Here is a 43,839-nt window from a genome sequence, read left to right on the forward strand (position 1 = left end):
ACGAGCAAGCTCCTACGATCACAGCAAATCAGAGCTTTAGTTACGCTGAAAATCAAAGTGTTGGCTATGTCATTGGTACCGTGCAAGCCAGCGACAATACAGCCGTCACAAGCTTTAGCATTACCTCAGGCAATCCTGACGGTTATTTCGCCATTGACAACAACGGTCAAATCACACTGACAGCCACAGGTGCCGCAGCCTTGGCGGCCTCGAACGATTACGAAACAGGAGATAACCAGTTTACCCTGACGGTTGAAGCGCAGGATGCTTCGGGCAATCAAGACTCGCAAACAGTTACTCTCAACGTAACCGATGTAGACGATGCGATCCCAGCTATCAATGCTAACCAAACATTCAGCTACAGCGAAAACCAAACCACTAATAAAGTCATTGGCACAGTAAGTACCGTTAACTCCGCAAACGTGACGGGCTTTAGTATTACCTCTGGCAATGATGCGGGGTATTTTGACATTGATAGTGACGGCAAAATTACCTTGACCAATATAGGCCTTGGGGCGGTCGCGGCCAATGACTTTGAGCTTACGCCGAATAGCTTCATCTTAAATGTTCAAGCCAATTATGCCGGTGGCAACACCAGTGAAAGCGTGACCATTAACGTAACTGATTTAGACGATCAAGCTCCTACGATCACAGCGAACCAGAGCTTTAGTTACGCTGAAAATCAAAGCACTGGCTATGTCATCGGTACGGTGCAAGCCAGCGACAATACAGCCGTCACAAGCTTTAGCATTACCTCAGGCAATCCTGACGGTTATTTCGCCATTGATAACAACGGTCAAATCACACTGACAGCCACAGGTGCTGCAGCCTTGACGGCTTCGAACGATTACGAAACGGGGGCTAACCAATTCACTCTGACGGTTGAAGCGCAAGACGCTGCGGGCAATCAATCGCCGCAATCAATTACGATTCAGGTTTCTGATTTACCTGAAGATCCTGTTTTACCAGAAGAGCCTGTTGTCCCTGAAGAGCCCGTTGTCCCTGAAGAGCCCGTTGTCCCTGAAGAGCCTGTTGTACCTGAAGAACCGGTTGTACCAGAAGAGCCTGTTGTACCTGAAGAGCCTGTTGAACCAGAAGAACCTATCGCTCCAGAAATCATTACAAATCAAGTATTTGAATTCTCTGATCCGGTAGAGGAAGGCACTGTTATTGCGACTGTAGAGGTTGTGACCACAACGAGCATTAGTTCTTTTGAAATAGACAGCGACAACAATTACTTCGTAATAAATGACGACGGTGAAATTAGTATTACTGAAGAAGGTGTTACTGCATTAGTTCAAGGCGATATCAACATCACATTGATCATTCGAGCGATAGATGAAACGGGAAACTGGTCAGAACCCGCAGTAATTTTCATTAAAATTTATAGTTTTAGACCAACCGCTACGCCTATAAATGTGCCTTTAACTTCTCCACTATCTGAAGCAGTTGAACCTAATCAGTTTGTACTCGACACCATAGCAGACTTCGCAGCACTAAGATCCAACCTAAATGACTTGGGTAATGTTCCAGTTGGAAACCAATTTATCGGAGCGGATATAAACGCCTTCGTGTTAAAAGCTGTCAACAGCTTTGCTCCTGAATTAAAAGAGCTAAGGCTTGAAAGCAATAGCAAAGATGCTGCGCTGGATCGATCCGATGTAATTCTGGGCACATCAATTGGCGAACCATCCACAGATTGGCAGCCAATTGAATTCAAGGTGCTACCCGATCAAAGCAATTCAGAGGAGCTAAATTGGCAAGATGAATACGATCCAAACTCCGTTAACGAGAATGCTGAGTCAAGCAGCGACACAACTGAAGATGATGGGCCAAAAGATACAGAAGCACTCACTATGCGCAGCTTCCAAAATCAGTTAGATGAGGCCTATACCGTTATGGCCTCGGGCTTAGAAATCTCGGCTATGATAGATGATGTTTCTCTTGATGATGCTTTTTTTCAACAACTGACTAGCACTTCAGAAGCTGAAACAGCGTCCTAGTAATTAGTACTAATCACTTTAATAAAGGCTAAATATGTCTCGACTTCACATGTTAACCAAGACCTTGATACTAGTGCCTCTGACGCTGATGGTCGTGGCCTGTTCTGTTTCACCAAAACAAATGACAGACAACGACATAAAAGAACGCGTCAGTCATGACCAAATGAAACTCTATGTAGAGCAAGAACTCATTTTTAAACCCATTTCTTTCAATGAGGCCGTCGCGCGAGCGCTTAAATACAATCTTGATTATCGTCTTAAGATGATGGAGAGCGCACTCAGTGCCGGTATCTTAGACATGGCGACTTACGATACTCTGCCACGGTTAATGGCATCAGCAGGTTACTCATCACGTAGTAATTACTCAGCCACCAACAGTATGAACATCGAAAATGGCATCATTTCACCCGCCTTTTCCACATCAGATGATAAAAGCCATACGACCGGATCTCTACAGTTTACCTGGAACGCTCTAGACTTTGGCATGAGCTATTATCGTGCTCACCAACGTGCGGATGAATTTTTGGTCTCCGAAGAACGCCGTAAACGAGTGGCACAAAATATTCTAATGGATGTTCGATCAGCCTATTGGCGAGCCGTGGGGGCACAACGTTTGCTGCGTAAAGCGAATGATCTTAACACTCGCGTACATCGTGCGCTTCTGCTGTCTCGTGAAGCGGAAACACAAGGACTGATGCCGCCACGAGAAGCACTAACCTATCAGCGACTGTTATTGGACTCGGTGGCTTTGATTGCTGCGCGCCGACAAGAGCTGTCCTTCGCCAAGCGTGAATTGGCCGCACTCCTAAACATTACACCAGGTACTGATTTTAGTGTCGTAGAACAACAAGAAACCAGTCTTATGCCCGTTCCTTACAATGTGTCAGAACTTGAAGAGTTCGCCATTAGCAACCGACCTGAATTAAAAGAAGAAGACTATCGACGACGTATTACCGCCTTTGAAGCGAAGCGTAATTTCGCCTCACTGTTGCCAGGAATCAGTTTTAATACAGGCATTAACTATGACTCCAACTCTTTCAATTACAATGAGTCTTGGGTCGATACGGGCGTTCAACTAAGCTATAACCTACTTTCGCCACTTTCTATCCCAGCTATTAGAGGCGCAGGGAAAGCCCGTGCAATGAATGATGAGGCACGCCGTTTATCATTGACTATGGCGGTGATCACGCAGGTACGTCTGTCTATTGAGCAGTATCGCCTGTCTCTTAATAAGCTTGAAATAGCTCGCCAATCAAACTTAGTGGATCAACGTCTCGGCGCCTACGCCCAAGCCGCAGCCAACAATCAATCGGACACTGAGCTTGAATTAATTCGTGTGCAGACACGTGCTCTAAACTCTGAATTTGAGCGATATGCAGCGTATGCTGAAGCTCAAGCCGCCTTTGGCCGAGTGTATAACTCGCTCGGTTTAGAGGTCGTGCCTGAAGGCTTCGAAAGCTTATCCATCAGCGAACTAGCAAGCCAAGTTGAAAGTCACACTCGTGCAGTGCAAGAAGATGTATTTGCGGTTAAAACCATGACAGCTTTACAATCGAGACCCATCGAGTTGCGCGTCCAACTGCCACAAGCTCAGCAATCACTAAGCAACTTACATGCTGTCCAAGCTCGTGTTATTGAAGCACTAATGCGCAATGGCATCTCTGTTAGCAAAGCCAATCAACCATTACAGCTAGATCAAGAACGCCCTCTACTTGTTGTCTCACTTGAGACGGATAACGCTAGCAATTCTAAGTGGTCTCTGGAAATGATTGATACTATGGGCAAGCAAATTGGCTACCAGCAATATCTGCAACAGATCACGGGGACCTACTCAATTGCACAGATGTTAGGCGAATCCGAAGCTGCTGTATTGGCCAACATACCTTCTATACAACAATGGCTAGAAGCTCAATCTTGGTCGTTAAATGCCAGCCATATAACTCAAGCAGGCAGTAACCTATGATTTCACTAAAGCAACTTACTATTATTTCTCTTATGGGTGCAAGTTGGTGCAGCGAAGCACAGGAAGCATTGTTGACTGACGTAAACGTGCGCGTTTTGCTTGAACCTAAGATTGAGACGCAATTAATGAGTCCGATAGTAGGCCAAGTTGTGAAGCTGAATGCTCAACTCGGACAAGCCGTACGTCACAATGAAGAACTGATTCGCTTTAACTGCGATGAGCCACAAGCCAAACTCGCCATCGCTAAAGCAGAATTGGCTTCGGCTCAAATCAACCTAGATGCCAAGCAGCGCCTTCAAAAACTTCAGCAAGCAGGAGATATCGAGGTCAAATTGGCCGCCAACGCGGTACAAGGAGCTAATGCCCAATTGACGCTGGCACAAGCCCATGTTGAACAATGCTCTATCAAAGCTCCCTTTAATGGATTTATTGTCAGTATTCAGACTGCACCTTATCAAGGCGTTGTGCAATCAGATCCGTTGCTAGTACTGGTTTCTGACGAAAGTCCGAAAATACGCTTTAATGCACCAGCAAACTGGGTAGGCTGGCTAGCTAAAAAACAAGATTTCCAAGTTCAAGTGGATGAGCTTGGTGAAGTGTTCGATGCTCAAATTTCTGCGATCAATGCTCGCTTAGATCCTGTTAGCCAAACCCTTGAAGTTGAAGGCAGCTTTAAAAAACCGAGCCAAATGCTGCTTCCTGGCATGAGTGGCACAGCTAGCTTTTCTGGTCGCACACAATGAGTTCGCAAAAAACTCAATCAGGGCCTAACTTACATAGCCTGTTGAATTTGCAACAGGAGGTCCTTTCGGTAACTCAGCGAGAAGAGCTGTATTTTAAAATCGTTAATGACAGTCTAAAGCTGGTTCAATACGACCAAGCCGTTTTATTTACTCATAACCGCCTTGGCAAGCCAATCATTCGGGCTATTTCAGGTCTAGTAACGCCTGTTGAAAATACGCCCTTTAGTCAGTGGTTAACTCGCATTAATCAGCAATTCTCTGAACATGCCCCCACCAGTAGCATGATCAATGCCGATCAAGTGACAGCAAACGAACAAGCTTCTTGGGCAGAATGGTGGTTGGCTTATAGTGCGGTAGTTCCGTTAAAATTTAATCAGCAAACTGTTGGTACCTTGTACCTCAACCGTGAAGAACCCTTTAGTTCCCATGAGTTAAAATCCTTAGACTTAATCGCAAGTCATTACGCTTATGCTGTACACACGTTACAGTCACGTATTCGACAAACAAAGCCCTTGAGCGCATATCGTAAGCAATGGTTGATTGCTGCAGTCTTCTCAATTGGTCTGCTATGCCTACCGATTCAGCTGAGGGTTTCCGTGCCCGCTCAGGTTATGTCGCAACAGGAACAAGTCGTAGCGTCGCCGCTAGACGGGGTCATCGCAGAGATTGTCATAGAGCCTAACAGCTACGTGCAACAAGGCGATTTATTGTTCCGCTTGGACGACAGCGTGTTACGCAACGAATACAACGTAGCGCTACAGAACCTAGCGGTGACTCAAGTAGAGGCACGAACAGTAGAGCAACGAGCGTTTCGTGATAGCCAAAGTAAGGCTGATCTGGCTCAAATGAAAGCCAAGATCGAAGAAAAACAGGCAGAAATTCAACTCTTATCTGAACAGCTTGCTCGCACTGATGTACATGCTAACTTTGATGGCTTTGCTATTTTTAATGATAAGAATGATTGGTTAGGTATCCCAGTGAAAACAGGGGAACGGGTGATGACACTCGCCGCCAGTGAGCCACTGGGTATACGCGGCTGGATTCCAGTGCAAGATGCGGTTGCTCTAGAAAACGGTAGCCAAGTGACACTGTATTTGACTAGTCGACCTGAGAGCAGCTTCGCCGGAGAGCTGACCTCACAAAGTTTTCAAACCAGCTTGTCGCCAAATGGTTTGGCCTCTTATCAGTTTGAAGCAAACCTAGTAGAGCAATCGCCATTGACGATTGGCGCCAGCGGTACCGCCATCCTTTATGGTGAGCAAGTATCCCTAGCCTATTTTATTTTCCGCCGTCCTCTCGGCTTTATCCGTCAGTGGTTGGGTATTTAATATGATCGCTGATTTCGCGCCGAACGGTTTACCCGACACCACTAACACATCGCCATTGCCAGAGCAGTTGCCAAGTTTACGTCATGAACTGCAATTATATGAGAGCTACCCAGATCAGCAAGGCAGTCCATGCTGGATGATTGTGGATCCGGTGACGAATATCAGCCACCGAATTGGCTTAGCTGAATTCTTAGTATTGAAATACTGGTCATTAAAGACCCCTGAGAAAATCCTTGCTCAGATAGCGGCAAACAGCACCATCAAGTTAACATTGCAAGATCTGACGGACATTTACCGTTTTTTAAGTCAACAACAGTTACTAAAAGACGATGAAAAGATCCTGAAACAACGTCAAAAACGTTATCTTGAAAGTCAGCACAACCCACTGAAACGCTTACTACACTCTTATTTATACTTTCGCGTCCCCTTACTTAAGCCAAGCCGTCAACTTTCTAAACTGAATAAGGCGACAGCTTGGATGGGGTGGCAAACGGTACTATTTACTCTAGCCGGACTATTATTTCTCGCTATCACTCTGTTGATCCAAAGCTGGGAGCAATTCTGGACTTCCTTAAGCGCTAGCTTTAGTTCATCCGGATTATTGGGGTATTTGTTAGCGCTAACCGTCACCAAAGGTTTACATGAACTGGGTCATGGTCTGATGGCAACGCGTTTTGGTTTGCGTGTCTCCCATATGGGAGTGATCTTTATCCTTGGTTGGCCCCTGCTTTACACAGATACTAATGAAGCTTGGAAGCTAAAAAGCCGTCGCCAACGTGTACTCATTGATAGTGCAGGCATCATCACCGAATTAACGATTGCTTGTAGCGCGACCATTATTTGGCATTTAGTACAGTCCCCAGATTTAAAGCAAATCTTTTTCTACCTTGCGACCACTTCGTGGCTGCTGACGTTGGCATTGAATATCAGCCCATTTATGCGTTTTGATGGTTATTACATCGCCTGCGATGCAATGAACTTCCCAAATTTACACGAGCGCTCTTTTGCTCAAGCAAAAGCTGCTTTAAGAAAACTTTTGTTTCAGCAGCAGGATCCGCAAACAGAACATTTTTCACCTTCGAAGACTTATGCCTTAATCGCGTTCGCATGGTGTGTTTGGCTGTATCGCTTAGTGCTCTTTTTTAGCATTGCTTTGGCGGTCTATCATTTCTTTTTCAAAGCACTCGGTATTTTACTGTTCATCATCGAGATCTATTGGTTTATCGTCAAACCCATTGCGAAAGAGCTCATCACATGGCATTCCTATTGGAAAAATAACATTCGCTCTAGGCGAAAATGGCAACTGATTGGCTCCATGGCACTTATTATTTCGGTGATGTTTATTCCCATTTCATTTACTGAGCAAGTCGTGGCGAAAATCCAACCGAGGCTATTCACGCCATTAGTAGCGCCGGAGAATGGCCAATTAACCTTCCTGCAAACGAATCAGCAACAGATAGCTGCAGGAGAAAGAGTATTCCGTATTGATCAAGCTGAGCTTAATACTGCGATACAAACTAACCAAATTCGTCTAGATGCTTTGACTCAGCAAAAAGACACGCTGTTGGGCTTGTCTGGTGCGCTAGAACAACGTTTAGTATTGGATCAGTTAGAGCTGGTTCTTTTAGCACAGCAAACGGCCTTAGCGACTCGCCGAGACAATTTATCCATGCTAGCCGGATTTGATGGTTATCTAACGGATGTACCTTCGGACATTAAAATCGGCTCTTGGATAAGCAAAGGGCAATCGCTGGGCTATCTTGTCGACCCACGTATTTGGCAAGCTATCTTTTATGTTCCAGAATCAGCAATTCAGGATGTGTATATGGGCCAGTCCGTCACTCTGGTAAGCCACGGAATTGAGGCGCAGACTCTACAAGGAAGTGTCATTGGCATCAGCCACTCCCCTATCACACAGTTGCCCAATCAGTTTCTCTCCACTCAATTTGGTGGTGATATTTCCGTAACGGAAAGCCGATCTGGCTTAACCCCAAGAGATCAACTGTATCCTATTGAGGTAAGTCTTTCGGCACCTACTAATATCAGTGCAGTGCAAATGGGCTATGGTTATTTTACAAGGGCTCCGAAGAGTCTATTCCAACGCTTTATCGAACCAGCCTATTTCCTATTGCTAAAACAAATTAATTTCTAAGGTCGCAACCATGAAAAAGATGCTTTTACTCAGTACACTCGGTTTTATGATCAGCCCCTTAATCAACGCTCAAGAAGCTCCTTCCAGCCGTCTTGAGCGTATTGAAACAACAGGCATAATGGTTGCTGGTTACCGTGAAACCTCCGTTCCCTTTAGTTATCTGGACCCTTACGCCCCAGCCGGTATGGGCGTAGATCTGACCTTCAAAGTTTTGGATGCGGTGCGTGAAAAGTTGAACCGTCCCGATATCCAGTTACGCTGGAACCCAGTTACATTAAGCACACGCCTACCCATGATGACCAGCAATACCATTGATATTAACTGCGCCACTGACACACATACCAAAGAGCGTGAAGCATTAGTGGACTTCTCAGTGAGTTACTATCTTTCCGAACTTTCTGGCGCGGTACGCAGCGATAGGTTGATTAATTCCTTGCAAGATTTGGCAGGGCTAAAAATCAGCGTCGCGCGAAATACCACCACCACAGAGTTACTACAAGAAACACTTGGCAAAGATTTACCCTTTACGGTCACGTATTACCCGACAAATAGACAGGCCCTTAAAGCCGTTCACGATGAGGAAGCTGATGTGTATATTAATTCAGATGCCATTATCGGCGGCGAACTGCTGCGCATGAACAGTAATAGCAATTTGAAAATTGTTGGCTTCGGTGGAGAGCCTGAGCCCTTTGCTTGCATGTTGCCCAAAGGCGATCAGGAGTTTAAAGCGCTAGTCGATGAGACGTTTGTGAAGATGATGCAATCGGGAGAAATGACAGCGATTTATAACCGTTGGTTAGTGAACCCTGTTCATAACTATGGTGCTTCATTGCATATTCCAATGAGCCATCAGTTAGAGTTGCTGTACCAAAGCCCTAGTGATCAGGCCTTTGTTAAGTAAACAAGATTACCAGCATCTAGCGATGTCATCTTGACCGGGATGCTGAAGTGGTCGATGGACTCAGTAGTCATGTTTAGTCCGCTTAGATCAGGGCTATGGCTGAATGTATAGAAAGCCTTAAAAAAGTTATAACAAATAGCACGGGAGATCAGATACCTCAGAAACCACCCATGCAAGTTTGCCGAGATCCATTGCTACAGCACTCATAATAACGATTCCAAATAACTTCATAACGCATTCCAAGATATTATTTTAATAACTGACATAATACGGAATCGCGTTATCTATGCATGCCAATTTGCACTCTTTTACAGTCAATACACTTTCTTTACGACAAAAAAATCCCTGCACTAGGCAGGGATTTTTATAATCAATTGCTTTTAAGCGATTGCTTACCAGCCAGTGATTTCTTTTAGGGCTGTACCGATGTCCGCTAGAGAGCGAACAGTCTTAACGCCTGCGTCTTGTAGCGCTGCGAATTTCTCGTCAGCTGTACCTTTACCACCAGAGATGATCGCACCAGCGTGGCCCATACGCTTACCAGCAGGAGCCGTTACACCAGCGATGTAAGATACAACAGGTTTAGTTACGTTTGCTTTAATGTAAGCAGCCGCTTCTTCTTCTGCAGTACCACCGATCTCACCGATCATAACGATCGCTTCAGTTTGAGGATCGTTTTGGAACATTTCTAGTACGTCGATGAAGTTAGTACCTGGGATTGGGTCACCACCGATACCAACACAAGTAGATTGACCGTAGCCAGCGTCAGTCGTTTGCTTAACAGCTTCATACGTCAGCGTACCAGAACGAGAAACGATACCAACTTTACCTGGCATGTGGATGTGACCAGGCATGATACCGATTTTACACTCTCCAGGAGTGATAACACCTGGACAGTTAGGGCCGATTAGGCGAACACCTAGCTCGTCACACTTAACTTTACAGTCAAGCATATCAAGCGTAGGAACACCTTCAGTGATACAAACGATTAGTTTGATACCAGCGTTAGCCGCTTCAAGGATAGAATCCTTAACGAAAGGAGCTGGTACGTAGATAACAGATGCTTCAGCACCAGTTGTCTCAACTGCATCTTTTACCGTGTTGAAAACAGGCAGACCAAGGTGAGTTTGACCACCTTTACCTGGTGTTACACCGCCAACCATTTTCGTACCGTAAGCAATCGCTTGCTCAGAGTGGAATGTACCTTGGCCGCCAGTGAAACCTTGACAGATTACTTTAGTATCTTTGTTAATTAGAACAGACATTATTATTTGCCCTCCGCAGCTTTAACAACTTGTTCAGCTGCGTCTTTTAGACTTTTCGCAGCAATGATGTCTAGACCAGAGTTCGCTAGAACTTCACGGCCTTTCTCTGCGTTAGTACCTTCTAGACGTACCACAACAGGAACGTTTACACCAACCTGTTCAACTGCACCGATAATACCTTCTGCGATCATGTCACAACGTACGATACCACCGAAGATGTTTACCAATACCGCTTTAACATTACTGTCAGAAAGAATGATCTTGAATGCTTCTGCTACACGCTCTTTCGTCGCGCCGCCACCAACGTCAAGGAAGTTAGCTGGTTTACCGCCGTGTAGGTTTACGATGTCCATTGTACCCATCGCTAGACCTGCACCGTTAACCATACAACCAACGTTACCATCTAGAGCAACGTAGTTAAGTTCCCACTGTGCTGCATGCGCTTCACGCTCATCTTCTTGAGATGGATCGTGGAACTCTTGCATTTTTTTCTGACGGTAAACAGCGTTGCTGTCGATGTTGATCTTACCGTCTAGACAGTGAAGGTTACCTTCTTCAGTAATTACTAGAGGGTTGATCTCTAGTAGTGCGAAGTCGTAGTCGTGGAACATTTGCGACAAACCAAGGAAGATCTGAGTGAACTGCTTGATTTGAGCTGGGTTAAGACCCATTTTGAATGCCATTTCACGTGCTTGGTATGGCTGTGCACCAACAAGAGGATCAATGATCGCTTTATGAATTAGCTCAGGAGTTTCCTCAGCTACTTTCTCGATCTCAACACCACCTTCAGTTGATGCCATGAACACTACGCGACGAGTAGAACGGTCTACTACAGCGCCTAGGTACAATTCGTTCGCGATGTCTGTGCAAGACTCAACTAGGATCTTAGCAACTGGCTGACCTTTTTCGTCAGTTTGGTAAGTTACTAGGTTTTTACCTAACCAGTTCGCTGCGAATTCTTTTACTTCATCCAAAGAATCAACAAGCTTTACACCGCCCGCTTTACCGCGACCACCAGCGTGCACTTGAGCTTTTACAACCCACTTGTCACCACCAATTTTTTTCGCCGCTTCTACTGCCTCTTCTGGCGTGTCTACTGCGTACCCTGTAGATACTGGCAGGCCGTATTCAGCAAATAGCTGTTTAGCCTGATATTCATGTAGGTTCATTTGATTCTTCCGCTCATCTTAATGATTGACATAAGTCTGTCTGTTGGACAGAAATTGCCGACTTCGCAGCCGGCAAATCGAATTTTTGTTATTTGCGCTTACGGTTAGCAATGTGGATCGCGTGGCCGTCTACAGCAAGTGCTGCTTCGTGTACTGCTTCACTTACTGTTGGGTGAGCGAACACCGTTAGAGCAATGTCTTCTGCAGTGGAACCAAATTCCATTGCGATAACCGCTTGTGCGATCAAATCAGCCGCGTGACCACCGATGATGTGGCAGCCTAGAATGCGATCTGTTTCTTCACAAGCAATGATCTTAACGAAACCATCTGTATCGTTAGCAGCCATAGCACGACCTGACGCAGCAAATGGGAATTTACCCACTTTGAAGTTTACGCCTTCGGCTTTTAGTTGCTGTTCGTTCTTACCAACCCAAGCTAGTTCTGGGTGAGTGTAGATAACAGATGGAATGCAATCGTAGTTCATTTGCGCTTTGTGGCCTGCGATGATGTCAGCAACCATCACACCCTCTTCAGAGGCTTTGTGCGCTAGCATTGGGCCACGAACGATATCACCGATCGCGAAAACACCAGGAACGTTTGTACGGCACTGCTCGTCAACGAATACAAAACCACGCTCGTCTAGGTTAACGCCAGAGTCAGCTGCTAGACAGCCGTCAGTGAATGGCTTACGACCTACAGCAACGATTAGCTTGTCAAACGTTTGCTTCTGCTCTTCGCCTTTGGCATCAAGGTAAGTCACTTCAACTTCTTCACCCTTGATTTCGCTGCCCGTTACACGAGCACCAACACGAATGTCTAGGCCTTGTTTTTTGAAGATCTTAGCCGCTTCTTTCGCTAGATCTTGGTCACATAGGCTTAGGAATTGATCTTGTGCTTCTAGAACCACAACCTCAGAACCTAGACGTTTCCATACAGAGCCTAGCTCAAGACCGATAACGCCAGCACCGATTACACCAAGACGCTTAGGTACAGCACGGAAATCTAGTGCACCTTCGTTGTCAACGATGATATCGCCAGTACGCGGAGCTGGTGGAATGTTCACTGGAACAGAGCCCGTTGCAAGGATTACACTGTCCGCTTCAAACGTTTGTACAGAACCGTCGTGCGCAGTAAATTCAACTTTTTTGTTAGCAAGCAGTTTACCGAAACCTTCGAAGCTGGTTACGCCGTTTGCTTTGAAAAGACCAGTGATGCCACCCGTCAATTGATCAACAATTTTGTCTTTGCGATCAACCATCGCATTCACGTCCATTGACACGCCATCAATGCCAATACCGTGAACTTTAAACTCCTCTTTCGCGTCGTGGTACTTATGAGACGAGTCCAATAGAGCTTTAGAAGGGATACAACCTACGTTCAAACAAGTTCCGCCAAGACGAGGCTTGTTGTCTTTATCTAGCCACTTTTCGATACATGCAGTTTTAAGACCCAATTGCGCAGCACGAATGGCCGCAACGTAACCACCTGGGCCACCACCAATTACGATAACATCAAATTTATTAGACATAGGGTTTATCCATTGTTGTTTGCTAGGGCGTTTTGCGCCCTAGCAAGTTATTTCTCTAATCCACAGAAGTGGGTGCGATTAGTTAGATTTCAAGCAGTAGTCGTGCTGGATCTTCTAGTAGGTCCTTGATGGTTACAAGGAACTGCACCGCTTCTTTACCGTCAATCATACGGTGATCGTATGATAACGCTAGGTACATCATTGGCTGGATCACAACCTGACCGTTAACCGCCATTGGACGCTCTTGGATTTTGTGCATACCCAAGATTGCAGTTTGAGGTGGGTTAAGGATAGGTGTAGACATTAGGGAACCGAAGATACCGCCGTTAGTGATAGTAAATGTACCACCTTGCATATCTTCCATACCTAGTTTGCCTTCACGACCACGTACAGCGAAGCCCATGATACCAGATTCGATATCCGCAAGACCCATTGCTTCCGTATTTCGTAGTACCGGAACCATCAAACCACGGTCTGTTGACACTGCAACACCGATGTCTTGGTAGCCGTGGTAAACCATATCGTTACCGTCGATTGAAGCATTGACCGCTGGGAAGCGTTTTAGCGCTTCAGTTGCCGCTTTTACGAAGAATGACATGAAACCAAGTTTAGTGCCGTTGTGAGTTTTCTGGAACAAGTCTTTGTACTTGTTACGCAGTTCCATCACAGGACCCATGTTTACTTCGTTGTAAGTGGTCAACATTGCCGCTGTTTGCTGAGCTTCAACAAGACGTTTTGCAATCGTTGCACGTAGACGTGTCATCGGAACACGTTTTTCTACGCGGCCGTCTGCGCTTAGCGGCGCTGGCGCAGCAGGAGCAGCTTTCGCTGGCGCTGCCGCAGGAGTTGCCGCAGCTTTGCTCTTAACTGCCGCTTCTACGTCTTCTTTAGTGATGCGACCGCCTTTGCCAGTACCTTTTACTTGAGCTGCTGTTAGGCCTGCTTCAGCCAGTGCTTTACGCGCAGCTGGGCCAGCTACGGCATCATCGTCACCTGCTTCTTCAGACGCTGCTGCAGTAGCTTGAGGTGCTGCAGCTGGCGCCGCACCACCTTCTGCGCCGATTGAGAAGTTTGCTAGGACTTCTGCACTCAATACCGTCTCGCCTTCTTCTTTAAGAATTTCAGCAATCACGCCATCCGCAGGAGCAACCACTTCAAGAACCACTTTATCGGTTTCGATATCAACAATGTGTTCGTCGCGTTTACACGCTTCACCTGGCTGTTTGTGCCACGCAGCAACCGTACCGTCAGCAACGGACTCTGGGAACACTGGAGCTTTAATTTGTACAGTTTCTTTCGCTTCAGAAGCAGAAGCCGCTGGTGTTTCCGCTTTTGCAGCAGGAGCCTCAGACGCCGCGGCACCTGAATCAAAGATCGCTAGTACTTCAGCGCTTAGGACAATGTCGCCCTCGCCTTTAAGAACTTCTTTAAGAACACCATCCGCTGGAGCAACCACTTCAAGCACTACCTTGTCGGTTTCGATATCAACAATGTGATCATCGCGCTTACAAGCTTCGCCTGGTTGTTTGTACCAAGTAGCGACTGTGCCATCCGCTACAGATTCTGGAAAAGTAGGTGCTTTAATTTCAATACTCATTTTTTACCCTTATCTCTGACAGGCAGTGGTGCTAGCCGACAATCGCGTCGTTAACCAGCGCTTCTTGTTCTTCAACGTGTACAGACATGTAGCCTGCTGCAGGTGCTGCAGAAGACATACGACCTGCAAAGCGAATTTTCACTTCTGGGTACAATCTGTCTAACACACGGCTCATACGGTGGCGGTTTGCATGCCAAGCGCCTTGGTTCTTAGGCTCTTCTTGACACCAAATCAGCTCTTCAACATTTTTGTACGGTTCCAAAATCGCTTCAAAATCAGCGTATGGGAACGGGTACAATTGCTCAAGACGAATAATTGCCACGTCTTCTTTAGCCAGCTCTTCACGACGGTTGAATAAGTCGTAGTAAACCTTACCGCTACAAAGCACCAGACGCTTAACGTTCTCTGGTTTAATATTCTCTGCTGCTTCTGGCAATACTGTTTTAAAGCTGCCCTCAGATAGATCTTCTAACGTAGAGATTGCTTGCTTGTGACGCAGCAAACTCTTCGGTGACATAATGATCAACGGACGACGCATTGGGCGAATCGCCTGACGACGCAAGATGTGGAAGATCTGTGCTGGTGTCGTTGGAACACACACTTGAATGTTGAATTCCGCACACAACTGCATGAAACGCTCTAGACGTGCAGAAGAGTGCTCTGGACCCTGACCTTCATAACCGTGTGGCAACAACATAGTTAGACCACATAGACGGCCCCACTTGTGCTCACCGCTGGTGATGAATTGGTCAATTACCACTTGTGCACCGTTGGCAAAGTCACCGAATTGAGCTTCCCAAACCACTAGACCTTTTGGTGAAGTTGTTGAGTAACCGTATTCGAATGCAAGAACCGCTTCCTCAGATAGGTACGAGTCATATAGATCCAGTGTTGGCTGATCATCCGACAAGTGTTTTAGAGGAATGTAAGTACTGCCGTCTTTTTGGCTGTGGATCACAGCATGGCGGTGCGAGAACGTACCACGACCAGAATCCTGACCAGTAATACGAATTGGGTAGCCCTGCTCAAGCAACGTAGCAAAAGCAAGCGTTTCAGCGTAACCCCAGTTGATTGGCATGGCACCAGCAGTCATCTTATCGCGATCTTCATAGATCTTCATAACTTGACGCTGAACCACGACACCATCAGGAATAGACGTTGTTTTCTTCGCTACTTCTTGTAGTTGCGCCAATGGGTAACTCGTGTCACCAGCATCTGTCCACTCAACGCCAAGATATGGTTTCCAATCAACAAATAACTCAGAGTTAGATTCTAGTACTAAGCTCTTCGCTACATGACGACCATTGTCTAGGTCTTCACGGTTTTCATTCACTAACTCATCAGCTTCAGCTTCCGTGACCACACCAGCAGCAATCAAAGCTTCTGCGTATTTTGTACGCGTAGTTTTCATGCCATTGATAACTTTGTACATTAATGGCTGAGTACCTGATGGTTCATCCGTTTCGTTGTGACCACGACGGCGGTAACACACCATGTCGATAACGACATCACGACCAAACTCGTAACGGTAATCAAGAGCCAACTGAGTGACAAATAGCACCGCTTCTGGATCATCACCGTTTACGTGGAAAATAGGCGCCTGAATCATTTTGGCAACATCTGTTGCGTATTCAGTTGAGCGCGAATCTTCTTGGCGGTTTGTGGTAAAGCCTACTTGGTTGTTCACCACGATATGCACTGTACCGCCAGTCTTGTAGGCACGAGTCTGTGACATCTGGAACGTTTCCATTACAACACCCTGACCAGCAAAGGCTGCATCACCGTGAATGGAAATTGGCACAACTGTCTTACCCGTCTTATCTTGACGACGATCTTGACGCGCACGAACAGAACCTTCTACTACAGGAGAAACGATCTCAAGGTGAGAAGGGTTGAACGCTAGCACGGTGTGAACTTCGCCACCTGCTGTCATCACGTTAGAAGAAAAACCTTGGTGGTATTTAACGTCACCAGAAGTGTTAACAAGCTTTTTACCTTCGAACTCGTCAAACAAGTCTTTCGGGTTTTTACCTAGCGTGTTGACCAAAACGTTTAGACGACCACGGTGTGCCATGCCGATCACAACTTCTTTCGCCCCTAAGGCACCAGAACGTTGGATCAACTCGTTTACCATTGGAATTAAGCTTTCACCACCTTCCAAACCGAAACGCTTCGCACCTGGGTAGCGACTGCCTAGGTATTTTTCAAGACCTTCTGCTGCCGTTAGACGCTCAAGCAACGCTTTGCGAGTTTCTTCTGAATATTCTGGGCGGGAACGAACCGATTCAACACGTTGTTGCAACCAAGCTTTTTCTTGGGTGTCGACAATATGCATGAATTCGTAGCCAATAGAGCCACAGTAAGTTTTTTCTAGCTCAGAGATCATGTCTTTTAAAGGCATGCTTTCTTGATTAAAGAATAATGAGCCAGTATTAAAGGAAGTGTCTAGATCAGCACCCGTTAATTGGTGAAAACCTAAATCAAGGTCAGCAACTTTTTCTCGCTTCTGAAGACCCAGCGGATCCAAGTTGGAGTGTTGATGGCCTCGAACGCGATAAGCGTTAATAAGTTGAAGTACATTGATCTGCTTTTGCTCATGCTCTGAGCTAGCTGCGACACCTGTAGAAACAGGAATGTTGCGGAACTTGTTTTTACCAAGTTCTAAGAATTGTTGTTGAATAACGGAGTGAGGAAGATCGGTTGACTGCGCTTCACTTACTCTCGGCAACTGATCAAAACATTTCCGCCATTCTTCGGATACTGAGTTGGGGTCAACTAAGTAGCTCTCAAACAGCCCCTCAACGTATTCAAGGTTACCCCCTGAAAAGTGAGAAGTGCTCCATAGCAACTCCATCAAACTTTCATGCATTCTCGATCACCCTTTTATGTTCGAGCCAGCTATCACCGTGATGCGATAACTCAAATTTTCATTCTGGTTAAACTAATCAATGACTAGTCGCCAGGTTATTATTTACTTTTTTACTAAATGACACTTAAACAGTCCAATTCTAAAGCACAAGTGCCTTACTTATTAGTAATAAATGGGGCTATTTAGTGTTTTTTCATGCACAGATATCTCCGCCATGAAAAACTAAATTCTTCGTAACTTTTTCTTTACATGGATTTAACGTTACGCATAAACCCAGCATCAAAGTAGCCTCTATCTAATAGAGGCTACTTTTTTTGTACCATTAAAAAACGATACAAGCATGTCGTTCATCAGGTCGCACGTTGAATCAACATAGTACGAATGTTACCAATCGCCTTAGTTGGGTTTAGACCTTTTGGACAAACGTTTACACAGTTCATAATGCCGTGGCAACGGAATACGCTGAACGGGTCATCAAGATCGCTAAGACGATCTTGTGTAGCCGTATCGCGGCTGTCGGCCAAGAAGCGGTAAGCTTGTAGCAAACCAGATGGACCAATGAACTTATCAGGGTTCCACCAGAACGACGGACATGCCGTAGAACAACACGCACACAAGATACACTCGTACAAACCATCAAGCTTTTCACGCTCTTCAGGACTCTGTAGACGCTCGATTGCTGGTGCTGGCGTGTCATTAATCAAGAATGGCTTGATCTTTTCGTATTGTTTGTAGAACTGTCCCATGTCCACAACCAAGTCACGAACAACTGGCAAACCTGGCAGAGGACGCAAGACAAGCTTATTGTTTTTTGCCGCAGCGGACACAGGCGTGATACACGCTAGGCCGTTTTTACCAGACATATTCATACCGTCAGAACCACACACGCCTTCACGGCATGAGCGACGGTAAGAAATACTTGGATCCTGTGCTTTTAGTAGGTTAAGCACATCAAGCACCATCAGATCTTTACCCGCTGGCAGCTCGATTTCGAAATCCTGCATGTAAGGCGCATCGTCCTTCTCAGGATTGTAACGATAGATACTAACTAACATCGAATAACTCCTTAGTATGAACGAACTTTAGGTGGGAAAGCTTCCATTGTTTTTGGCGCAAAGTTCACATCGCGCTTGGTCACTTTCTTAGTTGCTGGGTGGAACAAAGAGTGTTTCAACCAGTTCTCATCGTCACGTTCAGTAAAGTCATTACGTGCATGTGCGCCACGGCTTTCTTTACGGAATTCCGCAGGGATTGCCGTTGCCTCAGCCACTTCTAGCAAGTTTTCAAGCTCAAGTGCTTCGATACGAGCAGTATTGAATGCCTGGCTCTTATCTTCAAGATGCAAATTCTCAACGCGCTTACGGATTTCTTTAAGCTGCTCAAGGCCTTTCTGCATAGATGGGCCTTCACGGAATACACCGAAGTATAACTGCATAGTTTTTTGAAGCTCTGCACGAACCTCTGCAACCGACTCACCACCAGTTGAGCTGTTTAGACGGTTCAGACGCGCCATTGCTTTTTCAACATCAGTGTCGCTAGCGTCCATTGAGTCGAAACCTTCATCTAGAGATTTCTTAACTTGAAGACCCACTGCACGACCGAATACCACTAAGTCTAGCAGAGAGTTACCACCTAGGCGGTTCGCACCGTGAACTGATACACAAGCGATCTCACCACAAGCGTAAAGACCAGGAATAATCACGTCTTCACCAGCTTCGTTTTGCAATAGCGCTTGGCCACCGATGTTCGTTGGCACACCACCCATCATGTAGTGACAAGTAGGTACAACAGGAATCGGTTCTTTCACTGGGTCAACGTGAGCAAAAGTACGAGACAACTCAAGGATACCTGGTAGACGCTTATTCAGAGTCTCTTCACCTAGGTGATCCAATTTTAGAAGTACGTGGTCACCGTGTTCACCACAACCACGACCTTCAAGAATCTCAAGAATCATCGAACGAGCTACTACGTCACGACCAGCAAGGTCTTTCGCGTTTGGCGCGTAACGCTCCATGAAACGTTCGCCGTCTTTGTTGATCAGGTAACCACCTTCACCACGACAACCTTCAGTAACAAGTGTACCCGCACCGTAAATACCGGTTGGGTGGAACTGCCACATTTCCATGTCTTGCATTGGCACACCAGCGCGAAGCGCCATACCTACGCCGTCACCCGTGTTGATGTGTGCGTTAGTCGTAGATTGGAAGATACGACCGGCACCGCCCGTTGCAAGGACTGTCGCTTTCGCTTTTAGGTAAACCACTTCACCTGTTTCAACACAGATAGAAACAGCACCAACGATTGCGCCTTCAGAGTTTTTCACCAAATCAACCGCGTACCATTCATTGAAGAATGTAGTGCCGCCTTTTAGGTTCGCTTGGTAAAGCGTGTGTAGTAGCGCGTGACCGGTACGGTCCGCTGCAGCACATGTACGCGCTGCTTGACCACCTTTACCGAAGTCTTTCGATTGACCACCGAAAGGACGCTGGTAAATACGGCCATTTTCTTTACGAGAGAATGGTAAGCCCATGTGCTCAAGCTCAAATACTGCTTGAGGGCCGACAGAACACATGTACTCGATAGCGTCTTGGTCACCGATGTAGTCAGAGCCTTTAACGGTATCGTACATGTGCCAGCGCCAATCATCATTTGGGTCTTCACTTGCAATGGCACAAGTGATACCACCTTGCGCAGATACAGTATGTGAACGAGTTGGGAATACTTTTGTGACACACGCCGTGTTTAAGCCAGATTCAGTCAACTGAAGTGCCGCACGCATACCTGCGCCACCACCACCAATTACAATGGCATCAAAAGAGATAGTACGAATATTAGCCATTACTTACAGCCCCCAAAGAACCTGAACACCCCATACGACATAGATAAACATTACTAAGCCACATAGAGATTGAAAGAAGAAACGAACACCTGTTGCTTTAATGTAGTCAGTTGACACTGACCACAAACCGATCCATGAGTGAATACCAACAGATAGCAGCGCTAGTAGAGAGAAAATGCGCATTGAAGTTGTTTCAAACAAACCACTCCACTGTTCGTATGTTAGATCTGGATTAAGAAGCAAGTAACCAATAATAAAGATACTGTATACCGCCAATACCAATGCAGACACGCGCTGCATCATCCAGTCGTACAGACCCGAACGGCCAAAGCTAGTAATTTGAGTTACCATATCCATACCCCTGCTAATAGAATCAGAACAACAGCGATCACTAGGTTCGCTTTTGCCGCGATGCGGCCACTTTCAAGTTCTTCGAAATGTCCCAAATCCATAAACAAGTGCTTAACACCCGCTACGAAGTGGTACATCAGCGCTGAAACGACACCCCAAACGACAAATTTCGCTAGAAAATTGTTTTGTAGCACCTCTACCACTTGATCAAAACCTTCCTGTGAAGACAATGACTGATCAAACGCGTAGAACAGGAATACCAAACCAATAAATAGGATGATACCGGTTACACGGTGAAGGATAGAGACAATTGCGGTTACGGGCATTGATATTGTGGAAATATCAAGGTTGACTGGTCTTTTTTTGTTCACGACTCTTTACACCATTTTATTTGATTGAATGGTCAATCTCGACCCAAATTCTATCGTCACCAAGGGAAAGCAAAGCTTCACTGGATCCATAGGCCTCCTTGAAAATCCCATCGATTTGCAAGCGACATTGGCACATGCGACTCAAACTTGCCAAATAACACCGACAAATCAATGAAATCATCGGGTCGCAATTATAGACTAGGCCAAAAACCTAAGACAAATAGACAGAACGTAGGGGTTTTAATGGTCACCATTCACAAAATGAATGCACCCATAAACAAAAGCAATAATGGTGTAAAATTACAGATTTTCGCTCCTGCGGAATTTTTACTTTTCTATTAATAATCAAAAACTTAAAAACAAACAGATCAATATTCACTCATCCAACACTATCAATCCCGTTACAAATTTACAAAGAAATTACTAAGATCGAAGAAGTAGTAAAAACTTTGTCTAATTGACTTTGTAACCCGTAAGAAAGTATTTTTTCCGCACCTTCTGGGCCAGGAGAGCTAATTCAAGGCTCTTTGCCCCGGACCAGAGTACGAAGGAGACCAAAAATGGCTGACAAAAAAGCTCGCATAACGGTAGACGGTATCGATCAAACGATTGAACTTCCTGTATTAACAGGCACAGCAGGACAAGACGTGATAGATGTAAGAACTTTAGGTTCTCATGGCGTCTTCACTTATGATCCTGGCTTCATGTCTACTGGCTCATGTGAATCTGCAATCACCTATATCGATGGTGAGGCAGGCGTGCTTCTGCATCGCGGTTACAAAATTGCCGATCTTGCAGAAAACTCAGATTACCTTGAAACTTGTTATCTACTGTTATATGGAGAGCTGCCAAGCTCTGAGCAAAAAGCAGAGTTCGTAGAAACCGTTAAAAACCATACCATGGTGTCAGAATCTATGCAGAAGTTCCTTGATGGCTTCCGCAACGATGCTCACCCAATGGCGATAATGGTAGGTTTAGTAGGTGCTTTGTCTGCGTTCTATCAAGACCACATGGATATCAACGATCCTAAGCACCGTGAAATCGCAGCTTTCCGCTTGATTTCAAAAATGCCAACTCTTGCAGCAATGTGTTACAAGTACTCTAAGGGTCAACCGACCATGTACCCTCGTAACGATCTAAGCTATGCAGAGAACTTCCTCCACATGATGTTTGCTACACCTTGCGAAGACTACAAGGTGAATCCAGTATTTGCGAAAGCAATGGATCGAATCTTTATCTTACATGCAGACCATGAGCAAAACGCTTCGACTTCTACTGTCCGTTTAGCTGGTTCGTCTGGCGCAAACCCATTCGCATGTATTGCTGCGGGTTTTGTGACGCTTTGGGGCCCTGCTCACGGTGGTGCCAACGAAGCGGTATTGACGATGCTGGAAGAAATTGGTGATGAATCGAAAATTGACGAATTCATTGCTAAAGCGAAAGACAAAAATGACCCATTCCGACTAATGGGCTTTGGCCACCGCGTTTACAAAAACTTCGACCCTCGCGCGAAAGTAATGCGCGAAACTTGTGATCAAGTTTTAGCTGAGTTAGGCCAGTCTGACGACCCTATGTTAAAAATCGCGAAGCGCTTAGAAAAAATTGCCCTTGAAGACCCTTACTTCGTGGAGCGTAAGCTTTACCCGAATGTTGACTTCTATTCTGGCATCATCATGAAAGCGATCGGCATCCCAACTTCCATGTTTACCGTAATCTTTGCCATGGCACGTACTGTTGGCTGGATTTCACACTGGAATGAAATGATCAGTGGTTCATACAAAATCGGCCGCCCACGCCAGCTGTATGTAGGCCATACTGAACGCGACTACCCTACAAAAAAATAAGGGTTTAGCCATAAAAAAAGCGGCTTGAAGCCGCTTTTTTGTTATCTTGCCAAACTAGCAAAAGTTATACTTCGTCGTCTTCATAGACAAGCTCAGTAATAATTTTTGTGCCACATTTAACACATTCACCTTCGATCCAAGCACGATCCCCAGCTTCAAACTCTTGCGGGTTTTTCATGCCTAAATCCATCTCCATACATTCATTACACCAAGTTTGCTGAAGAAAATCCTGCTGTTCTTCAATCGATCGATCAAAAAAATTCTTCAGAACAGGCGTTGCCTCAGTTTCATTACTCATTTGAATTACCTTTACCTTTGTATTCATAGCTAACGGTGTAATTTTCATAAGGTGCCGAAGCCATCATCGGTTTTAGCGCCAGCACTGAATTCAGTGCTACACTGTTTTTAAACTTTTCTTCTGTTCCATCTAACGACAGATCAAATACAACTTGTCCATCCACAATACGATCAAGCTGCACGTTACGCACGACCGCTATCGAAGCCAAATACTCACGCAGAGTCGACATAGATGTATAATTACGAACCCCATCTACAGAGACATTCATATTTTTGGGCGTAGCTAAACGAACCGATGCATAGCGATCAGACAGTATTGCAGACAAACGCACTAGCATTTCCTCTACTGCTTCTCGCTTTGATGGGCGAGTTATGGACTCAACACGCGATGCTTGATTAGGAGACAACAACATTGCCTCAACCACTGCCTGATCACCATATTCACTCATTCGCACAGCCAATACTACGTCTGTTTGGTAACGGGCACTTGCTGACATAATATCGTCTTCAAAGAATCCCCAAAGACCACTTGCGCTCAATGTTTGGCGATCCACATTATCAACTAAAGGCGCATACACAGGCAGACCATAGCGTTTTGCACCATCAAAAAACTGCGATAACGACGTAGAAGGTTGATTGGCACCAAACATTTGACGCGTACCATTTTGCTCTTCAATCAGCCACACTAAAATGCTCGGACGATTTTCTCCCCAGACAGGTAAGCTGTTATCAAATAAGAAACGATCTACCGATTCCTTATAAAAGGTAACGCTTACCTCTTTTGCCGCCTCAGGACCACTGGAACCATTAACCGTTTCCACCGCATCCTTAATCGAATGCTGTGCAACCCAGCTAGTAGCCGAGCGATGCGCTTGACTCAACACACTGCTAGACAAATCATTCTTTGCCCCAGAGACACGTAACAAAACATCGTCAATCGCTTCGCTAAACGCACGATCAAGCAACTGGCGATCATCCAAGCTTGCCGGTACCTGAACGACAGACGAATACAAATTAGAAACTTGGACAGCGTGACTCATTGTTGAAGCCAACAACAAACACATAAAGAAAATACGTTTCAAAATAATCCCCTTACTTATCGTATTTGCTCTATTCTACTGTCTTCTATGCAAAGAACCATAGCCCTTATTCTCCACTGTGTTAAAATGCCGTTTTTTCCCACACCATGATAAGGCTTAGGCAATGACCGAATCGAAAAAAACCTCGATTAGTTACAAAGACGCAGGCGTAGACATTAACGCAGGCAACGAACTTGTTGAGCGCATTAAAGGCGTAAGTAAAAAAACACGCCGCCCTGAAGTACTAGGTGGATTGGGTGGCTTTGGCGCCCTTACTCGTCTTCCACAAAAGTACAAAAATCCAGTTCTTGTATCAGGAACAGATGGCGTGGGCACTAAATTGCGTTTAGCGATGGATCTAAACAAGCATGACACAATCGGTATCGACTTGGTGGCAATGTGTGTAAACGATCTCGTTGTTGCTGGTGCGGAGCCTCTACTATTCCTTGACTACTACGCAACAGGCAAACTGGACGTCGATGTGGCGGCTGACGTGGTAACCGGTATCGGTGAAGGCTGTCTACAATCTGGTTGCGCATTGGTTGGAGGCGAAACAGCAGAAATGCCTGGTATGTACCACGATGGTGACTACGACCTAGCTGGCTTCTGTGTTGGCGTGGTGGAAGAAGATCAAATCATCGATGGTAGCAAAGTTGAAGCGGGCAACACCTTGATCGCACTAGGTTCATCTGGCCCACACTCAAACGGCTACTCTTTGATCCGTAAGATCCTAGAGGTAAGCGGCGCCAAGCTTGAAGAAGAAGTTGGTGGCGTGGCTTTAAAAGATGCCCTACTAGCTCCAACTAAAATTTACGTTAAATCTATCCTTAAATTGATGGAAACAGTCAACGTAAATGCTTTGGCGCACATCACTGGTGGTGGTCTACTAGAAAACATTCCTCGTGTATTGCCAGAGGGCGCTGCAGCTTACATTGATGCAGCAAGCTGGACTCGTCCTGCGATCTTCGATTGGCTGCAAGAGCAAGGCAACGTTGAACAAGAAGAAATGTACCGCGTGCTAAACTGTGGCGTAGGTATGGTTCTAGCGGTAAACGCTGCTGACGTTGATAACGCATTGGCTATTCTTACAGCTGAAGGCGAAAATGCTTGGGTGATCGGTGAAATCCGTGAGAAATCAGGCAAAGAGGTTGTGATCTCTGACCTTGAGGCGTCTGCATGAGTTTTCCCGTCGTTGTTTTAATTTCAGGCAGCGGCAGTAATTTGCAGGCTTTGATTGATCAAAGCCTGCAAGGCAATCTCGATATCGACATCAAAGCCGTAGTCAGCAATAAGGCATCCGCTTACGGGCTGGAACGAGCTAATAATGCTGGCATCGCAACCCATGCATTGGATCATAAGCAGTTTGAAAGTCGCGAAGCGTTCGACCAAGCTCTTATGGCTCTAATCGACCAGTATCAGCCTAAGCTGGTGGTGCTTGCGGGCTTTATGCGTATTCTAACGGAAGAATTTACGCGTCATTATGAAGGTCGTATGTTAAACATACATCCTTCATTGTTGCCAAAGTACAAAGGATTAAATACTCACCAGCGAGCAATTGACGCTGGTGAAGCGGAACATGGTGTGTCCGTTCATTTTGTTACTTCGGAACTGGATGCTGGCTCAGTGGTCTTACAAGCTAGCACCGAAATATCGTCAGATGAAACTGCTGACTCGCTGGCTCAGAAAGTTCATGCGCTTGAGCACATCATTTATCCCCTAAGCGTTAAATGGTTTAGCTCTGGTCGCTTAACTCTAGAAAACGGTCAAGCCGTACTAGACGGAGAACCTTTACCTGAGTCAGGTGTGCGTTACACAACGGATTTGAACGAACACTAGGAAAAATTAAGATGGGTATTATCCGAAACATTACCGCAATCGCACTATTATTTCAGATAATACCCTCTTACTCGGCCTCATCAACTGCACCCGTTACCCATACTAGCTCTCCGTCTAATGGCAATGTCTCTTCACCTGTAGCCCAACAAAAAAACTCGAATGACCCAGTGTTTTTTACCCCTTACAGTGCCGTTTACAGCACGGTTTATAAAAAGGGCATTACTTTACGAGTGGAAGGTAAACAAACGCTGACTGAAGCGGCTGATCATCAATATAAGTTTGATTTTGTCGTGGATACGTTACTTGCCAGCCTCAAAGAATCAAGCCAGTTTTACCTAGAAGGTGATAGCTTACGGCCGACGGAATACCACTACTCTTCAAGTGTGTTGGGGAAACGTAAGGATGTCATCGTCACGTTTGACTGGGATGACATGAGCGCGATTAATACTTCCAAAGGCAACTCTTGGTCAATGCCGATCAATAACACCACACTTGATCGACTCACATTACAACTTCAGCTTCGATACGATTTAAAAAGTCATCGAGATCAACTCGATTACCAGATTGCCGATGGTGGTCAAGCAAAGCTTTATACCTTTGAAAAACGTGATCAGGAGATGATTAAAACTAAGCTTGGAGAGCTTGAAACCATTAAAGTCGTTCGGACCGACAACCTATCGGATAAGCGCCATCAATATTTCTGGTTTGCTCCCAAATATGACTACTTGTTAGTAAAGATGGAACACTTTGAAAAAGGTGAGTCGTACACTCTTAACCTAGATAAAATCACTCAGCTCCCCACACCTGCGGCCAAACAGTAACTAGGGTTCTAATTGATCTAGATAGTTGATATTGACCAACTCTTCGTCCCTGTGCCAATGCACCGCACGTCTACCAATTTGTTTATAAAAGCTCATCACTCCGTAATACTCAGCTTGCGCTAAGAATTCTGGCAAATTCTGCTTGAGCGCAGCCACTGGCAATACCGCATGTAAAGGCTGAGGACCCGACACCGTTTCCATAAAATGCACCATCTCTGGCGCTTGCTGAGCGTTTTCTAATAAATGCTGGAGTGCTGCGTCAGAGAAACGTGGGGTGTCGCATGGGACCACTAAAAGATGAGAGGTGTTAAGCTTGTCTAACACAGCATACAACCCACCTAGAGGTCCGATACCCTGCCAAGGGGCGACATCAGTGATGACGTCATCGACTAACGTTTGGTAGCGCTCAAGATTACGGTTAGCACTGATAAATTGCTGAACGGAAAAGGGTTTTACCAAAGCCATCATCCGCTCAATTAAAGGTTGCCCAGCATATAACTGCCAGCCCTTATCCACACCGCCCATACGCTGCGCTGCCCCACCAGCTAAAACCAACGCCGTAATCTCAAATTTGTTGCTCATGACTCTTATATAGCCTTCCCATATCTAAGGTAGTCTCGCTGACGCTCATTCCATAATTTCTGCGCTAAGTTTAGGCAATAAATCTGATCGTCTTGGTCGTGAATCAATCCTAACACGGAGGCCAGAGTCTGTAGCACCGCTTTTTCACCAAACGGGTCACTCGACTCCCCCGTCCAATGCTCAATCATACGACGTAATGACAAATTACTTTTATTACGGGTATGTTCCTGCTCAATGCGATGCCATTGTTGCCAATGCAAGCGACTATTTTTTACTTTTGCAAGGGTTACTTCCCGCTCAGGGTTGACCTCAGCTTCACCATTACCACCACGAAAAATAAGCACCGATGGATCATTCAATTGCAGGCAAGAATGAGCATGCAGATCATCGTAGCCCTTATGAAAAACCCCATGGACACTGTGCGCAGCCTGAAAAGGGTTCATCATTCGTACTACTGTATTCACTGGAGAACGCAACCCGAGAGACAATTTCAAATCCATCATTTGCGCCAAGCACTGATTCACAACCTCTAATGGAACATAGAGAAAATTATGATGCTGCAAATAACTATTAACTCTGCCAGCCTCTGTTTTGGGCACATAGGGCAACCCCAAAGATTTCACGATTTCCTCAACATAAATGCGATCTTCCCCCTTAAATGAATGACCATGCATGACAACTTTGTAGCCCGCATCCGCGAGTGTCAGTGCCGCGAGCAGAAACCAAGGTAATTCATTACGTTTGCCCGCATAAGCCGGCCAATCAATATCTACTTTTGAAGGGGCGAGGTTTTGCACCTTTAGAAAGGCTCGTACCGCGCGGGTAAAGCCAATCGTCTCTTCAACCGTTTCTTCACGGATTCGAATCAACATCCAGAATGCACCGATTTGTTCAGGGGCAGCCTCCCCTTGCAACATCATGGTCATCGCCATTTGGGCTTCTTCTGCGGTCAGTGGACGTGAGCCCTTTTTACCGCGCCCCAGAATTTGTACAAAACGCGAGAAGAATTCACTCATAATGTCACCTCCATAACCGGGATAAATTGTTTGATTTCTGGAATGCAGGAACCGCAATTAGTCCCGCACTTTAAAGACTTGCCTAATGCTTCAATTGAAGAGATTCCAGACCGAACTGCCTGTTCAATTTGTTTCGACCCTATTTGAAAACAAGAGCAGACAACAGCCCCCTTGTCCTCCACATTCACCGCTCGACCTGCAAGCAAGGCTATGCCCTGCATTTCGGTCATAGCGTCAACGCTAAACAACTGGTCTTCTAACCATGAGGTAGATGGTAATGTTGGGGAGGCCTGTAACAACACAAATGCAACAACCTGTTCATCAACTATGTACACTCGACGTTGCTGCGGGCGAATAGGATTCCGATATTCTAACCAATTGCCTTTAGACCATTGCTGCTCTATCTGAGCGCATAGCACCTCGATAATATCGGGCCGATTACTGGCAAGATCTAGGCGCTCACCTTTCTCAAGAGGGACGCGGCACCAATAATCTAATTCAGGTAGATTGGGCAGTTTCTTTGACAGCACATAGCCATAACGTAATCCCTGAACAGCTTTCACATTCACAATGGCATGTTTGGATTCTGGCTGCCCTGATAACACATCACAGGCTTGCGGAATCAATGACGAGACGATGGACTGGCTGGCAAACTGACGAGTCCAATGAATCGGCGCAAATAGATTTTGCGGCCTTACCTGATCTGAAACTTTGGCTCTAAGCTTGAGACTCTGCAGAGCTGATGACACCTCTACCACACTGTTGTCTTGGACATTTAGCTTAGCCGCATCTTCGGGATGAATTTCTAGGTAAGGCTCGCTGATATGCTTCACAAGAATAGCGGCATCGCCAGTTCGAGTCATGGTATGCCATTGATCTCGCACACGTCCCGTGTTGAGAATAAAAGGGAATTCATGGGTAGTTTGAGCTACAGGTTTCTCAGGATAGATGGGAATAAAACTTGCCTTACCATCCTTTGTAAAAAACTTGCCATCCTCAAACATCCTTGCCGTACCCTTTGGCCGAGTTGGCGTCACAGGCCATTGAATAGGTGCTAACGTCTCATATTCATCAGCGCTTATCTGATTAAAATAGCTGATATCAAAGTCCCTTTTGCCGTTATTTTCAAATCCCGACAAGGCAGCATGCTCACGAAAAATTTGATCCACCGAGCGGTAGGAAAAGCCAGCTCGATAGCCCATTTTTTGTGCGACTTGACAGATCGCCCACCAATCTGGCATAGCCTGCCCCAAGGGTGGTAGAAGGCCACGCTGGCGAGAAATACGACGCTCTGAATTCGTCACCGTGCCATCTTTCTCACTCCACGGTAGCGCGGGCAATAAAACGTCAGCGTAAGCCGTGGTATCCGTATGCACTTTGCAATCACTGACAATGACCAATTCACATTTTTCCAAAGCACGTCTGACTTGCTCTGTATCAGGTAGACTAACGAGGGGATTAGTCGACATAATCCAAACGACTTTGATTTTTCCTGACTCTATGGCTTGAAACATGTCGATGGCTTTTAAACCATTTTCTGTGGCCATGTTCGGCGCCTGCCAAAATCGCTGCACCGTCTCTATCGCCCCAGGGGTGGCAAAATCCATATGAGCAGCGAGTTGATTCGCTAACCCACCGACTTCACGACCGCCCATGGCATTAGGTTGTCCAGTAATCGAAAACGGCCCCGCACCCTCTTTACCGATACGACCGGTTGCTAAATGGCAATTGATGATGGCGTTACACTTATCGACACCAGAGGAAGACTGATTAATTCCTTGGGAATAGAAACTCACGGTTTTGGGCGTATCACACCACCATTGGGACAGCTGCGCCAAATCTGTCTCAGCGACATCGCAGAATTTGGCTACCTCTGCACGGTTCGGTTGATGCTTTTGCGCCGCCCAAAGGGCGTTCGCAAAGCCTTTGGTGTGCTGCTTAATATAGTGCGTATCTAATATTTGATGGCGTTGTGATTCTAACAGTAGAAAGTTGAAAATCGCCGCATCACTACCTGGCGCTATCGCCAGATGTAAATCGGCAATATCACATGTCGCGGTTTTACGCGGATCAATCACGACGACTTTCATATTGGGGCGCTTGGCTTTGGCAGCGGCGATGCGCTGGAACAAGATAGGATGAGTCCAAGCCGCATTGGAACCGATCATAATGAGTAGATCGCAAAGCTCCAGATCTTCATAACTACAAGGCACGGTATCGGAACCAAACGCGCGCTTATAACCCACCACAGCGGAAGCCATACATAAACGCGAGTTAGTATCCACATTTGCTGTGCCAAGAAAGCCTTTAGCAAACTTGTTGGCCACGTAATAATCTTCCGTCAATATCTGACCTGATAAATAAAAAGCGAAGGAATCAGGTCCGTATTGGGCAATCGTTTGCGTGATTTTCTCAGCAATATGATCCGCTGCATCCTGCCACAACACATCTTTGCCGTGTATTTTCGGCTGCAACAAGCGATCCTCTTGAACGAGGGTTGCCACTAAGTTACTGCCTTTTACGCAAAGTTTGCCAAGGTTCGCAGGATGACTGTCATCACCTTCCAAGCTGGTAAAACCTTTGGATGGATCATCTGCGATGGTCACCTTGACGCCACAGCCAACGCCACAGTAAGGACAAGTTGTTTTTGCTGTCATACTTTCCTCTACCCATAAAAAAAGCCCTGCTTCCCATCTTGGTTACAAGAGGAAAGTCAGGGCTACATTGCCAATCACCAGACATCCAACACTGGATAGACTGAGGTATATTAATCACTGCAAATTGCAGGCCAGCTTAGTGGAGCCATTTTTGATGGAAAAACGCTTGTTACAGTGATTGTGTGCGCTAAGAAAACGCTTAACGCACCGATTTGACACACTAAAATATTAAACGGCGATATACACTTCGTTATCAACCATCTTGGCTGACCAGACTTTTAGAAAAACCTCATCTTCCAAGCACTGCCCAGTTGAGAGATTGTAATGTTGCTTGTAAAGCGGACTAGCGACCACCCATTGATCTTGCAAATGGGCAGTTAAGCCTCGCGACATCACATTGGCTTTGCCAATCGGATCCCAATTGCTCACTGCGAACACCTTGTCTTCCGCTTCCGGTAAAAAGAAGATCGCCACCTGCTCGCCATTAACCATGGCCGCGACGCCGGCGTCTTCCACTAAATCGTCTTTGATACAAATTAAATTCCAATTCATGGGATGCTCCTAACCAGCTTTGGCAATCAGTGTTACTTTCTCTTCGTCAGTAGCTGGGCGAATTTGATTTCGCTCTTCGACAAAGACCACGTTTTCATCTTGGCCATCGTGATTTACAAACTGACGGAAAGTCTTAAGGGCTTTCTCATCATTAACGGTGGTTTTCCATTCACATTGGAAGGTACCCACAACATGATCCATTTGCTCTTCTAGCTCCTCACAAATAGCCAACGAATCACTGATAACAACTTCTTTTAGATATTCCAGACCACCTTCAAGACTGTCCATCCAAACTGAGGTCCGCTGCAAGCGATCTGCCGTTTTCACATAAAACATCAATACGCGGTCGATGTATTTAAGCAGTGTTTCATCATCGAGATCGGTGGCAAATAAATCCGCATGGCGCGGTTTCATGCCCCCATTACCGCAGACATATAGATTCCAGCCACCTTCAGTGGCGATCACACCAATGTCTTTGCTTTGCGCTTCGGCACACTCACGGGTACAGCCAGATACGGCAAACTTCAATTTATGCGGTGAACGCAAGCCTTTGTAGCGATTCTCTATCTTGATCGCCATGCCGACACTGTCATTCACGCCGAAGCGGCACCAAGTACTGCCGACACAAGATTTCACTGTTCGAACTGACTTGCCGTAGGCTTGACCCGTTTCAAATCCTGCATCAATCAGACGTTTCCAGATCTCAGGTAGTTGCGGCAGGGTCGCACCAAATAAATCGATACGCTGACCGCCAGTGATTTTGGTGTAGAGATTGTAATCTTTCGCCACTTGGCCAATCACAATCAGTTTGTCAGGTGTGATTTCACCACCTGGAATGCGTGGCACCACAGAATACGTACCGTCTTTCTGCATATTGGCCAAGAAGCGGTCATTGGTATCCTGCAAACCGATGTGTTCTTTGGCAAGCACGTAATCATTCCAAACTGACGCCAAGATTGAGCCAACCGCTGGTTTACAAATTTCACAGCCATGGCCTTTGCCATGTTTATGCAATAACTCAGAATAAGTGCGAATACCCTCTACTTTGACAATGGTGTAAAGGTCTTGGCGCGTATGAGGGAAATGCTCACAAATGTCGGTACTGACTTCGATGCCTAACGCGGTAAGCTCATTGTCCACGACCTTCTTGAGTAACGCCGCACAACCGCCACAGCCCGTCGCCGCTTTGGTCGCACTTTTAACATCGCCCACGGACATAGCACCGGCAGCCACCGCATCCGCAATACTTTGCTTGGTGACGTTATGACAGGAACAAATAGAAGCCGTGGCAGGCAAAGCCTCTACTCCAAGACCAACCGACTCACCATTGCTAGCTGGCAGAATCAAAGCTTGCGGTTGCGCCGGTAAATCAATGCCGTTTAAGTAGTATTGAATCAAGGTGTCGTAGTAGCTGTTATCCCGCACCAATGACTTTCTTGCCATCTTCACTTACTACCAGCTTACGGTATTCTTGATTAATCTGATCTTGGTACACAAAACAACGGGCGCCTTGGCTAGCGGCGTGAGCATCACCGATCGAACCCACATCACAACCCAGCAACTTCAGTTTGGTGCTCATATCTGCACCAGTGAAAGCAGCCGCAGCATTACACATTAGATGACCCGCCACAGTTTTTGCCATCATGTAACCAGGTGCCACCAAGCCAAAGATTCGACCATCCCATAGAGCACATTCACCAATCGCATAAACACTGTCATCACTGGTGATACATTGGTTATTGATCACGATACCGCCGCGCTCACCCACTTCAAGTTTGGCTTGGCGCGCCAACTCATCTCGTGGCCGAATCCCAGCCGAGAAAAGAATCAGATCCGTTTCCAAGTGTGAGCCATCAGCAAAGTTCATGCGATGGTTGGCTGATTCACCATCAACGATCTCATTGGTTGCCGTTGAAGTCAGCACCCTTACCCCCAAACCTTCGATCATTTCGCGCAACAAGGCACCACCGGTTTCATCCAGCTGCACTGGCATTAAACGCGGTGCAAATTCCACCACACTGGTTTCAAGACCTAGATTTTTCAGTGCATTGGCAGCTTCCAAACCTAGCAGACCGCCCCCCACGACCGTACCTGTCTTAGCGCTTTGCGCGCAGGCTTTGATCGCATCTAGATCCTCTAGCGTTCGGTATACAAAGGTATTTTCTCGATCATGGCCAGGCATAGGTGGAACAAATGGATAGGAACCCGTAGCTAAAACCAACTTGTCATAGGCAAGCTGCTCACCACCTTCAAGCGTTAGCATTTTTGCTTGTCGATCGAGAACAACTACCTTACTACGGGTATGAAATGCTACACCGTGATTTTCGTAGTATTGGCTGGTTGTCAACGCAAGATCCGCAGCGCTTGCACCATTGAAATAATCACTTAAATGAACTCGGTCGTAGGCTAGGTTCGCTTCCTCACCAAGTACGGTGACGCGGTATTCATCCATACCGCCAAGCTCAATCAGCTGCTCGACAAAGTGATGGCCAACCATGCCATTTCCGACCACTATAATGTGCTGTTTTGTGCCATCGTTTGAATGTGTAAATGACGTCATCATGTTCCCCTTTCTAAGCCTTTCGGCCAGCAACATCTGACGTTGGAGTTCTAAGCGTTAACAGACTGACAATACGCTTCGCCAAAGGCCAGACACTCCAACATTTCAGAAATATTGGTTTGGTTCTGAATCAGCTGGGCGTACCAGCTGCCATCGGCGACGTTGCCATAAAGAATTGCGCCCACTAGTCGGTCGCCATTGACCACTAGTTTGCGATAATGATTGAGCTCGGAGTCAAGTAGAGTAATCTCTTGATCCGGATCTGCATTGATTTGCCCTACTGAATAAAGGTCAATGCCAGAGACTTTTAACTTGGTTGGAACTGGTTTGATGCCAAACTTGGCGTCTTCACTAAGTAAGGTCTGCACCAGAACAGTCAATTGATCCCATATTGGAGCCACTAAACCAAAAGTATGCTGTTCAAACTGACTGCACTCTCCTAATGCATAGACTCCTTCGATCGAAGTCTGCATCTTCTCATTCACTAGGATAGCTCGATCAACACTTACTCCAGCACTCCTGGCAAGTTGCACTTCAGGTGTAATCCCCGTGGCTACCACCACCATATCGACGTCGATACAGCCTTTGTCGGTCACCACGGATCTAGCACTGAGGCCAGCTTGATCCATCAGGATCTGCACAGGTGATGTATCGGTTAAAAACGCTACACCTCTGCTTTCAAGATTATTTTGCAAGTACTGTGCCGATACTCGATCAAGTTGGCGATTCATAATGTATTCTGAGCGCTGAATGACCACTGGCTGATGACCATTTTTGGCAAGTCCAACCGCGGCTTCAAGCCCCAGTAAACCGCCACCGACAATCGCCACTTTCGCTCCCAAAGGCAACGCTAACAAGGCTTTAACATCATTCCAGTCACGAAATCCTACAACATTGTCTGCGCCAACTTGTGCCCAATCAGGTAAGAATGAACGTGCCCCCGTAGCAAATACTAAGCGGTCATAACAAAGCTCAGTACCACTGGCTAAAAACACCCGTTTGTCATCAGTGTTAACGCTCACAACCGGATCACTGGCAATAATATTTGCACCATTTTGCGACATAGCTGACACGTCAACTAAAGCGATATCTTGCTCATTCATTTCCTTAGATAGAACAGAAGACAGCATGATACGGTTATAGCCCACCTGAGCCTCTTCACCGATCAAGGTCACGTTAAAAGGCGCTGATGACAAAGACACCAGCTCATGGGCAAGTTTGGAACCCGCCATGCCCGCGCCGATAATAACAATATGTTCTTTGCCCATCTCAGCTCCCCTATCAACCATTGGCTGCAAGCTTTTGACCTAGAGTTTTAGTACCTGCTGCTGGCTTAGATATTGGCTCGATCTTACGCTGCTTTTCATACAAGAAAGTTAGCACTTGTGCACGGTAGTCGACGTATTTTGGGTCATCAGCCAAAGCCAGACGATCTCGGGGACGCTCAAGATCCACCGTTAATATCTCGCCTACGGTAGCGGCTGGGCCATTGGTCATCATCACAATTCGATCCGACAACAGAACAGCCTCATCCACATCATGGGTGATCATGATCACGGTATTATTAAGATCGCGCTGAATCTCCATCAGGGAGTCCTGCAGGTGCGCACGAGTCAATGCATCCAAGGCTCCAAACGGCTCATCCATTAACAACACACTTGGTTCCATCGCCAACGCGCGTGCAATCCCGACTCGTTGTTTCATCCCCCCGGAAATTTCAGCTGGGCGCTTATCGGCAGCATGGATCATATGCACCAGTTCTAGGTTGTGCATAATCCAATCATGCATCTCTTTCTTGGTTTTCTTGCCCTTAAACACTTGTTTCACCGCTAATTCAACATTCTGGTATGACGTTAGCCACGGCAACAGTGAGTGGTTTTGAAAGACGACTGCACGCTCAGGGCCCGGTCCGCGTACTTCTTTTCCATCCAGTAAAACACCGCCTTCTGTCGCATCGTATAGCCCTGCGACAATATTTAGTACGGTCGATTTGCCACAACCTGAATGGCCGATTAGAGAAACAAACTCGCCTTTAGCAATTTTTAGATTCACGCCATCCAGCGCTTTGAAGGTTCCCTTTGGGGTTGGGAACTCAATAGAGACTTGGCTAATATCCAAATGAGTCATTGTATCGCTCCTAATTATCGAAGAATTTGAGTTTTATCCCAAGAGAAGTAACGCTGTGCAAACAGCATGACGCGATCCAATAAGAAGCCGATAAAGCCAATCATCAATACGGCTAGCATAATACGACCCAGTGAATCCGAACTGCCGTTTTGGAATTCATCCCAAACAAATTTTCCAAGTCCTGGATTTTGCGCCAGCATCTCCGCTGCGATTAATACCATCCAAGCAATCCCCAATGACAATCGCAGACCGGTAAACATCATCGGCATCGCCGAAGGAATGACAATCTTCATTACATGGGTGAACCAATTCAAACGCAGTACTTTAGAGACGTTCAATAAGTCCTGCTCAATCGAAGCCACTCCCACCGCTGTATTGATCAAGGTTGGCCACATACAGCACATAGTCACAGTAAACATGGACGTCAAAAAGGATTTGGAAAACATCGGGTCTGCGGATACATAGGATGCACTTACCACCATAGTAACCAATGGCAACCATGCCAGCGGTGACACCGGTTTAAAAATCTGGATCACCGGATTTAACGCGCTGTAAACCATAGAATTAAGACCCACCAAGATACCGAGTGGAATGGCAATTAAAGTTGCCAAACCAAAACCTGCTAGCACGGTATAGAGGCTAGTAAAGATCTGGTCAAAAAAGGTGGGTTTACCTGTATATTCACGTATTTTCACAACATAATTAGGGTCTTTTGCAAGACGGTCCGCATTACGTTCATCCTGACGTTGATAGAAAGAGACCTCTTTTTCACGTTCTCGCTGATGATCACTGAGCAAACTTTGCCACTGCTCGTAAACCGCAACAGGGCCTGGAAACTTCCCTAAGGAAGTATCGATTCGCTCAGCCCCCACTTGCCAAACAAATAGAAACACCATGATGCCGAGCAAAGGCATTAGCAGATTTTTAATACGAAACTCAGACAGCTTCTGTAACCCGAAGGATTTCATTGATAGTACAATCGCGCTCATAACCCATTCTCCAAGATCACAGGGAGGCATAATGCCTCCCTGTCATGTCTAGTTCAAAGCGTTTCATCACCCTTTAAACCAATTGCAAAGCTGTTGATGTAGTCATTTGGCTTGCGCCCATCAAATACCACACCATCAATAAAATCTGATTGAGGGGCCTTGAACCCATCTTCTTTAGCGAAGTCAGGAAACTCAGACGCTTCCATTAAGCCGTCCTCAATCAAAGATTTAGCCGCTTCGGCATAGATATCTGGGCGATAGACTTTCTTCGCGGTATCCATATACCAGCTGTCCGATTTGCCTTCTGCAATCTGCCCCCAACGACGCATTTGTGTCAGATACCAAATGGCATCGCTGTAATATGGGTAAGTCGCGTTATGGCGGAAAAATACATTGAAGTCTGGTACATCGCGCTTGTCGCCCTTCTCATACTCAAAAGTACCCGTCATAGAATTGGCGATCACATCTGCATCCGCGCCAACGTATTCAGAGCGAGATAGAATTTGAACGGCTTCAGGACGGTTAGCATTGTTGTTTTCATCCAGCCATTTCGCCGCGCGAATCATGGCTTTTACCACCCTAATATGCGTATTTGGATACTCATCAGCCCAGTCTTTACTCACCCCAAACACTTTCTCTGGGTTGTTTTTCCAAATTTCATAATCGGTAATCACAGGGACGCCAATCCCCTTAAATACCGCTTGTTGGTTCCAAGGTTCGCCTACGCAATAGCCATAGATGGTGCCGGCCTCAAGTGTGGCTGGCATTTGTGGTGGAGGGGTGACTGATAACAACGCATCGGCATTCAATTGACCGCTGATATCGCCTTTAGCTGGCGCGTAGTAACCAGGTTTGATGCCCCCTGCGGCTAACCAGTAGCGCAACTCATAGTTGTGAGTAGAAACGGGGAAAACCATGCCCATATTGAACGGCTTACCTTGAGACTTGTAAGAATGCACCACCGGTTTTAGCGCCGAGGCAGAAATCGGGTGTACCACCTTACCGTCTGGCCCAACAGGGATGTTCTTCTTCATCTCTTGCCAGACATCGTTTGAAACAGTGATGCCATTACCGTTCAAGTCCATGCTAAACGCGGTAATGATATGCGCTTGGGTACCAAAGCCAATGGTCGCCCCTAGCGGCTGCCCTGCCAGCATATGTGCACCATCCAATTGCCCATCAATGACTCGATCCAATAGTACTTTCCAGTTGGCTTGAGCCTCTAAGGTCACATACAGGCCTTCGTCTTCGAAGTAACCTTTCTCATAGGCAATCGCTAATGGCGCCATATCTGTTAGCTTGATAAAGCCAAACTTCAGCTCTTCTTTTTCAGGATAACCGAGCTCTGCATAGGCCTGACTAACCATTAAAGCACTCAGTGTAAAACCCAAAGTTGCTACTTTCACTGCGCCCATAACCTTAGATAGATCAAGTTTATTATCAAATACTGCTTTCATTCGTGGTTGCTCCAATCTCATTTACAAAGCCCAGAAACGAAAAAGGCGCCTGCAGCGATGAAGCTGCAGGCGCCTTTGCCAAATCTTTAAACTCTTTTTTCTATTACCTCACTACCACGCCATTGCAGTAACAGGGTTCTATTCGATCAGTTTAAAAAAAGCATATTGCGTGCCAATTTCTATAAAATTATAAATTTCAATTATTTAGGCTAAGAGAAAGGAGCGTTGGTATCAGGTCCGAGCTTGAATTGCCCAAAATAGGTTCACACAGAATATTGTATGAACCTTTTTAACGCGCTAGAAATGATCGGGCAGGTGAATGAATTTATGATTAGCCACGCTGTACAAGCAGCGCTAAGGATAAGCGGTCTTTGATCTGCAGTTTTTTAAAAATTGCGGTCAAATGAGCTTTGATCGTCCGCTCAGTCACATCTAAATGACGTGCAATTTCTTTGTTTGAAAGACCTTTTGCAACCTTGTCAGCCACCGCAAGTTCTCGCTCTGACAATAGCTCCGAACCCTCAAATGATAGAACATCACTGTGTGCAGCCGTATTCTGTGATGAATTTTGTATAAGTTGTTGAATCAGCTCTTTGCCGCCCCAAATTTCCCCCGAGTCCACCACGGATAACACTAAACCAAGCTGCTCTTTGGCAATGTAAGGAGAGCATTGAGCATTCACCCCCATGGATAGCATGCGGACCCCAGCGGACTGGCTGCGTAGGTAAGGAAAAGCAACCATCTTCACATTAGGATAGTGCTCGCGTATTTGAACAACTAGCTCTACCTTTTCAGAAAAAGCATCGTTATCAAGGTATACAAAGCAATAATCAAAAGAGTCATGTTCCAGCCGATTGAGCGTCTCTTCATACCCTTGGGTTTGAACTAAGCTCGCTTCTGAGGGAACGACTTTCTTCCAATGCTCGAAGACTGACCCATTTGCGTTCCAACACAATACTTTCAAGATTGGCTCCTTAGGTCACTCAATACAGAACAAAGTTCGATTATATTGATGAGATTTTGCATTCGACGTTAACTTTTGTAAAAAAAACTCATTTTAAGACAGCAAATTGTAACTATCTCTCACGTAATGCATTCTGTCTTGCCTTAAAAATCGGCTTAAGTATGTAATCTAAAATGGTTTTCTTACCTGTGATGATATCTACCGAGGATTGCATACCGGGAATAATAGGTAATGGCGAGTCATTAGAACCCAAATAACTTCTTTCGGTTCGAACTCTAACAACGTAAAAACTATTTCCTTCCTCATCAAGGATGGTATCAGCGGAAATATTTTCCACCTTAGCCTCTAAACCTCCATAGATCGAGAAATCATAAGCGGTAAGCTTTACTACAGCAGGCAAATCCGGCTTGATAAAGCCAATATCTTCAGGACGAATTTTTGCCTCAATCAGTAACGAGTCTTCAACAGGAACGATTTCCATCAAACTCATCCCTGGCTTAATTACACCACCGACAGTATTAATTTGTACCTGCTTCACAATCCCCTTTACAGGGGAACGAACCAAGGTACGATCAACTTTATCCTCTAAGGAAACACTTGCTTCTCTAATTTGATCCAGCTGAGAACGAACATCCGTTAGTTGCTCTTGAGACTCTGCACGAAACTTCGCTGTACTTTCTGCTAATTTTGTTCGTGCTTCTTCTAATGCTGACTGAGCCCTTGGCAGTGCTAATCTAGTGGCCTGTAGGTCACCTTGTAGCTGATTGACCTGTCGTTCTAGTTGCAACAGCTCTACTCGGGAAACGGCCCCCTGCTCAAACGCAGGACGTGTTAATCTAAGCTCTTCGTTTGCTAGCTCGAAGCTATCTTGGAAATTCTTAAGCTTGGCCCGCTGTTCAACAATTTCCTGCTGTTTTTGAGCCACTTGTTGTTCAAATATCGCTTGATTCGCCTGTAAGGAAGCAAGCCTATTTCTATACAAATCCAGTTCACGATTAATAACATCGGGATACTCTTTTTGAATAAAGTCCGCAAAAACGGGTTCTAAACCATTCGCTTCTGCGTCAAGTCGAGCAGCACGAGCCATTAAATTGGCTCTCTCAACTTGTCTTTCACGCAGAGAAGACAATGCTTCAGTATTCTCAATGGTCATCAACAGATCACCTTGAGCAACAGACTGCCCTACTCGAACATTAATCTCTTTAAGAATCCCTCCTTCTAAGTTCTGAATCACTTGAACCTGGCTTGATGGAATCACCTTCCCTTGCCCAACGGTCACTTCATCAATGGAGGCAAAATGCATCCAAATCAGAGCACAGACCATAAAGGCAAATACACCCCAAAGAATAATTCGGCCTCCTTGAGGGGTTTTCAGCATAATCGCTGCGTTTCTATCTGAAAGAAACTCTAGATCAGCCTGATCAATTTTTTTACGTTCGCTCTTTTTTAACATGCTTAGCTCACTTTCAACTTACCTTGGCGTAGTGCTTCAAACACATGCGCTTTCGGTCCGTCAGCTAAAATTAGGCCATTATCCATTACAATAATTCGGTCAACTAAATCCAACATAGACGTTTTATGGGTAATCAGAATTAATGTTTTATCCGCCATAATCTTCGCCAGACGACGACGCATTCGAGTTTCAGTCGTGTTATCCATCGAAGCAGTCGGTTCATCTAGTACCAATATGCTAGGATCGAATAATAGTGCCCTTGCGATAGCAACACTTTGCCTCTGGCCACCAGATAGGTGCTGGCCACGCTCACCAACAATGCTATCCAATCCTGATGCTCGATGATTGGCAAACTCTGAAACCCCAGATAAATCTGCGGCACGGATAATGGCCTCGTCTTCAATAAACGGCACACCAAATGAAATGTTTTCTTTGATTGAGCCATAAAACAGGGTCACATCCTGTGAAACAGCACCAATGTTACGCCTTAAATCGACGGGGTTAATTTGCCTTAAATCGATACCATCGATGCGCACAGAACCTTCTTTAGGTTCATACAGTCCCATCATCAATTTACCCAATGTCGACTTACCCGAACCAATACGCCCAATAATGCCAACCTTCTCGCCAGAACGAATCTTAAGATTGATTTTTGAAATAGCGTTTTGATCCTGATCCGGATAACTGAAAGCCACGTTATCAAATTCAAAACTGCCATCAAATTTAGGTCGATGTACAAACTTGATATCATCTGGCTGTTCAACTGGCGAATTCATTATCAAGTCTAATCCTTTAAAGGCAGATTTCGCATGATTGTAGCGAGCGGCCAAAGCCGCGAACTGAGCCATTGGAGCCAAAGCTCGCCCAGTCAACATGACGCAGGCCACCAGTGCCCCCATGCTCATTTCGCGCTCAGAGATCATATAAACCCCAAATATAATCATTGCGACCGTTGTCATTTGCTGAGCAACTAACGCAAACGACGAGCAAGATTGAGCCAATTGCCGAGTCTTAAGACCCCAATCCGCTATGTTCCCAACCGCTTGCTCCCATTGCTGCTGTAAAGCGCCTTGGGCATTGTTGATCTTGACACTCTCGGCATTTGATAAACTTTCTATCAATACCGCATTTTTCTGTACCGCTGTTTTTTGGCCTTCTTCAATGGATCGTTTTAGCGGTTTCTGAATAGCAAAAGAGTATACGACGACAGCAATAATTGTAACGATTGGAATCAGTCCTAAGGGACCGCCAATCAAATAAATAACCGCCACAATCAAGAACATAAACGGAATGTCTACTAGGGTCGTCACCGATGCAGAAGTGATGAAGTCACGGATGCTATCGAAGTCTTGCAAGTTTTTCGCAAAGCCACCAATCGATCGAGGACGCGATGCCATGGTAATATTATTGACCTTCGAAAAAATATTCGAAGAGATCAATATATCCGACTTTTTACCTGCTATATCAATAAAGTAAGAGCGCAGTATTCTGAGCAAGAAGTCAAAGAAATACACAACGCTGACCCCAATGGCCAACACCCACAATGTCTCAAAAGCGTTATTTGGAACAACTCTGTCATAGACGTTCATGACAAAAAGAGGACTGACCAAGGCAAAGATATTGATTAGCAGTGAAGCAATAAAAACATCTCGATATATCCGCCAAGATGAAACTAGTGTTCCCCAAAACCAATGTTTATCCCCATTTTGGCCCTGTTCTTCACCAGAGCGCTTGTCAAAACGGAATTGCGGTCTAATAAAAAAGCAATAGCCTGAATAAGCATCAGCGAGGCTGGATAACGACATGGTTACCTCTCCATCACTTGACTCTGGCAACAACAGTACTGCTGTATTCGCTTGGCTATCTATACTCAATAGTACACAGGCTTGTTTATCCTCTAGCAAAAGAACAACAGGCATTAGCTCTTTCGGAATATTATCAAGTGATCGCTTAACAAAACGGGACACAAACCCAATACGCTTCGCTGCGCGGGTAAAGAGCGCTGGCGTCATACCTTCGTTTGACGTCGGTAGCCCAGACAGAATGCCGTCTGCGGTATAGGGGTTATTGTACTGCTTTGAAAGCAATACCAAGCAGTCTAGCAGCGGGTCAACACTTTCTAGCTTATCGGAAAAGCGATCCCAAGAACCATCACGCTTCTTTTGCGCATTTTTGGGTTCAGTAGAGATTTCGCCGTCAGAATCTGTTATCGAATTATCTTCGTTATTTTCTTCGATAAAGCTATCGAGACCCTGTTCCACAACGGATGAGTCTGTTTTAGAACTGACATTATTACTCTCCACCTCAGGAACGATCATTACCCTTGGCTTTTCAGTTTTATCACCCGACGCCTGATTTCTTTTCTTAAACAACTTTGAAATAGCTGACTTGATAGCCGACGACTGAGTTTTTCTAATAGGCGTAGCAGTATCATCAGAAACCATTGCTGGCTCTGGCTCTGGCTCTGGCTCTGGCTCTGGCTCTGGCTCTGGCTCTGGCTCTGGCTCTGGCTCTGGCTCTGGCTCT

At 45.8% G+C, this 43,839-nt stretch carries 32 protein-coding genes and 1 pseudogene (1 of these 33 only partly in view); 10 read left to right on the top strand and 23 right to left on the bottom strand.

Annotated features, from left to right (window positions below; genetic code table 11):
- The 6 genes in view from ASC49_RS00765 to ASC49_RS00790 are tightly spaced (at most 34 nt apart) and all read left to right on the top strand, a layout consistent with a single transcriptional unit that may run on beyond the window.
- On the top strand, positions 1-2,003 hold the 3' portion of the coding sequence (locus ASC49_RS00765) for an Ig-like domain-containing protein (RefSeq protein WP_162265189.1). Its footprint begins 6,310 nt before the window's first position; 2,003 of the gene's 8,313 nt are visible here — the last part of the coding sequence; the start codon falls outside the window, past its left edge; its stop codon occupies positions 2,001-2,003.
- Between the two features lie 34 nt (positions 2,004-2,037).
- The gene (locus ASC49_RS00770) at positions 2,038-3,966 is read left to right on the top strand and encodes a TolC family protein (protein ID WP_055461302.1); all 1,929 of its coding nucleotides are present in this window, start codon (positions 2,038-2,040) and stop codon (positions 3,964-3,966) included.
- Positions 3,963-4,709 (top strand): efflux RND transporter periplasmic adaptor subunit, encoded by a 747-nt coding sequence (locus ASC49_RS00775; RefSeq protein WP_055461303.1) that lies wholly within the window; start codon positions 3,963-3,965, stop codon positions 4,707-4,709. Before ASC49_RS00770 ends, ASC49_RS00775 begins: the two co-directional genes overlap by 4 nt.
- A complete protein-coding gene (locus ASC49_RS00780; protein ID WP_055461304.1) occupies positions 4,706-6,037 on the top strand; it encodes an HlyD family efflux transporter periplasmic adaptor subunit in 1,332 nt (443 codons plus the stop codon). The genes ASC49_RS00775 and ASC49_RS00780 overlap by 4 nt, the downstream gene beginning before the upstream one ends.
- Position 6,038: 1 nt before the next feature.
- Positions 6,039-8,189 carry an HlyD family efflux transporter periplasmic adaptor subunit gene (locus tag ASC49_RS00785; protein WP_055461305.1) on the top strand — a complete coding sequence of 717 codons (2,151 nt, stop codon included), beginning with the start codon at positions 6,039-6,041 and terminating at the stop codon, positions 8,187-8,189.
- 10 nt (positions 8,190-8,199) lie between these two features.
- Positions 8,200-9,090, top strand: coding sequence for an amino acid ABC transporter substrate-binding protein (locus ASC49_RS00790; protein ID WP_055461306.1), 891 nt, complete (start codon positions 8,200-8,202; stop codon positions 9,088-9,090).
- A 392-nt stretch (positions 9,091-9,482) separates the two neighbouring features.
- On the opposite strand, the gene sucD is transcribed toward ASC49_RS00790, so the two are convergent.
- The 9 genes from sucD to sdhC form a co-directional block, all read right to left on the bottom strand.
- On the bottom strand, positions 9,483-10,355 hold the full coding sequence (sucD, locus tag ASC49_RS00795; protein ID WP_055461307.1) for a succinate--CoA ligase subunit alpha: 873 nt from the start codon (positions 10,353-10,355) through the stop codon (positions 9,483-9,485).
- A gap of 2 nt (positions 10,356-10,357) precedes the next feature.
- Positions 10,358-11,524, bottom strand: coding sequence for an ADP-forming succinate--CoA ligase subunit beta (gene sucC / locus ASC49_RS00800; protein ID WP_055461308.1), 1,167 nt, complete (start codon positions 11,522-11,524; stop codon positions 10,358-10,360).
- An 88-nt stretch (positions 11,525-11,612) separates the two neighbouring features.
- Positions 11,613-13,052, bottom strand: a complete 1,440-nt coding sequence (gene lpdA, locus ASC49_RS00805) for a dihydrolipoyl dehydrogenase (RefSeq protein WP_055461309.1) — start codon at positions 13,050-13,052, stop codon at positions 11,613-11,615.
- 82 nt (positions 13,053-13,134) lie between these two features.
- Entirely contained in the window at positions 13,135-14,649 is a 1,515-nt protein-coding gene (gene odhB / locus ASC49_RS00810; protein WP_055461310.1) for a 2-oxoglutarate dehydrogenase complex dihydrolipoyllysine-residue succinyltransferase, read from the bottom strand.
- 31 nt (positions 14,650-14,680) lie between these two features.
- Complete coding sequence (locus ASC49_RS00815) at positions 14,681-17,518, bottom strand: 2-oxoglutarate dehydrogenase E1 component (protein ID WP_055461311.1); 2,838 nt, start codon at positions 17,516-17,518, stop codon at positions 14,681-14,683.
- A 350-nt stretch (positions 17,519-17,868) separates the two neighbouring features.
- Positions 17,869-18,573 carry a succinate dehydrogenase iron-sulfur subunit gene (locus ASC49_RS00820; RefSeq protein WP_055461312.1) on the bottom strand — a complete coding sequence of 235 codons (705 nt, stop codon included), beginning with the start codon at positions 18,571-18,573 and terminating at the stop codon, positions 17,869-17,871.
- Between the two features lie 11 nt (positions 18,574-18,584).
- The gene (sdhA, locus tag ASC49_RS00825) at positions 18,585-20,357 is read right to left on the bottom strand and encodes a succinate dehydrogenase flavoprotein subunit (RefSeq protein ID WP_055461313.1); all 1,773 of its coding nucleotides are present in this window, start codon (positions 20,355-20,357) and stop codon (positions 18,585-18,587) included.
- 3 nt (positions 20,358-20,360) lie between these two features.
- On the bottom strand, positions 20,361-20,708 hold the full coding sequence (sdhD, locus tag ASC49_RS00830) for a succinate dehydrogenase, hydrophobic membrane anchor protein (RefSeq protein ID WP_055461314.1): 348 nt from the start codon (positions 20,706-20,708) through the stop codon (positions 20,361-20,363).
- Entirely contained in the window at positions 20,702-21,079 is a 378-nt protein-coding gene (sdhC, locus tag ASC49_RS00835) for a succinate dehydrogenase, cytochrome b556 subunit (RefSeq protein ID WP_055461315.1), read from the bottom strand. The genes sdhD and sdhC overlap by 7 nt, the downstream gene beginning before the upstream one ends.
- A gap of 560 nt (positions 21,080-21,639) precedes the next feature.
- Here sdhC and gltA point away from each other — a divergent pair.
- A complete protein-coding gene (gene gltA, locus ASC49_RS00840; protein ID WP_055461316.1) occupies positions 21,640-22,923 on the top strand; it encodes a citrate synthase in 1,284 nt (427 codons plus the stop codon).
- Positions 22,924-22,987: 64 nt separating this feature from the next.
- On the opposite strand, the gene ASC49_RS00845 is transcribed toward gltA, so the two are convergent.
- Positions 22,988-23,221, bottom strand: a complete 234-nt coding sequence (locus ASC49_RS00845) for a hypothetical protein (RefSeq protein ID WP_055461317.1) — start codon at positions 23,219-23,221, stop codon at positions 22,988-22,990.
- Positions 23,214-24,302: a DUF2066 domain-containing protein gene (locus tag ASC49_RS00850; RefSeq protein ID WP_055461318.1), complete on the bottom strand. Its 1,089-nt coding sequence runs from the start codon at positions 24,300-24,302 to the stop codon at positions 23,214-23,216. Before ASC49_RS00850 ends, ASC49_RS00845 begins: the two co-directional genes overlap by 8 nt.
- A 121-nt stretch (positions 24,303-24,423) precedes the next feature.
- On the opposite strand from ASC49_RS00850, the gene purM reads away from it, so the two are divergent.
- From purM to ASC49_RS00865, 3 genes are read left to right on the top strand one after another with little or no spacing between them, the layout of a single operon-like run.
- Positions 24,424-25,479 (top strand): phosphoribosylformylglycinamidine cyclo-ligase, encoded by a 1,056-nt coding sequence (purM, locus tag ASC49_RS00855; protein ID WP_055461319.1) that lies wholly within the window; start codon positions 24,424-24,426, stop codon positions 25,477-25,479.
- Positions 25,476-26,135, top strand: coding sequence for a phosphoribosylglycinamide formyltransferase (gene purN, locus ASC49_RS00860; RefSeq protein WP_055461320.1), 660 nt, complete (start codon positions 25,476-25,478; stop codon positions 26,133-26,135). Before purM ends, purN begins: the two co-directional genes overlap by 4 nt.
- Before the next feature lie 11 nt (positions 26,136-26,146).
- Positions 26,147-26,956: a DUF3108 domain-containing protein gene (locus ASC49_RS00865; RefSeq protein ID WP_055461321.1), complete on the top strand. Its 810-nt coding sequence runs from the start codon at positions 26,147-26,149 to the stop codon at positions 26,954-26,956.
- Here ASC49_RS00865 and mobA read toward each other — a convergent pair whose 3' ends face one another.
- The 12 genes and pseudogenes from mobA to ASC49_RS19855 all read right to left on the bottom strand — a co-directional run bounded on the left by mobA (position 26,957) and on the right by ASC49_RS19855 (position 43,631).
- Positions 26,957-27,538, bottom strand: coding sequence for a molybdenum cofactor guanylyltransferase (gene mobA, locus ASC49_RS00870; RefSeq protein ID WP_055461322.1), 582 nt, complete (start codon positions 27,536-27,538; stop codon positions 26,957-26,959).
- A 5-nt stretch (positions 27,539-27,543) separates the two neighbouring features.
- On the bottom strand, positions 27,544-28,554 hold the full coding sequence (locus tag ASC49_RS00875; RefSeq protein ID WP_055461323.1) for a glycosyl transferase family protein: 1,011 nt from the start codon (positions 28,552-28,554) through the stop codon (positions 27,544-27,546).
- A complete protein-coding gene (locus ASC49_RS00880) occupies positions 28,551-31,211 on the bottom strand; it encodes a nitrate reductase (protein ID WP_055461324.1) in 2,661 nt (886 codons plus the stop codon). Before ASC49_RS00880 ends, ASC49_RS00875 begins: the two co-directional genes overlap by 4 nt.
- Positions 31,212-31,439: 228 nt before the next feature.
- A complete protein-coding gene (gene nirD / locus ASC49_RS00885) occupies positions 31,440-31,763 on the bottom strand; it encodes a nitrite reductase small subunit NirD (RefSeq protein ID WP_055461325.1) in 324 nt (107 codons plus the stop codon).
- A gap of 9 nt (positions 31,764-31,772) precedes the next feature.
- Positions 31,773-34,323, bottom strand: a pseudogene (gene nirB, locus ASC49_RS00890) (nitrite reductase large subunit NirB).
- Positions 34,324-34,373: 50 nt separating this feature from the next.
- The gene (locus tag ASC49_RS00895; RefSeq protein ID WP_082443648.1) at positions 34,374-35,591 is read right to left on the bottom strand and encodes an NAD(P)/FAD-dependent oxidoreductase; all 1,218 of its coding nucleotides are present in this window, start codon (positions 35,589-35,591) and stop codon (positions 34,374-34,376) included.
- Positions 35,592-35,604: 13 nt separating this feature from the next.
- Positions 35,605-36,450, bottom strand: a complete 846-nt coding sequence (locus ASC49_RS00900) for an ABC transporter ATP-binding protein (protein ID WP_055461327.1) — start codon at positions 36,448-36,450, stop codon at positions 35,605-35,607.
- A 14-nt stretch (positions 36,451-36,464) separates the two neighbouring features.
- A complete protein-coding gene (locus ASC49_RS00905) occupies positions 36,465-37,418 on the bottom strand; it encodes an ABC transporter permease (protein WP_407067167.1) in 954 nt (317 codons plus the stop codon).
- Positions 37,419-37,492: 74 nt separating this feature from the next.
- On the bottom strand, positions 37,493-38,806 hold the full coding sequence (locus ASC49_RS00910) for a CmpA/NrtA family ABC transporter substrate-binding protein (protein ID WP_245624614.1): 1,314 nt from the start codon (positions 38,804-38,806) through the stop codon (positions 37,493-37,495).
- A 421-nt stretch (positions 38,807-39,227) separates the two neighbouring features.
- Positions 39,228-39,860 (bottom strand): response regulator transcription factor, encoded by a 633-nt coding sequence (locus ASC49_RS00915; protein WP_055461329.1) that lies wholly within the window; start codon positions 39,858-39,860, stop codon positions 39,228-39,230.
- A 112-nt stretch (positions 39,861-39,972) separates the two neighbouring features.
- Positions 39,973-41,313: an HlyD family type I secretion periplasmic adaptor subunit gene (locus tag ASC49_RS00920; RefSeq protein ID WP_055461330.1), complete on the bottom strand. Its 1,341-nt coding sequence runs from the start codon at positions 41,311-41,313 to the stop codon at positions 39,973-39,975.
- A 2-nt stretch (positions 41,314-41,315) separates the two neighbouring features.
- Positions 41,316-43,631, bottom strand: a complete 2,316-nt coding sequence (locus ASC49_RS19855) for a type I secretion system permease/ATPase (RefSeq protein WP_055461623.1) — start codon at positions 43,629-43,631, stop codon at positions 41,316-41,318.
- Positions 43,632-43,839 lie beyond the last annotated feature (208 nt).

Source organism: Marinomonas fungiae (assembly GCF_001418205.1).
In the GTDB taxonomy this organism is placed as follows: domain Bacteria; phylum Pseudomonadota; class Gammaproteobacteria; order Pseudomonadales; family Marinomonadaceae; genus Marinomonas; species Marinomonas fungiae.

What these genes read in the sequence shown, in the direction of transcription:
- ASC49_RS00770 (WP_055461302.1), top strand. Translation starts at nt 2,038, where the DNA reads ATGTCTCGACTTCACATGTTAACCAAGACCTTGATACTAGTGCCTCTG.
- purM (WP_055461319.1), top strand. Translation starts at nt 24,424, where the DNA reads ATGACCGAATCGAAAAAAACCTCGATTAGTTACAAAGACGCAGGCGTA.
- sdhA (WP_055461313.1), bottom strand. Translation starts at nt 20,357, where the DNA reads ATGGCTAATATTCGTACTATCTCTTTTGATGCCATTGTAATTGGTGGT.
- ASC49_RS00845 (WP_055461317.1), bottom strand. Translation starts at nt 23,221, where the DNA reads ATGAGTAATGAAACTGAGGCAACGCCTGTTCTGAAGAATTTTTTTGAT.
- purN (WP_055461320.1), top strand. Translation starts at nt 25,476, where the DNA reads ATGAGTTTTCCCGTCGTTGTTTTAATTTCAGGCAGCGGCAGTAATTTG.
- sucC (WP_055461308.1), bottom strand. Translation starts at nt 11,524, where the DNA reads ATGAACCTACATGAATATCAGGCTAAACAGCTATTTGCTGAATACGGC.
- gltA (WP_055461316.1), top strand. Translation starts at nt 21,640, where the DNA reads ATGGCTGACAAAAAAGCTCGCATAACGGTAGACGGTATCGATCAAACG.
- mobA (WP_055461322.1), bottom strand. Translation starts at nt 27,538, where the DNA reads ATGAGCAACAAATTTGAGATTACGGCGTTGGTTTTAGCTGGTGGGGCA.
- ASC49_RS00785 (WP_055461305.1), top strand. Translation starts at nt 6,039, where the DNA reads ATGATCGCTGATTTCGCGCCGAACGGTTTACCCGACACCACTAACACA.
- ASC49_RS00900 (WP_055461327.1), bottom strand. Translation starts at nt 36,450, where the DNA reads ATGACTCATTTGGATATTAGCCAAGTCTCTATTGAGTTCCCAACCCCA.
- ASC49_RS00780 (WP_055461304.1), top strand. Translation starts at nt 4,706, where the DNA reads ATGAGTTCGCAAAAAACTCAATCAGGGCCTAACTTACATAGCCTGTTG.
- ASC49_RS00905 (WP_407067167.1), bottom strand. Translation starts at nt 37,418, where the DNA reads ATGAAATCCTTCGGGTTACAGAAGCTGTCTGAGTTTCGTATTAAAAAT.
- ASC49_RS00790 (WP_055461306.1), top strand. Translation starts at nt 8,200, where the DNA reads ATGAAAAAGATGCTTTTACTCAGTACACTCGGTTTTATGATCAGCCCC.
- lpdA (WP_055461309.1), bottom strand. Translation starts at nt 13,052, where the DNA reads ATGTCTAATAAATTTGATGTTATCGTAATTGGTGGTGGCCCAGGTGGT.
- ASC49_RS00920 (WP_055461330.1), bottom strand. Translation starts at nt 41,313, where the DNA reads ATGTTAAAAAAGAGCGAACGTAAAAAAATTGATCAGGCTGATCTAGAG.
- nirD (WP_055461325.1), bottom strand. Translation starts at nt 31,763, where the DNA reads ATGAATTGGAATTTAATTTGTATCAAAGACGATTTAGTGGAAGACGCC.
- ASC49_RS00815 (WP_055461311.1), bottom strand. Translation starts at nt 17,518, where the DNA reads ATGCATGAAAGTTTGATGGAGTTGCTATGGAGCACTTCTCACTTTTCA.
- odhB (WP_055461310.1), bottom strand. Translation starts at nt 14,649, where the DNA reads ATGAGTATTGAAATTAAAGCACCTACTTTTCCAGAATCTGTAGCGGAT.
- ASC49_RS00820 (WP_055461312.1), bottom strand. Translation starts at nt 18,573, where the DNA reads ATGTTAGTTAGTATCTATCGTTACAATCCTGAGAAGGACGATGCGCCT.
- ASC49_RS00865 (WP_055461321.1), top strand. Translation starts at nt 26,147, where the DNA reads ATGGGTATTATCCGAAACATTACCGCAATCGCACTATTATTTCAGATA.
- ASC49_RS19855 (WP_055461623.1), bottom strand. Translation starts at nt 43,631, where the DNA reads ATGATCGTTCCTGAGGTGGAGAGTAATAATGTCAGTTCTAAAACAGAC.
- ASC49_RS00875 (WP_055461323.1), bottom strand. Translation starts at nt 28,554, where the DNA reads ATGAGTGAATTCTTCTCGCGTTTTGTACAAATTCTGGGGCGCGGTAAA.
- ASC49_RS00910 (WP_245624614.1), bottom strand. Translation starts at nt 38,806, where the DNA reads ATGGTTAGTCAGGCCTATGCAGAGCTCGGTTATCCTGAAAAAGAAGAG.
- sucD (WP_055461307.1), bottom strand. Translation starts at nt 10,355, where the DNA reads ATGTCTGTTCTAATTAACAAAGATACTAAAGTAATCTGTCAAGGTTTC.
- ASC49_RS00880 (WP_055461324.1), bottom strand. Translation starts at nt 31,211, where the DNA reads ATGACAGCAAAAACAACTTGTCCTTACTGTGGCGTTGGCTGTGGCGTC.
- ASC49_RS00775 (WP_055461303.1), top strand. Translation starts at nt 3,963, where the DNA reads ATGATTTCACTAAAGCAACTTACTATTATTTCTCTTATGGGTGCAAGT.
- sdhD (WP_055461314.1), bottom strand. Translation starts at nt 20,708, where the DNA reads ATGGTAACTCAAATTACTAGCTTTGGCCGTTCGGGTCTGTACGACTGG.
- ASC49_RS00895 (WP_082443648.1), bottom strand. Translation starts at nt 35,591, where the DNA reads ATGGGCAAAGAACATATTGTTATTATCGGCGCGGGCATGGCGGGTTCC.